The organism is Acinetobacter sp. SH024, assembly GCF_000163635.1.
Lineage (GTDB): Bacteria > Pseudomonadota > Gammaproteobacteria > Pseudomonadales > Moraxellaceae > Acinetobacter > Acinetobacter pittii.
Window position 1 is genome coordinate 1 of the sequence record NZ_GG753600.1, and the last position, 47,421, is coordinate 47,421.

Sequence of the window (47,421 nt, forward strand, 5' to 3'; positions counted from 1 at the left end):
TTTTTATATGAAATAATTAACCAGAGATGTACTGTTTTAATTGTTCAATGAGATTTTTCTGATCTTCCATCGCAGCTTTTACTAAGTCGCCAATAGAAATAAATCCAACTAGTTTTTCATTGTCTAATACAGGTAAGTGGCGTAAGTGACGATCTGTCATAAGCTGTAAGCACTCTTCAACTGTATTGTTTAGGCTTACTGTAAGCACTTTAGATGTCATAATTTCAGCAACGGTAGTGCTATATGATGAACGTTCCATAAGCGTTACTTTTCGTGTGTAGTCACGTTCAGACAAAATTCCGACAACTTTTTCACCCTCAGCTACGACAAGCGCACCAATTCCTTTATCCGCCATAATCTTAATTGCTTCAAGGACAGTGGCTTCTGGAGAAATTGTAAAAATATCTTGCTCTGCTTTGTTCTTGATTACTTGTGCAACGATTGTCATTTCTTCTGTCCTGTGTTTTATCATTTTGTTTTAAATTAGCTTGATTTTATAAAAATGCAAAGACTGGATAGTCATTAAATACAAGTTTCACACTCAAGCGTTCAAAAAGCATTCTAATAGAGATTAAGAACCTAAAGAAAAGTTTACGCTCCTTGCCAATTCGGATGTTTGAAAAAGAAATGCTGCATTTGCTGAGTAGATAACTTTAATTTTCTATGAGATGAATTAAACAAAGCAGGAGTAACGTTGAGTCGAGTTAATGTTGGTAGTAAAGACTCATGGAAATCTTTAGGTGTAATTCTTCTTGGTTTGTAATGTGGCCAATGCTCTTTTGCGTAGCGATGTGCCTGTAAGCCATTAAGCCAAAAAGGAAAAATAAAGTCTTCCTGATCTGATTTAATTGCCCATCCTTGATGAAATAATCCCCAAAGAACCCCGCAATACATCATGGTTCTTAAAATATAAATCTTAATCATCAAGTCTCTTGAAACCGGTTGTAGATTACTTAAACTTTTCATTGTGAATTTAAAGGTTCTAACTTGTCTTGCTTATTATAAAAAAATCAGATGACATTTCAGTTTAAACAGGTATCAAATCGTAAACAAATATTCCAGCTGTGAAATTCAGATCCTTTACTTAAAGTGGCTAAAGTTTTAGATAAATTGCTAGTTTTACTTATTTACAGACGTAAAAAAACGCCACCTAGGTGACGTTTCTTTATGCTTGCATTGTGGCTAACTTTTGCCAATATTGTGCTTTAAGTGAGTCACGTTCAACACGGAAACCTTGATAATACAATTCTGCTAAAAACAGAGCAGCTTTACCGTGCCCAGCGCGAGCAACTTCTTCTAACTGTGCAACTGCATCCTGAAAATTCATTTGAGAGTGAATTGTGTTTACTGCAGTTGCGTACACATGTTCTAAATCATGATGAGAGATACGTTGAATCATAGAAAACTCCTTATTGTAATTATGATTACTTTTTCTAAAGGCCGCTGCCTTTAAATTAATTTAACTTAGAATTATTAAACTAATATTACAAATTAATGGATTTGTCAACTATTGGTGCATACCAGTTAATTCACTATTAGGATACATGATTAAACATTATTCACAAATAATTTTGAGTAAAATCAATATGAGAATAAAAGACAAGGAGAATAAAATATGACAAATACTATCGATGGCTTTGTTTTTGATACTCCACCTAGAGAGGAACAAATCATAGAACTAGCCCATTATCATCGTAAGCTATTAGACGAAGCGATCTTTCATCAAGAGATCCATTTAGGGGATTATTGTCTTGCTCAGCGCAAAAGGGTATTTGACTTTGCACGGCATTTGGAACCTGCACAAAAAAACTGGTTTTATCAAGTTTATGATGGTGAACTGAGAAAAATTGCCGACGAAGACGAACTGCATCCAGCCGATGCTGAAGAAGGTTTAAGTATTTTTGCGATGTTTTTAGTCTTGGTGATTATTGCAGCAATTTTATACTTTTCCGTCATTCGTTCACTAATAAGCTAAGTATTATGATCCAGTAAGGTACGATTCTTGGCCTTACTGGATGTTTGATCTTGTGCTTATGAGTATTGAACCCTACACTACACTAATTCGAGGTAGGTCATGCTCATATTCAAACAAAATTTTCTTAAATTAAAGTCTGAGTTAAAAGTTGATCAATGTTTTAACCTATTTGTGGTTATTGTCATTGGCTGTATTTTTGTGCTGTCATATTTAGCATTACTTCGGCCTATTAGTCCGGAACAATATCAACGAATTATACAACTCTCTCATCAAGCTACTTATCCTAAAACTCAGGATATGGCTGAGCTGTTAATAGCTCAATCAGAAATTCATAGAGCAGAGTATTTAAAGTTAATGCATGCATATCAATTTGAAGGTGCTCATATTAGACAATATCCAGCACTTGCTCAGGAAGATACTCAGTAAATAGGGTAATCAGGCTAAATCTTGGTTTCCAAAGCTTTTTGAGCACTATTGTGGCAGGCAAAATTTTGAATTTATGCTAAACTTTATCTTTTTAAACGCGCTGCTTTTCAAGGAATCCGCATGGAGCAACAATCGAATATGCAAAATAAATTCTTGATAGATGCTGAGATCGGTGATGACGATGTCACATTACCTAATTTACCTGCTATCGATGTTCCCATCGTTGAATCTCCTGCTAAATCACAAGAAAATATTGAAGTAGCCAAAGACGAAGTGGCTTCTACAGAAACACCGGTTGAACAACCAAAAACTGGTTTTTTTGGCCGGATGAAAGAAGGCTTAACCAAAACTCGTCGTAATTTCGCTGATGGTATGGTCAATATCTTGATTGGCGGAAAGGAAATTGACGATGAGTTACTTGAAGAAGTCGAAGAGCAATTATTGGTTGCAGACATTGGTGTTGAAGCAACAAAAACCATCATTACCAATTTGACAGAGCGTACAGCTCGTGGTGATTTGATCTATTCTCACTCTTTATATAAAGCGTTACAAGAAGAGTTGGTTGCTTTGTTAGCCCCACGTGTTAAACCATTGCATATTGACCCTAACAAATCACCTTATGTGATTTTGATGGTTGGGGTAAATGGCGTTGGTAAAACTACAACTATTGGTAAGTTGGCGAAACGTTTACAAGGTGAAGGTAAAAAAGTGATGTTGGCTGCTGGTGACACATTCCGCGCCGCAGCAACTGAGCAATTACAGATCTGGGGCGAACGTAACGATATCTCTGTAGTAGCGCAAGGTCATGGAGCTGATAGTGCTTCTGTTATTTTTGATGCCTTTGAAAGTGCTCGTGCTAAAGGAATTGATGTATTAATTGCGGATACGGCAGGTCGTTTACATAATAAGAGTAACTTGATGGAAGAACTCAAAAAAGTTAAACGTGTTATGCAGAAAATTGATGCAACTGCACCTCATGAAATTATGTTGGTGGTAGATGCAGGAACAGGTCAAAACGCGATTAACCAAGTACAAGAGTTTGATCAAGCTGTAGGTTTAACGGGTATTACCATTACCAAGTTGGATGGAACAGCTAAAGGTGGTGTACTCTTTAATATTGCAAGCCGCACCCATGTGCCAATTCGTTTTATTGGTGTAGGTGAAAAAATTGATGATTTAAGACCATTCTCGGCTAAATCTTTTGTTGCTGCGCTGTTTGAAACTGATAAGTAAATTGATTGGTAACCCTAAAAAGCTTCACTAAATCGTGAAGCTTTTTTTATATGTATATCTTTTATTATTGTTGCGAAAATAAAACGAACTGTCATATTTTTAATGCTGATTATGAAAAATGACTTTAATACACTGTACTCATTCCCAAACAACGACCCTTGGTCAAATCAATAGGTAGGAAATAACAAAATGTCTACTTTCTTAGATAAAATTAAAAACCGTCGTACTATTTATGCAATTGGTAAAAACGTTGCATTAGATCGCACTAAAATTGAAGAAACTATACGTGAAGCAGTTAAACATAGTCCTTCAGCTTTTAACTCACAATCTTCACGTGTAGTGACACTATACGGTGAATCTCATGCTAAATTCTGGAATTTAGTTCGTGAAGCATTGCGTAAAATTGTTCCTGCAGAAGCTTTTGCTGGTACAAATGCAAAAATTGATAGCTTTGTAGCGGGTGTTGGCACGGTTTTATTTTATGAAGACCAAGCTGTTGTTAAAAGCTTACAAGAGCAATTCGAACTATATGCGGATAACTTCCCAGTATGGTCTGAACACTCAAGTGCAATTGCTCAATTTGCAACTTGGACTGCGCTTTCAGAGCTTGGTTTAGGTGCTTCTTTACAGCACTATAACCCAATTGTCGATGCAGACGCAGCTGAAGCATTTGATGTTCCTGCAACTTGGAAATTACGTGCTCAATTAGTATTTGGTTCGGTTGAAGCACCAGCAGGTGAAAAAGCATTTATTAATGATGCTGATCGTTTTAAAACTTTCAATTAATTTAATTGAAATTAAAAAAGCACCTATTTTAGGTGCTTTTTTTATGTTTTTAGAATGAATAGGAGGAATACATAAAATGAAAATTTATGAAATTCAAGTGCATATTTCAAAATAATAAATCAAGAAATTAGTCGATAACTGCTTTGTCATAAAATAGTCACAATCATATTGCATATTGCTCATGATTTAATAGCTTATCAAACACAGAGAAAGAGACAGATGACTTTAAGATTAGGTGTTGCTGCAATTGGCTTATTACTCAGCGGTTCGGTATTTTCAGCAGTTACAATTACAGCACCAGAGGAAATTGTAATCCTTGCAGTGAATGGTCAGGAAGTCAACTCTGGGTTATTTCGTTCATCTAAAAATAATTATAAAGTCGATGCTGGTGAAACAAGCTTAAGTGTGCGCTATCAAGAATACTTTGAACATTTAAGCGGGGAGCATGACATTGTTAAATCTGGAGTAGTCACAATTCAAACTCCAGTACTCAAAGATGGGCAAACTTATAAGCTCAGAATGGTAGATGCACCAAAGCAATTTGAACAAGCAAAGAAATATGCTGAGCAACCAACTGTGGCTTTGTACAGCGCAAATAATGAATTAATCGTACAACAAACTGGTGCAAACAATGAGGAAAAACCATGGTTTGCAACGGGTTTATTAGGAAAAGTCACTGACTTTACGACTAAATCATCTAAATCGCAGCCTGAGGCAGTGTATGCCTCTGCTAAACCTACTTCTGTTCAGGTGGCTGTACCAGCTCCAACATCTATGCCAGTAACGGGTGTAGCCCAAACGAATGATCAACGTTTAGTTGAAACCTGGCAGAAAGCTTCTAAAGCTGAGCGTCAAAAATTTATGGCATGGTTAGCTGAACAATCAAATTAATTAATTGCTATTTAAAATAAAGCCGATTTAATATCGGCTTTATTTTTAGAATTTTTACAAATAGCCTAAGTATACTTTATGAATAATTTAAATTTCCGTTTAGCTCAATTTTCTGATATTCCACAACTGGTAGCTTTAATTAATAAGTCCTATCGAGAACAACAAGATAGAAGTTGGACAACAGAGCTTGATTGGGTCGAAGGGCAACGTATTACAGAGTTTCAATTAGAAGAACAACTACAACTTAGGAATTTAACATTATTGGTAGCGGAAACTTCTGCTTCCAAGCTTATTGCTTGTATTGGGCTTACATTTGAAAATAATCAGGTTGAGATTGGAACATTTTGTACTGATCCTCAAGTTCAAAATATGAGAATGGGTCGATCTGTTTTAGAATATGCAGAGCAATATGCATTGAAAGAAGTTCCCCATCTGACCAGCGCCTTAATGTATGTGCTAGATATCCGTTCTGAATTGATCGCTTATTATGAAAGACGTGGATATATGAAAACGGGTAATAAGCAGCCATATCCGGTTGAAGCAAATGTAGGGGTGCCAAGGATCCCCATTAAATTGGTTGAAATGAAAAAAGACCTCAGATGAGGTCTTTTTGATTTAGGTTAGGAACCAGATGTAATAGCCTAAAAGCATGAGAGGCCAAGCCACCCACGGGCTAAATAGCCATTTCCATAACCAGAAGTTAGGTACGAAACCCACTCCGTAAATAAAGCCACCAGAAATACCAATCATCACCAGCATAAGCTGGCTATGATTGTAGTGCCCGTTAGCATCTAGCATGAGTGAAGGATAAACCAACAAAATTGCAGCAAGAGGCAATGCCAACAGAAAAGAAAGGGCCATTGCAAATGCTTGAGCTTTTCGATGATTTGATGCTGTCATTGCTTTTGCCATCATTTATTCCTCATCTAAATCTTGATGATGTTCGATATAAAGCGCGCTGAGTACACCCGCAAAACATGCCATCAAAATGCCTAGGATCCATGCGAAATACCACATAGTTTTCTCCTTAATACAAGCTATGCGAGTTTGACTCGATATGTTTATTAGTGATGACTCCCCACATTTTGTAATAAGACCAAGTGGTATAGATCAAAATAAGAGGAACAAAAATGCAGGCAGCAACCGTCATAACGCCTAAAGTAAGGTGACTTGATACAGCATCCCACATTGTCAAGCTAGAGTTAGGATTGATACTAGATGGAAGTAGGAATGGGAATAGGGCAAAACCAGCAGTTAAAATTGCTCCTACAATCATTAAACTTGTACCAGTAAAACTTAAGCCTGCTTTTACTTTTGAAGATGCAAAAATTGCAATGATTGCACCTAAGATGGCAAGAGCAGGGGCAACTTTAGTCACTGGATAGGTACTGTAATTGTTCATCCAACCAGGATTGCTATTGGTAATCACTTCTTTAGCTAAAGGGTTAAGCGCAGTATTTGGGTCTATAGCAACAGCATAGCTATAACCTGGAACTTGCCCAAAATACAGCCATGCTCCAATTACAAGGAAACAAATTAAAAAGATAATTGCCATAATTTGAGTGGCTTTGGCAGAGCGCTGTTTTAAAGCTTCATCAGTACGGAGCATGAGCCATGCACCGCCATGTGCACACAGCATAGACAGACTTACCACACCGCAAACTAAAGCAAAGGGGTTAAGAAGGGCAAAAAAGCTGCCTGTATATTCAGAGCGTAAAGTGCTATCTAAACTAAAAGGAATACCTAAAAACAAATTACCGAAGGCCACACCAAACACAAGCGCTGGAACAGCACCACCGATGCACAGACCCCAGTCCCAAGAGTTACGCCATTTGGTATTTTCAAGTTTAGAGCGATAATCGAAACCTACAGGTCTTAAGAAAAGTGCAAATAGAACTAACAAAAGTGCCCAGTACATGCCTGAGAAAGCGACTGAGTAAACCATTGGCCATGCAGCGAATAGTGCACCTCCCGCCGTAATAAACCAGACCTGATTACCATCCCAGTGTGGGGCAATGGTATTGATCGCAGCACGGCGTTCGCTATCGGTTTTTCCAACGAAAGGCATGAGAGCCATAGACCCCATATCAAAGCCATCGGTAAGAGCAAAGCCGATGAGTAGTACACCGACTAACACCCACCAAATGATTTTCAATAATTCATATTCAATCATGATAAGGCCTCCCCATTAACAGCTGCTTTCGGTTCTTGCTTTTCAAAATGATATTTGCCAGTGTGTAGAGAGCTTGGTCCTAAACGAGCAAATTTGATCATTAAATACATTTCAATAATCAAAAGAGCGGTGTAGAACGCTGCTAGTGCAATAATCGAACCCCATACGTCACCAGTACTTAAACTAGAAGTAGAGAGATGAGTTGGTAGAATTTCACCAATAGACCACGGTTGACGACCACCTTCAGCTACATACCAACCAGTTTGTGCAGCAATCCAAGGAAGCGGAAGAGCAAACAATGCATATTTTAGGAGCCAAGGTTTATTTTCAGCATTTCTTTTTGCTACAGCCCAAGTCGCTAAAATGAAAAGTAATAGCATTAAGAAACCTGAGGCAACCATTGCGCGGAAAGAGAAAAATAGCGCTGTAACATTTGGAACAGTATCTTTTACAGCAGATTTAATATTTTGCTCGCTTGCATCAACTACATTGGGTGCATATTTCTTAAGAAGTAGGCCATAACCTAAATCTTTTTGATTTTTTTCAAAAGAGGCTAATAACTCTGGTGAGCGATCACCTGCACGTAATTTTTCAAGTTCGGCATAGGCAAGCATACCGTTGCGAATACGAACTTCGTGCTGCTGCATGAGATCTTTAAGACCAGTAACTTCTTTGGTTGTTGAACGAGTTGCAATTAAACCTAATGCATATGGAATTTTAACTGCGTAATCTGTCCGCATTTCTTCATGGTTTGGTACACCAAACAAAGTAAACGGAGCAGGAGCAGGGTGAGTATCCCATTCGGCTTCGATCGCAGCGAGTTTAGTTTTTTGAACATCACCGAGCTCATAGCCAGATTCATCACCTAACAAAATCACTGAAAGTGTAGATGCAAGACCGAAAATGGCAGCAATTGCAAAAGAGCGGCGTGCGAAAGGAAGATCACGTTTTTTAAGTAAGTAATAGCTTGAGATGGCAAGTACAAAAATTGCACCAGTTACATAGCCCGCAGAAACGGTATGTACGAATTTCACCTGAGCTACAGGGTTAAAGATAAGCGCGCCGAAATTAACTAATTCCATACGCATTGTTTCAAAGTTAAATGCAGCACCTACGGGGTTCTGCATCCATCCATTCGCCACTAAAATCCAAAGCGCTGACATATTGGATCCGAGAGCGACTAACCATGTTACGCCTAGATGCTGAACCTTACTTAAACGGTCCCATCCGAAGAAGAATAAACCAATAAATGTAGACTCGAGGAAGAATGCCATAAGGCCTTCAATTGCTAATGGAGCACCAAAAATATCACCTACATAGTGTGAGTAATAAGCCCAGTTTGTTCCAAATTGGAACTCCATTGTTAAGCCAGTTGTTACCCCTAAAGCAAAGTTAATACCAAATAATTTTCCCCAAAATTTAGTCATATCTTTGTAAATTTCTTTACCAGAAATGACATAAGTGGTTTCCATGATGGCAAGGATAAATGCCAAACCTAGAGTTAAAGGGACGAAAAGAAAGTGATACATTGCGGTCATCGCAAATTGAAACCGCGAAAGATCAACCACGCTTTCAGAAATCATCAACGTGTCTCCTTAATGTGGGAAATGTTATCGCCAGCAATATGCTCGGCGATCTGATTGTCAAAATTTTTGGGGATGGTGGGAGCATCAAACCAAATATGTTTGATCGTTAAGAGAAGCACTATTTTTATTATTAGAATAATAGTGATTTCTTTAACTAAACGACCATTAAGATTTTTAAAATTAAGGCTCATAAATTAAACCTCATTTGATATTAATTTTATTATTAATCAAAATATAATAAAAATAAACATTAAATATATTTTAAATGAATATTTAAATAATTAATTTATATAAAACAATAACTTAATATTTTAAAATAAATACCATACTAAAGTAGTTTGAATTGATTATTAAATCCTACTAAAACACTTGTAAATAAAAATATTAAGTTGATTAAAATGGTTTGTTTTAATTTAATACCAACCAAAATGGTTGTATATTATATTTATAAATTATGTTCCAAACTAAAATAGTTGGAATAATAAATAATTAAAAAGAAAATAATAAAATATAGGCGTAATAAAGCCTGCTATAAGCAGTAATTAAATAGAATAGTAGTGAGAATTTAATCGGGGGCGAAAAGATCGTTTGATACAGAAATTTTCTTGGCTACATAATGGCTTTTATGCACTCTGACAAGGATAACTTGAGAGTATAATTCGAGTTCGCCGTATTCTGGTTCGACTTGAACATAATGGAGCTGGCCGAATTCATCACGCACTCGCGCTTGGGCAGAAAATCCAGGTCTAGCATTACCACTGGAAACTGTCGCTAGTCGTCCTAAAAGATTATAGTTTGTATGAGTAAGCTTTGGTTTAATTACTTGGTCAAGGCAGTGAATCATGAATACAGTAAAAAAGATTGCAATGACAAGAGCTGGGACGATTAAATAAAAAGGTGAAATAAAATAATGCTGGATTGCAAAGAAAGAGAGTTGTAAAAAATAACCTGCAAAACTGAAATTGATGAGTAAAAAAACGAAAATTAAAGCTTTAGAAAATTTAACATTAAGTAGTGGTGAGTTAGAAAGCCAAACAGGCGCAATTTTTTTGAGTAATTGACTTGGACGAAGTCCAATATACATACCAATGGTTTCTACCACGCTGAGTAATATCAAAGCCACTACACTTAAGTGAAATGGCATAAGATAATAATTGAAAAAGAAATCAGCCATGGCAGAAACTCTAATGTTGATCGCTTCAGTCTACGATATAGATACCGCCATCTGAATGTACTTTAATCTCAACTTTATTTAAAAAATCACCTAAACATGGTCCTGAGATACATTCGCCTGTTTCCACAGTGAATAGAGCACCATGGGTAGAACATTGAATATACTCTTGGTCTTGATCAAGAAATTGATTTTCTAAATATTCAAGCTCTGTTTGCAAGTGAGGGCATAAGTTTTGATAAGCATAGAATGCGCCATCACGTTGCGTAATGAAAATAGTAGTTCCTTGTAAAGTGTCAAAAGCTCTAGCTTCACGCTCAGGAACTTCTTCCGTCATACAGATCCTTTCCATTTCAAGCACATTCCTTCTGAAAATTTTCAAGAAGTTTAGCATAATCATTAATCGCTAAACGTGGGCCAAATTGAGAAACAACTTCACTAGAAATTAAGACTGCTAACTGTGCAGCAGCATTCAAATCTTGATGATGGTTTAGGGCGTATAGGAATGCGCCTGCAAATGCATCGCCAGCACCATTTGTATCAACGGCTTCTACATGACGGCCTGCCACATGGAAATGTTGAGTAGAGTTGGAAACTAAAGCACCTTTAGCACTTTGTGTAATGACTACTGTATGATTTTTAAAACGTAATTGAGCAAGAGCGTCTTCTACAGTTATTGTATTTGTATACATTAAGGCTTCTTGTTCATTACAAAATAGTAAATCTACTCCATCATCCATAAGTTCTTCTAAGCCTTCGCGAGCGTATTGCACCATGGCAGGATCTGAAAGAGATAAAGCAATCTTAACGCCATTTGCTTTTGCAATTTCTCTGGCCTGTTTTACAGCTTTGCGCGCTGTTTCACTTGTAGAAAGATAACCTTCAATATAAAGCCATTTTGCTGTTTTTAACGGTTCAAAATCGATTTGATCTTGAGAAAGTTCAGCAGTGATGCCCAAATAGGTATGCATCGTACGTTCAGAGTCAGGACTAATGAGTACCATGCAGGTGCCTGTTACACCTTCACTAATTGACTTTGGAGTGGTTTGGATGCCAGCTTCATTTAAACCTTGCAGATAAATTGAACCCAAATCATCGTTACCAACGCGGCAACCATAAAAAGCACTTCCACCTAATGCACTAAAGGCTACAGTAGTATTCGCAGCAGAACCACCACTTGCTTGACCTTTGTAATCTTGATGCTGTTTTAACTCTGCATAAAGAGCAGATTGAGTGTCGCCATCGGACAACTGCATGGTGCCTTTTTGCAAACCTTGTTGACTAAGAAAATCATCAGACACTTTAAATTCTTGGTCGATTAATGCATTACCAATTGCAAAAAGATCTACAGTTGCCATATGTGTTGTCACAAAATAAAAAAATCAGGTTGCTAAGTTTACACCATTGCTTGGATTTGCTGTAGTTTGTTGAATAAAATTCAGTTAAATCAAAAATTAGTGGAAAAATATTGTTGTGTGAATATTCTTTAGATTCGAAAATAGCTCGTTAAGATAAAATTGATAAGCTTTTTAATTCAATGTCTATCATATACATAGAATTAAAAGCTTTTGTTCTGTTAGGATAAAACATTCATGGCTATGTGTTTGATATCAAAGCTGTGCCAATGAAAACTAATACTCAACAAAAACATAGTATTTTACTTGGCTTTTGTTCGCCAATCTCAAGCTGACTCAGGCTATAATGAGACTTATTCACTTATCCGATATGTTAGGAGATCACATGACTGTAGATGTCACTGAAACCATTTCTCAAACTGTTCACCCTGCGTTTCAGTTGCTACGTCAGCACCATGTAGAAGCATTAGATATTTTAGTGTCTGAATATAAGCATAAAGTCACAGGTGCGGTGCATTATCACTTGGCAACTGATTATGATGAAAATGTATTTCTTGTTGCTTTTAGAACCCAGCCTATGGACTCTAAAGGCACGGCACATATTTTAGAACATACGGCTTTGTGTGGATCTGAAAAGTTTCCGGTACGTGATCCATTCTTTTTAATGATTCGTCGTTCTTTAAATACTTTTATGAACGCATTTACCGCAGCAGATTGGACAGCATATCCATTCGCTACTCAAAACAAAAAAGATTTTCAAAACTTACTTTCTGTTTATCTTGATGCGGCATTTGCTGCCAATTTGAATCCACTTGATTTTGCTCAAGAAGGTATTCGTATTGAACTGGAAAATGGTCAACCTGTTTATAAAGGTGTTGTTTTTAATGAAATGAAAGGTGCGATGAGTGCGCCGTCTGACCAACTTTATCATCAGTTGGCCCATCATTTATTTCCTGAAACGACTTACCATTACAACTCAGGCGGTGACCCGAAAGATATTCCTGATTTAACGTATGAGCAGTTAGTCGATTTTTATAAAGTACATTACCATCCAAGTAATGCTGTATTCATGACCTTTGGTAATCAGACAGCATATGAATTACAAGAGCAATTTGAAAAACTAGCTCTACACAAGTTTTCTGCGGGAACAACTTTATACTCTAAGCCTGAAAAACGTTTAGCTGCACCAATTGAAGTAACAGAGAACTACGGTGTTGATAGTGATGATTTAAAAGATAAAACTTATCATGTTCTATCTTGGTTATTACCAGAAGCAAATGACATTAAATTGCGTTTAGGAATGCGTTTAGTCGAAGGGATTTTATTAGAAAATTCGGCTTCGCCACTTCGTCATTACTTAGAAACTTGTGGTTATGCTCAATCTACAGGTCCATTAATGGGCGTAGACGATAGTAATTTTGAAATGACTTTCTACTGTGGTGTTCAAGGTTCAAATCCTGAACATGCGCAAAGCTTTAGAGATGGTGTTTTAAATATTCTGCGTGATGTTGCTGCTAAACCAATTGACAGTAATTTAGTCGATGCAATTTTGCATCAAATCGAGTTACATCAACGTGAAATTAATGGTGACGGCACACCTTATGGTTTAAGTCTAATTTTAAATGGCTTAAGTGGTGCGATTCACCATAATGATCCAATCCAAATTTGGGATGTTGACAGCGCAATTGCACAAGTTAAAGAAGAGTTGAAAGACCCAATGTGGTTATCAAATCTGATTCAAACACATTTGCTCGACAACCCTCATCGCGTACAAATGACTTTAGTTCCAGACCCGACCAAGTCTGTAAAAGAGCAGGAAGCGGAAAAAGCTCGTTTAGCGGCTATTGGTGAAAAACTAACAGATGCTGATAAGGCTGAAATCATTGCTAAAACCAAGGCTCTAGAGGAACGTCAGGATACGCCTGATAACCTTGAGTTATTGCCAAAAGTAGGCTTGGAAGATGTACCTGCTGATTTGCATATTGTACAAGGTCAGTTACGCGAAATTATTTGTAATCGTATGGATACGCCGTTGAACTTGTACCATGCTGGTACTAACGGTATTTACTATCAACAAGTACTCATTCAGATTCCTGAAGATATTGTGAAGTCGCCTTATTTCAATTTGCTTTCTATTTTGATGGGTGAAGTAGGTGCAGGCGAATATGGCTATCTTGAACTACAAAACTTACAAACCGCTGTAAGTGGTGGTTTAGGAATGGGTGCCTCTTTACGTAGCAAAGTTGATGATAAAGATAAAATTAGTGCTTGGTTAACTTTAACGACTAAATCGTTGACTCAGAAATTTGATGCAATTCATTTATTAAAATTAGCATTTGAACAGCTTCGATTTGATGAGAAAGAACGAATTATCGAGTTACTGCAACAACGTAAAACACGTTGGCAATCTCGTTTATCTGGTTCAGGTCATAGCTATGCGATGCAGATTGCTTCTCGTAACATGAGTGCCTTGGCTCAACGTGACTATCAAAACACGGGTTTAGGTGCATTGAACTGGTTGGGTGAGCTTGTTACTAAAATTACCCAAGATGATGCTGCTTACGATGAGCTGATTGCAGAATTAAAACGTATTCATAGTAAGTTGTTGCAAGCACCTAAACAGTTCTTACTAGTGTGCGAAGAACATCAATCTGAACGTTTGGTTGAAGAAATCCAGAATGTTTGGGATAAGTTGAATGTTGATACAGCTACAACTGAGTTAACTCAAGTAGAACAAGCTAATGATAATAATCATGAAGCATGGTTAATTCAGGCAAACGTTCAATTCTGTGCGTCTGCATATCAAGCCGTAGAAGTATCACATCCAGATGCGGCTCCATTAATGGTATTGGCAGCTTATTTACGTAACGGATTCTTGCACAGTGCTATCCGTGAAAAAGGTGGTGCTTATGGCGGCGGTGCTAGTTATGATGGAAATGCATGCTCATTCCGTTTCTTCAGTTACCGTGACCCACGTTTAGCAGAGACGTTTAAAGACTTTGAAGCGAGTGTGCAATGGTTATTAAATACAGAGCAACAACCTCATCAGCTTGAAGAGGCAATTCTTGGTTTAGTGGCAAGTATGGATAAACCAGGCTCTCCAGCAGGTGAAGCGATTACAGCCTGTTATGCATTGTTGCATGCGAGAACACCAGCTTTCCGCCGTACTTTGCGTGAAAGATTGTTGCATGTAACATTGGATGATTTAAAACGTGTTGCTCGTCAATATTTAGTAGAGCAAACTCCTGTAAAAGCTGTAGTTGCGCCATTTGCTAAACGTGATGAATTGCAGCAATTAGGTTTTACCATTCAACAAGTTAATTAAAATAAAAATTGGAGATTGAACATGGCGTTCAAACAATTTGAACGCACATCTTTACAGCTAAGCATGGGAATCGTGCTTAGCTGTTTATGTGCGTCTGTAACATATGCTGATACCTTAGCTCCAGCAAACCCCGCCACAGTTGATGCATGTGTTGCTCTTGCTTCGAATGCCGATCGTCTGGCTTGTTACGACTCTGTATTTAAACCAGCAGCTCTACCTGTTGTGCAAGCCGCTGTAGTACCTGAGCCTGTTAAAAAAATCGATCAGCCCGCTGTTCAACCAGAAACATTTAAAGAGAAGGTGGTAGATACAGTTAGTAATATTAAAGTGATTGGTAAAGCACCTACACTTGAACCTACTACTTCTTTGCTAGATCAACGTTGGGAATTATCTGAAAAAAGTAAGCTAGGTGTTTGGAATATTCGTGCTTATCAACCAGTCTATTTACTACCTGTATTTTGGACCAGTGACAAGAATGAATTCCCGAGTAGTCCAAATCCAAATAACACTGTAACGGATGCTCAGAATCTGAAATCAACAGAAAGTAAGTTTCAGATTTCTTTGAAAACCAAAGCTTGGGAAAATATTTTTGGAAATAATGGTGATTTGTGGGTAGGGTATACGCAATCTTCACGTTGGCAGACGTTCAATGCTGAAGAATCTCGCCCATTCCGTGAAACGAACTATGAGCCAGAAGCAAGTTTAATGTTTAGAACGAACTACGAGTTGCTTGGTTTAGATGGGCGTTTGCTTGGAGTTACCTTAAACCATCAGTCAAATGGTCGTTCAGATCCATTATCTCGTAGCTGGAACCGTGTAATTTTTAATGTTGGATTGGAGCGTGGTAATTTTGCTTTAATGCTTCGTCCATGGATTCGTCTTGAAGAAGATAGTAAAGATGATAATAACCCGGATATGGAAGATTACATTGGTCGTGGTGATTTAACAGCGTTTTATAAGTGGAAGCAGAATGACTTCTCTTTAATGCTGCGTCATTCATTGAAAGGTGGTGATGACTCTCATGGTGCTGTGCAATTTGATTGGGCTTTTCCAATCAGTGGCAAGTTACGCGGACATTTCCAGTTGTTTAATGGTTATGGTGAAAGCTTGATTGATTATAACCATCGAGCAACTTATGCTGGTTTGGGTGTATCGCTCTTGAATTGGTACTAAGACGCTTAAGAAAAGCCGCTTTTAAAGCGGCTTTTTTATTATCCAATTTGAATGTTGGCTTGAGGGTGTTTAAGTCGACTCTTTTTAGGAGTGGCAATTAAGTAGGCAAGTGTTAATGGTCCAAGTCGTCCAGCAAACATGAGTAGGCTTAAAATGAATAAACTACCATTATGTAAATCTGGTGTGATTCCACGAGAGAGGCCCACTGTACATGCTGCTGAAACAACCTCAAAAAGCAAATTCATAAAATCTGCTTTAGGCTCTAAAAGTAAAAGAATAAAGAAGCCCATGAAGATAAGGATGCTTGTAATAGCAGTCACCGCTAATGCTTTATAGGTCGTTTCATGAGATACAGAGTGGTTAAATATTCTAATTTCATCTGTACGGCGTAAAAATGAAATTACACTAAGTACTAAAATGACAAAGGTTCCAACTTTGATTCCACCCGCTGTACTCAGTGAGCCACCACCAATAAACATCAATAACATCATTAGTAGTGAGCTACTGTTGGTCATTGCACCTGTATCAATGGTATTAAAACCTGAGGAACGAGGGACTGTTGCCTGAAACCAAGCGTTTAATGCTTGTTCACCTGAGTTTAACATCCCTAAAGTCGCGGGATTTTGAGCTTCTAAAGCCCATATTAAAATAAAGGCAACTAGGTTTATAATTGCAATGGTTGTCAGAATAAGCTTGCTATTTGGCGTTAGTTTTTTCCATCTTTTGTTTTGCTTAATATCCATGAGTACTAAAAAACCAAGACCACCTAAAGTGTAAAGGATGCTAATGGTTATACAAATAATATAGTTACTTTGGAAATTCATTAAACTATTGGAAAATAATGAAAAACCAGCATTGTTGAATGAGGAAATGCTATAAAAAACTGCATAATATAAACCACGCGCAAACCCGTATGTTGGTGTAAAAGCAGCGGTAAGAATAACTGTACCAATCAGCTCAAAAATAAGGGTATAGGTGACAACTCCTTTAGCAACAAAGGTAACTTTTGATAGGCTTGTTTGCCCGAGACTATCTTGAGCCATCATTTGCTGTTTAAGACCAACTTTTGGTGACAAACTTAATGCTGCCAATATTGCAAAAGTCATAAATCCCAAACCGCCAGACTGGATCAGTAATAAAATAATAGTTTGCCCAAAGAGGGTAAAAGATTCATGAATATTTAAAACAGATAGACCGGTAATTGTAACTGCGGAGGTGGCTGTAAAAAGCGCATCCATCCAACTGACATTGCCTGTATTCGCAAATGGCAATTTAAGCAATAAAGTGCCAAAAGTAATAAAGCCTAAAAACCCTAGCGCTAAAAGTGAAGGAGGGCTTAAATTTAACGTTTTATGAGTCTTGTGATATATAGACATATTCTAGAGTTCGTTTTCTTATAAGAAGCAATTAGAAAGTTTCTTTAACTGTGATAAATGACCTTCTAAAATAAGAATATCATGTGTTTGCAAAGTGAAATTTTCTTCAGTCTCAAACAAAATTTGCTGCTTTCTTTTCACGAGCAATGTTTTGACTTGAGGCGCTTGCTGCATAATGCCATATAAATTGATGCCGTTAAGCTTATCTGGGATTTCAATTTTGATAATGTAGTGATCATCTTCTAAAGACATATAGCGGCTTACCATAGGGTAGTTCAGAGCTTGAGCAACTCTTACCCCCATATCTTCTTCAGGATGAATAATCTTATTGATATTAAGGTGTGACAAAATCGTGTGATGAGCTTTGGTTTTTGCTTTTACCCAAATTTTATCAATTCCCAGATTTTTTAAGTTCAATACACACAAAATACTGGCTTCAATATCTTCACCAATTGCAACAACGACCGCATCACAGTTCTGAATGTTTAATTCATCAAGCACATGTTCGTCAGTAGCATCGGCAATGACGGCATGAGTTAAAACGTCGGCAAGATTTTCGACATTCTTTTTTACCGTATCGATGCCAATAACATCATGATTCAATTTTGTGAGCTCTTGAGCAACTGTGGCTCCAAAACTACCTAAGCCAATGACTGCAAACTGTGCCATGTTGGTCCTTTTTTCCGAGTTAGATCATTATTTTTAAGGATATTTTCTTTAAGATAAAGAGAAGCAATGTAAATATGCTAGAAATATAAAAATATTGTATAAAAAAGCCGACAACTATGTCGGCTTCCTCATCAAAACTAAAGATTATTTCAAGAAACGTTTATAGCCAACATTATCAGTAATTTCTGCATACGGATAATTAATCTGCTCGAGTGTCTCAATCAATCCATCAGGGTTTTGTTTAGCATCGGTTGCTTGTAAGCCAACTAAAACACGACCTTCTGCTGCACCATGGTTACGATAATGGAAGAGGGTAATGTTGTGAGTTGGACCTAAACGAGTTAAGAATGTTAAGAGGGCGCCTGGACGTTCAGGGAACTCAACACGGAACAATCTTTCATCATCTAAATTTGCATGACCACCAATTAAATAACGAATATGTAATTTGGCAACTTCATCGTCAGAAAGGTCATCTACAATGTAATTTTGCTGTTTTAATTGTTCCAAAATTTCATGGCGCTCTGCATCTCCACCTTTTAAACTAATACCGACGAATACTTGTGCTTCCTTTGTATTGTTTGCTCGGTAGTTAAACTCAGTGATATTGCGGCCTTGTAAAGCACGGCAGAAGCCTAAGAATGCACCTTTTTCTTCAGATAGGGTAACCGCATAAATCGCTTCGCGTTGCTCACCTAACTCAGTACGTTCAGCAATATAACGCAAGCGGTCAAAATTCATATTGGCGCCGCAAACAATCGACACCATATTTTTATTAATGATTTTATGTTCGTGAATATATTTTTTGATACCCGCTAAAGCCATTGCGCCAGAAGGTTCAACAATGCTGCGGTTTTCATCAAATGTGTCTTTAATTGCTGCACAGATTTCATCTGTATTTACAGTGACAATATCAGGATCAACAATCGGGCCTGAGTTATCAGATTTGCGCAAACGAATAATATCAAATGGTAAAGCACCAATTTGGGCAACAGCTGTACCATCTGCAAATAGGCCTACATGTGGCAAAATTACACGTTCATTTGCTTCTAAAGCCGCCTTTAAACAAGCAGACTCTTCATATTCAACTCCAATAACTTTTACATGCGGTGCAACTTCTCCAAGGTAAGCTGCTACGCCTGAAATAAGGCCACCGCCACCTACGGCAACAAACACGTACTCTACATCACGCCATTGACGTAAAATTTCATTGGCAATTGTGCCTTGACCTGCAATGACAAGTTCATCGTCATAAGGTGGAATAAATACAAGACCTTCAACTTCTGCACGTTGTTGAGCATATTTATTTGCGATATCAAAGCTATCGCCATGTAATACGACTTGACCACCTAAGCGTTTAACAGCCTGAACTTTAATGTCAGGTGTTGTGCTTGGCATAACAATAATAGCGGGAATTCCTAATCTTTGTCCTGACAAAGCTACGCCTTGAGCATGGTTACCAGCAGAGGCGCAAATTACTCCGCGTTCAAGTTGTTCTTTTGGTAATTGACTAATACGGTTATAGGCACCGCGTAATTTAAAAGAAAAAACGGGTTGTAAATCTTCACGCTTAAAACGAATTGTATTGTTTAATTTTTGACTAATTCGTGGAGCTGCTTCGAGAGGTGTTTCAATTGCAACATCATAAACCGTTGCTTGTAAAATTTGTCGTACCACACGAGACAGCATGTTCATCTTCCCTATAACAGTTTAAAATAGGAAATTATTGTAGCAAACCCTTGTGCATTTGCGCCGTTTATTGGCGCATAAATGTCAAAAAATAGTTGAGTGATGTAATGAGCCTATATGCAACCCAAGATGAAAAGAAACAAGCTGCTGCGAAAGCTGCTTTAAAACACTTACCCAAAGGTGGCATTTTGGGTGTTGGGACTGGAAGTACCGTAAATTTTCTAATTGATTTACTCCCAGAATTACAATTAGAAGCAGCTGTGGCAAGTTCTCAAGCAACTGCTGATCGTCTTAAAAAACTTGGTATTGAAGTGGTTGATATGAACCATGTAGGTAGCCTAGATGCTTATGTTGATGGTGCAGATGAGATCGACCGTCATATGCATATGATTAAAGGTGGCGGTGCTGCATTAACACGTGAGAAAATTGTTGCATCAATTGCTAAGAAGTTTGTGTGTATTGTTGATGATTCAAAATGGGTTGATCAACTTGGACGTGATTTTCCACTTCCAGTAGAAGTTATTCCAATGGCGCGTTCGGCTGTAGCTCGTAAATTGGTAAGTTTAGGTGGTGACCCAGTTTATCGTGAGGGTGTAGTTACAGATAACGGGAATGTTATTTTGGATGTTTTCAATCTTAATATTTTAAATGCTATTGAACTGGAAAAAACAATTAACAATATTCCTGGTGTGGTAACTAACGGTATTTTCGCCTTAAATCCTGCAACGATTGCAATTGTTGCAACGAATAATGGTATTGAAGAGCGTACAGCACAGTAATGTCTGCAAAAATGCCAGAGATTAAAATCGTTCGACACGTAAGAGCACGAAAATTGCGCTTACGTGTTGAGCCTGCTTCAATCCGTCTTACGGTTCCTTTATTTTGTAGTAAAAAACAAATTCAGCATTTTTTAGCACAATCTGAACAATGGTTAACCGAGACATGGAATAAGCAACAAAACGTCCAATCGGCATCTATTGATATTCCTTCAGAAATTTATTTCTTTAATAAAGAACAGCCATTTCAAGTCGTTGTTCAAAAGCAGCATCGTGTTTTTCAATTCGACTGGGAAAACAATTCTTTATTTATTAAAGACACACAGCCATATTTGGCATTGCAAAACGCAGTTATTGCCTATGCGAAACAAGAATTACCAGAGCTTTTGAAAGAATTAAGTGAGCACACTCATTTGGCTTATAGGGAGTGTACAATTCGTCGCCCGAAAACTCGATGGGGAAGTTGTAGTAGTCAGCATAATATTATGCTACATGCAGGACTGGTGCTTATGTCACATGAAATTGCTCGCTATGTGGCTATTCATGAGTTGGCGCATACTAAACATTTTGACCATAGTCCTGCATTTTGGGCAGAAGTTGAAAAATACGATCCATATTTTCAAAAACACCGCAGACAACTTAAATCAAATCCATTGCCTGCATGGTGGTATGTTTCAGCTTAACTAAAGGTACATTCTAGTTGAGGTGTTTGTAAACTATCGGGTGCTTTTCGGCTATCTAAGCCTGCTTTAGCACTAATAATTTTATTTGCTTTAATAGATAATTGGATAAAGTTGTATTGTTGCGTCGTGTTATTTGGTTCGGCTGAACTTGAATTGAGTAAATAACTTGAGCTGGCAGCATCTGTTTGCAATAAATTATCGGTACTATCAGCACTTAAAGCAGCACGATAAATTTGTGAGCCTTTACTCAAGTCGATTTGACCGTTCGCACGAAAATTAAGCTGACATCCAGTTGAGGTGTCTTCATAGTGACCCACTAAATAGTCTGTAGCTGGTAGGTTTGGATCTGATAGGTTGATGCTGGTTAAGCCTTGTTTGCATGGGTAGGTTGATCCATTACACGTCGCTGTGGTGGTAAACCCAACAGCTCTACGGTAATCTCCAGCACCGTCAATGCGAATGAATGTTGTTGAATTTACAGTAGGAACAATTCCTGTATATTGTTTTTTTTGTAGAAGTTCATAACCCGTCTGATCTAAAGACTGTTGTGAATTAGCCTGAGCCAATTGCAAAGTAGATGCTTTTAGGTTGGTTCCAAAGTAATCGCGCGTTACTTTTTGATTAGCTGCAATATCTAACAGCGTATTTTTTAGTGGATCAATATTATCTGGAGCAGGTGTGAAAATAGGAGTGAAGGATGTTTGATCCCCATGAAGTTTTTTCCCATCCAAAAAGCCATCTTTTAAATCAGTTGCTAAACTTTTAACAAGTTCTTGGTAGGTGTTTGCTCCGCCATGAATCGTTGACCAATATTGTAAGTAACTAAAGCTAAGATAACTATCTACATATGTACTAGGTTTAGTAGTTGAGTATCGCAACAAAGTTAAATTCAGAAGGGAATTAGCTGGACTTAAACTTGGAATGTCACCATCTTTAAACGCATTCATTAACGATTTGTAGACATCTTGAGAAGCTAAATCCACATGTAATTGCTCAATACGGGTTGGGTCAACCGTTTCTTGAGGGAGTTGTCCCGAACGTATGACAGCTCGTTGATAAACTGCTTCACTGCTTGGGCTAATGAATTGGATTCTGCCACTTACACTGTTTGGTGTAATAAATGCATGATAAATACCTGACAAATTTTGGTTTTGTGGAGTAATGGGGTCAAACACTTGAGATGAGCTTTGAGTTGTAATTTCTACGCGATATAAACGATTCAATTTTGCAGTAGGAATTTTGACATTAAAGCTATTTAAACTCGCAATTGAAGTATCCACTAGAACAGCGTTGTTGGTGTTGTCATATACTTTAAGCTGGATATTACGCATTTCTACAGGGGTTTTTAAAGTAACATCAGTTGTTGCTTCAGGTGTAGGGTCAACGGGCGTTGGTGTAGTGGGTGAACTGCCTCCACTACTACCTCCACCTCCGCAACCAGTAAGGGCTACACTTAAAATGAATGTGCTCAAGCCAAGGTATGTGCGTAATTTTGTTTCTTTTGATTGATGAAGCATCCTAGCTCTCCAAAAATTAATCTGGTATTTATTTGCTGATATTTATGTGGTTATGACAGTCCAGTAAGTGCTATCTGATTGTCGCTAAAATTAAAAAAATTAAAATTACCAAGCATGAAATGGTTTTGTAAGCTTGGACATCCTGTCATACTACTGCACAAGTATAGATTCAAAAATTGAGGTAATGCACGTGATTTCTGTCGGAATTGTTGGTGGAACGGGTTATACAGGCGTTGAACTATTACGTATTTTATTACGACATCCTAAAGCGCAGGTTCGAGTTCTTACTTCACGTACAGAAGCGGGCAAACCAGTTGCAGATATGTTCCCTAATTTACGTGGACATACAGATCTTCAATTTTCAGATTTAAACATTGATGTATTAAAAGAGTGTGATGTTGTATTTTTTGCAACACCACATGGTGTTGCCATGCAACATGCCAAAGATTTAATTGCAGCTGGAACTAAAGTTATTGATTTAGCAGCAGACTTTCGCTTACAAGATCTTGAACAATTTGAAAAATGGTATGGTATGGAGCATGCTTGCCCAGATGTACTAAAAGATTCTGTATATGGTCTAACTGAGTTAAACCGTGAAAAAATTAAACAAGCTCAAGTTATTGGTAACCCTGGTTGCTATCCGACGACTGTTCAATTAGGTTTAGCGCCACTATTAAAATCAGCACAAGCACTCATTGAAACCAAAAATATTATTATTGATGCGAAGTCTGGTGTTTCGGGTGCTGGCCGTAAAGCAAGCTTGGGCATGATTTATAGTGAAAACGCTGATAACTTTAAAGCATATGGTGTTGCAGGTCATCGTCACCATCCAGAAATTGTAGAAGCCTTAGAAAATATTGCAGGACAAAAGGGCGGGTTTGATGGACTCTTATTTGTTCCGCATCTAGTACCTATGATTCGCGGTATGCTGAGTACAATTTATGTAGATTTGACAGAAGCTGGTAAGCAGACAGACTTACAAGCTTTGTATGAAAACTTCTATGCTAATGAAAAATTCGTAGATGTTATGCCTGCAAATAGTTCACCTGAAACACGTAGTGTACGCGGTGCGAATGAACTTCGTATTGCATTATATAAACCACAACCAAATAAACTGATTATTTTGGCGGCTCAAGATAACCTTGTAAAAGGTGCATCAGGTCAGGCTGTACAAAATATGAACCTGATGTTTGGCTTTAATGAAGATGAAGGCTTACAAGGGATTGGTTTATTACCATAAAAAACTCTTTTTTGCTTCACACACATTTAAATTTCGATTTAAATGTGTGTCTTGACTCTGATCTTGAACACTGAGATGACGATGCAAAACTCTGGACAGACGACTTCAGCAGAAAGTTCGTTGCAAAAGAAAAAATTTTTAAACACCAATAAGCCTTTGTTTATTGGTGCTGCTATTTTAATGAGTGGTTGTTTTGCACTCGGCTATACAATTGGGCACCGTCAAGGTTTAACTGTTGTTGGTTACGATGCAGATGCGGAGCAATTGGTTGAAGTGGTGCAAAAGCAAAAAACAGCCTTAGATGCGGTTAACAAAAGCCTTAATGCAGCGGTGCAAGAGCGTGATGTGGCTGTGACGAATGCAAATGATTTGTTTGAAGCGCTTAATCAAGCGAATGCCGATAAGACTCAGCAAGAAGGTATGAGTAATATCTATCGTGAGATTTTGAGACAACGTGGTGGTTTGAGCTTAACAATCCAAAATCTGGCAATTAAGCCTTTGCCTGAAAATGCTTATGAATATCAACTAGATTTAGTTCAAGTAAGTCCAAGTAAGCGTCGTGCTTTAGGATCGGTTGAAATCAGATTGATCAAAGATACTGAAGTTTTAGTCGTACCGCTTGAAGCGAAGAACTTCAACTTTACTGACTTTGAACGTTTAACAGGTCGCTGGACAATGCCTAAAGGTTTCACGCCTCAATTTATTGAGGTACGTTTAACTGGTGGTTCTGATACACCGATTATTAAACGTTTTAGTTGGCAGCGTGGTAAACCTGTCGAAACATCTTCTGCTTTCGTGGCAGAAATTCCTCAAGCTGAAGCAAATTCACAATAGTAACATCCTATGCGAACAAATAAGCGTCAAACAAACTTAAAAGATATCAAGGCTTCTTTTCAGCAGTCTGGCTATGTCGATTGGCACTTCCACCCACGCTTAAGTGATTCGCAAAACGAAGATCATGATGGAGAGGTTGTTGTACAAACAGCTCCTCCTGAACTCAAGCGTCCCCCATTATATGCAGTCGTATTAATGAATGACGATTACACTCCAATGGACTTTGTAATTGAAATTTTACAACAATACTTTGCAATGAATCTTGACCAAGCAACTCAAGTAATGCTAACAGTACACTATGAAGGTAAAGGTATTGCCGGAGTCTATCCAAGAGACATCGCGGAAACTAAGGCAAACCTTGTTAATAATTACGCTCGATCGCAAGGTCATCCATTACTTTGCCAGATTGAGCCTAAAGCATAAGGGGGTTACATGCTCAGTCGTCAATTAGAAGTATCATTACGTTTGGCTGTTAGCATGGCTCGTCAAAAGAGACATGAGTTTCTTACAGTTGAACATTTATTATTAGCACTATTCGACAACGATTCAGCCGTGAATGCATTAAAAGCATGCGGGGCTGATATAGTTTCTTTGCGTAAAGAATTAGAAGAATATGTAGAACAACATACTCCTAAGCTTGGCGAAAATAGCGAGCAAGCGCCTCATCCAACAGAAAGTTTCGACCGCATTTTGCAACGTGCTATTTTTCACGTGCAATCAAGTGGCGGCGATCGTACTGTTGAAGGTGCAGATGTTTTGGTCGCAATGTATTCAGAGCGTGATTCTTTTGCTGTGTATTTACTTAAACGTCATCAAATCAATCGTTTGACATTGACTCAATACTTGTCTCATGGGACACGTAAAGACGAAGTACAAGTTGAAGAAGAAGTTGAAGATATTGAAGGTGAAACTAGCACAAGCAATGCAGGGCCACTTGAGCTTTATACGCTGAATCTAAATATTGAAGCGCAAAAAGGCAAAACTGACCCACTGATTGGTCGTGAAAAAGAAATTGAGCGTACAGCACAAATTCTGTGCCGCCGTCGAAAAAATAATCCATTGCTTGTAGGTGATCCAGGTGTAGGTAAAACCTCGATTGCCGAAGGTTTAGCATGGTTAATTGTGAATGGTAAGGCGCCTAAACCTTTAAGTCAGGCCGAAATTTATAGTCTGGACATTGGCGCATTAGTTGCTGGAACGAAATATCGTGGTGACTTTGAAAAACGTTTAAAACAATTACTTAATGCATTGAAGAAAAATCCAAATGCGATTTTATTCATTGATGAGATTCATATGATTATTGGTGCAGGCTCAAGTATGGGCAGCACAATGGATGCGTCAAATCTTATTAAGCCAGCTTTAGCTAATGGTACTTTACGTTGTATTGGTTCAACGACTTTCCAAGAATATCGTCAGGTTTTTGAAAAAGACCATGCGTTATCTCGTCGTTTCCAAAAGATTGATGTCAATGAGCCAAGTATTGCTGAAACGATTGATATTTTACGTGGATTGAAAACTAAGTTTGAAGATTTCCACCACGTACAATATGACGATAAGGCTTTGGTATCAGCTGTAGAGCTTTCTGCTAAGTTCATTAATGATCGTTTCTTGCCAGATAAGGCAATTGATGTCATTGATGAAGCAGGTGCTCAACGCCGTTTGAAAGCTGAAAGTGATGATAGCTTGATTACCGTCGAGAATATCGAAGATATCGTTTCTAAGATTGCTCGTATTCCACCAAAAACTGTGTCTAAAGATGATAAATCAGTGCTTGAAAATCTTGAGCGTGATTTAAAACGTGTGGTGTTTGGTCAAGATGAAGCAATTACTGCATTAGGCTCAGCGATCAAGTTATCTCGTGCTGGATTAAAATCACCAGATAAACCAGTGGGTAGTTTTGTTTTTGCTGGTCCAACTGGTGTAGGTAAAACTGAGGTTACTAAGCAGCTCGCTAAATTATTAGGTGTAGAGCTTGTACGTTTCGATATGTCTGAATATATGGAACGTCATGCAGTTTCACGCTTAATTGGTGCACCTCCAGGGTATGTGGGTTATGACCAAGGTGGTTTGCTTACTGATGCGATTCACAAAAATCCACATTGTGTCTTGTTGCTTGATGAAATTGAAAAAGCACATCCAGATGTGTTTAATCTATTGCTACAAATCATGGATCATGGTGCTTTAACGGATAACAATGGACGTAAGTCAGATTTTAGAAATGTGATTATTGTTCTGACTACGAATATTGGCGCGGAAAGTATTTCTCGTGCGAGCATTGGTTTCACGGAACAAGATCATAGTTCTGATAACCAAGAGGCGATGAAACGTGCTTTCTCACCAGAATTCCGTAACCGTCTAGATGGCGTTATTCAATTCAAAGCATTACCAACTACTGTGATTGAGTCTGTAGTCGACAAATTCTTAACAGAATTGCAAGCACAATTAGATGAAAAACAAGTTGTTCTTGATGTCGATCAAAGTGCACGAGATTGGTTAGCAACAAATGGTTATGATCGTTTAATGGGTGCTCGTCCAATGCAACGTCTCATTCAAGAACACTTGAAGAAACCACTCGCTGAAATGATTCTGTTTGGTGAACTTGCAGATCATGGTGGTAACGTGGCTGTATCGGTGAAAAAAGAAGATGGCAAAGCTGTCGGCTTAAAACTTGAAGTGTTTGAAGATCATCATACGGCAGAACCAGCATAACTTATGTTAATTGATAGTCTTGCTATAACCCGAATACTCAGTGTATTCGGGTTATTTATTATCACGGCAATTGCTGAAATTCTTGGTTGTTATTTTCCTTATCTGATTTTAAAAGAGGGTAAGTCGGCTTGGCTGTGGCTACCTACGGTCTTAAGTCTGGCTATCTTTGTATGGTTGTTGACTTTACATCCGGCAGCTTCTGGGCGCATTTATGCGGCCTATGGCGGTATCTATATTTTTACTGCGCTTATGTGGCTACGCTTTGTTGATCAGGTGGGATTAACAAGATGGGATATATTAGGTGGTCTAATTGTGATTTGTGGAGCTGGTTTAATTATTTTGCAACCTCAAGGGTTGATTCGTTAATGCATCATTGAATCAAATCTTAAGCGAGAAAATAAGAAGTTTTTTTCAAAAAAAAGACTTGTCAAACTCATCAACAATGCGTATTTTAGATTTAAGGAACATTTTTTAATATTTGAGATAAAGATGTTAAATCAATCTGTGAACACTAACGCTTATTATTACTTTTGGCAATTTAGATAGTTGCCTGAGCGTATTCGGGCATGAGAAAGTTGCCCATCACAGTTAATACCTGATCGGCAACCCCGATCAGGTTTTTTTATGCTTTATCTTTTTAGAATCGAGGAACTTAAAATGAACAACATGACTTATTCGTACTTTAGCAACTTTTATTGGTTTTACTTTTGCTTACCTTTACCAACGAATAGATCCAAAACGCTCAAATAAATGATCGGACTGAGTAGATTGCAGTCCCAAGGAAAAAACCAATGAATGCCCTAAATACTTTACTGACTCAAACCAATACAAAAGAAACACCAGTTAGTTTACCTATCCAGTTAAAAGCGAAATACCCGCTTGCACACTCTTTCGCACGTCAAATTGCCGAACACCGCCAAATTATTCAAAATATTCTTAACGGCAACGATCATCGTCTAATGGTAATTACAGGGCCTTGTTCAATTCATGATCCAGTTGCAGTACTTGAATACGCTGAAAAACTGCAAAAATTACAAGAAAAAGTTAAAGATCAGATTTTTATCGTGATGCGTACATACATTGAAAAACCACGTACCACAGTTGGTTGGAAAGGGTTCATGTATGATCCAAATTTAGATGGTTCATCAAATTTACAACTTGGTTTAGAAAAGTCTCGTGAACTCTACCTACAAATTATTGAAAAGGGTTTGCCAATTGCGAGTGAAATTTTAAGTCCAATGGCAACTGGCTATTTTGATGATTTATTGGCTTGGGGTGCAATTGGAGCTCGCACAAGCGAATCTCAGATTCACCGTGAAATCTCAAGTCATATGCCATACAGTATTGGTTTCAAGAATGGTACTGATGGTTCTATTCAGATTGCACTAGATGCGATTCAATCCGCGCAAAATGAACATCAATTTTTAGGTATGAATCAACAAGGCTTGCCTTCAGTGATTCAGAGTGCTGGAAATCCATTACCTCACTTGATCTTGCGGGGTGCAAATCATGGGCCAAATTACGATTTAGCTTCAATTCAGGCGATACGCGAAAAGTACAAACAAAATCTACCTGCACTGGTGATTGATTGTAGTCATGGTAACAGTGGGAAAGATCCGTTGCGTCAGCCAGAAGTTTTACAGCAAATCGTTGCTGAACGTTTAAAAACACAAGTTCGAGGTGTCATGATTGAAAGTCATTTGGTTGATGGTAACCAAAAGATTTCTTGTGATATGACTTATGGTCAGTCAGTAACTGATGGTTGTTTAGGGTGGGGAAAAACAGAGCAGCTTTTGTTAAGTGTTTCGGAGCAATTAAAAGCGAAAGAGCTAGCTCACTCCGCTTAATTATTTTTAGATTTTAAAAAAGGGATCTGTAAATAGATCCCTTTATTTTTTAAGAAGCATGCTTGAGTTCGGATAGGAATGTAGTGATTTCATGCCCAAACTTTTTAGGCTCGGTTAATAAAGGTGTATGGCCTGAGCGTTCAAAATATATTGCTTTTGCATGCTCAACGCTATGTGCAATCAGTGTCTGACCAGTTTCTGGATAAAGTGTCGAATTGCGACCAATAAAGAAAGTGGTAGGACATGCTAACTGCTGAATTGCTTCTCGATAATCTTCATTGTGATAAAGATAATTTTCAACATACCAAAACAAGTAATCCAAACGTTGAATAGGTAATAAATATTTTTGTAGAAACGGCTGTTTTAAAGCTGTTTTAAAAACTAGTGGACTAAATGGATTGCTACTTTGTAACTCAATAAAATCTACCCATAGACGGACTAGTTCTTGTCGATCTGGAAGTGAGAGCTCATAAAGATATTTGGCGTTTTTATGCTTTAGCAATAATTGATAAATATCATTTAATAGTTGTTTGAACTGGGTGTGAAGAGGGCCGAATAAACCATATTCCCAAGTCGAATCTACTGATATTTTCGGTGTCTGATCAATATGTAAATAGGCTTTTAACTGCTGTGCCAGTTGAGCGTGTTTCATGCCATGCATGGCAGTTGTCGCGCCCATTGAATAACCCATCAAGATAAAGTTATCAAGTTTTAATTGATCTATTAAATGAGCAACATCTTGCCAATGACTAGAAATGGCATCTTGCTCGGGAATTGCACAATTCTTTGATCCACCGAAACCACGCCAGTCTGGAATAATAAACTCATATTCTTTGCGGTTTGCATAAATAAACGGTAGCCACTGCCAACTTTGCATGCCAAGGCCAGATAAAACCAAAACAGGCTCACCACGACCAACACGGCGTACAAATAAATTTTCCCGATCGGGCATGGTGTAATACGGCATGGCTATTCTCCAGATGGGTTATCTTGGGCAAAGCGTTTTAATTGAGGGATGACTTGTTCCAACCATTTGATCCATTCACTTTCCATCGTAATTCCAAGTTCTAAGATCATTTTGTGGATGTATAACACACGGTCATTTAGATCATCACTGTCTTTAAAATCTTTATCATAAATACTTTGATAAAGTTTGAGCTTCTCTTGATGTAAACCAAGATGCCTTAACAGTTCAGGTAATATCTGATTATTGCTCAATTGTGCTTCTGCACGCAATCTAACCATTAAATCATCACGAAGCTGCGCAGGTTCACTTTGTTGCGTCATCCATGAAGCCAGTTCTATACGACCCAGTTGTTCGACCTGATAGGTTTTTTTTCGGCCATTATCCATTTCATTTTCTAAAGTGGAAACCCAGCCTTTTTTAAGCATGTTATTGAGTTCACGATAAATTTGCTGGTGAGTGGCATTCCAAAAAAAGCCCATTGAGCGGTCAAAGCGACGGGCAAGTTCAAACCCCGTACTTGGACGTTCAAGCAAGCTGGTCAATAAAACATGAGGAAGTGACATGGCAATCCAGTTTGTAAGCAAAAGTAAAGTGTGACTCATGAGATTATGCAACATGTTGCATAAAAGTCAAAATTTGATTATAAATTTATGCAACAAGTTGCATTAGCAAGCTTATTGCTAGCCATAGGAGAAAATATGTCAGCTTATCCACATTTATTAAAGCCACTTGATTTAGGCTTTACTACTTTAAAAAACCGTGTGCTTATGGGGTCGATGCACATTGGATTAGAAGAAGCACCGCAAGGATATGAGCGCATGGCTGCGTTTTATGCTGAGCGTGCGAAAGGTGATGTGGGGTTAATTGTAACTGGCGGTGTTTCTCCAAATGATGATGGTGTTGTATTTAGCCACGGGACCAAACTAGATACAGTTGAAGAAGCTGAAAAACATAAAGTGATTACCCAAGCTGTCCATGAAGCTGGGGGTAAAATTGCTATGCAGATTTTACATACGGGTCGTTATTCCTATCAGGCAAATAATGTTGCACCTTCAGCAATTCAAGCACCGATTAATCCGATTAAGCCTAAAGCTTTAAGCTCTGCCGAAGTACAACAAACCATTGATGACTTTGCTAACTGCGCCAAACTTGCTCAGTATGCGGGCTATGATGGCGTAGAAATCATGGGCTCTGAAGGTTATTTAATTAATGAATTTATTGCAGCTCGAACGAATCATCGTGATGATGAATGGGGCGGTAGTTACGAAAACCGTATCCGCTTTCCAATTGAAATTGTAAAGCGCACACGTGCTTTAGTTGGTGAAAATTTTATCATCATTTATCGCCTATCTATGCTTGATTTAGTTGAAGGCGGTTCAAGTTTTGATGAAGTGATTCAGCTTGCAAAAGAAATTGAAAAAGCAGGCGCAACAATTATCAATACAGGTATTGGCTGGCATGAGGCACGTATTCCAACAATTGCGACCAAAGTTCCTCGTGCTGCATTTACGTGGGTGACTGAAAAACTTAAAGGTGAAGTCTCTATCCCTTTAATTACTTCTAACCGAATTAATACACCTGAAATGGCTGAACATGTATTGGCATCTGGTCATGCTGATATGGTGTCTATGGCACGACCAATGTTAGCGGATGCTGAATTTGTCTTGAAAGCAAGTGAAGGCCGCAGTGATGAAATTAATACATGTATTGGGTGTAACCAAGCTTGTTTAGATCATATTTTCTCAATGAAAATTGCAACTTGTTTAGTAAACCCGCGTGCATGTTATGAAACTGAGCTGATCTTTAAAGAAGCTCAGGTTAAAAAGAATATTGCTGTTATTGGCGCGGGTCCGGCAGGTTTAAGTTTTGCGGTATATGCAGCTGATCGCGGGCATCAAGTTAAAATTTTTGAAGCAAGTCATCAAATTGGTGGTCAGTTTAATATTGCAAAAACAGTTCCTGGAAAAGAGGAGTTCTACGAAACTTTACGCTACTTTAGTCGTCAAATTGAATTGCGACCAAACATTGAACTTGTATTAAACCATCAAGCAACTTACGAAGAATTAAGCCAAGCAAATTTTGATGAAATTGTGGTTGCAACAGGTGTAACACCTCGTCAATTACAGTTTGAGGGAATTGATCATCCTAAAGTACTGAGCTATTTACAGGTTTTAAAAGAGCGTGTGCCAGTAGGCCAACGTGTTGCCATTATTGGAGCGGGTGGTATTGGTTTCGACACAGCTGAATATCTTACTCATGAAGGTGAAAGTGGCAGTTTAAATCCAGAAAAGTTCTATGAAGAGTGGGGAATCGATACTCAATATGAACATGTAGGTGGTTTAAAACAGCCAAAAGTTGAGGCATCTGAACGAGAAATTTATTTACTGCAACGTAAAACTGCTGCTGTAGGTGCTGGTTTAGGTAAAACAACAGGCTGGATTCATCGTACAGGGCTTAAAAACCGTCAGGTCAAAATGTTTGCAGGAGTGCAATATGACAAAGTGGATGACCAAGGTTTACATATTACTGTGGACGGGAAACCAAGTGTACTTGAGGTTGATCATGTGGTGATTTGCGCAGGCCAAGAGTCATTTACTGCAATGTATGATCAATTAAAAACAGATGGAAAAAATGTTCATTTAATTGGTGGTGCTAAAGAGGCGGGTGAACTGGATGCAAAACGTGCAATACGCCAAGGCGCTGAATTAGCAGCGACACTATAAATTTTTATGGGCATTTCTTTTAAAGAGAAATGCCCGTTACTTCTTTGGTTAAATTATAGGATATAAAAACAATGACACTCGAAACAACAAAACAGTCTTTAGAAAAATGGCATGAAATGGTTCAGGCTGGTAACTTGTCCGAGCTAAATGATTTGTTGGCGGATGAAGTAGTTTTTCGCTCACCAGTTGCCTACAAACCTTATGAAGGAAAGCAGGTTGTTTTCTTCATTCTTACCAATGTGATTCAGGTGTTCGAAGACTTTACTTATCATCGTGAGTTCTACACAGAAGACGGTGAAAATGTAGTGCTTGAGTTCAGTGCGAATGTCAGTGGTAAATCATTAAAAGGTATTGATATGATTCGTTTTAATGAACAAGGCAAAATTATTGATTTTGAAGTAATGATACGTCCAATGAGTGGCTTAGCTGCATTGGCTGAACAAATGGGTATAAGAATTGCTAAGTTTCAACCTCAATAATTTTAGTAAATAGTCTGGTAAGATAGAGATCAATAAAATGTGGTTAAAGCTTTCAACTCTAGCATTGCTTCCAGTACTGTTTGTACAAGGAACAAAGGTTCGTAAGAATACACCACGACTGCTAGAAGCAAGCGGTGATAGAGAAGGCATCGTTGGCAAGGGAAGACCTCTATCATTACTTATTTTAGGAGACTCTGCCGCAGCAGGTGTTGGGGTAGAAAACCAAAAAGATGCTTTATCTGGTGCAATCATTTCTGAGTTGCAAGATCAATATTCGATACGCTGGAAACTACATGCAAAAACAGGTGATACAACTAAGCAGGTTTTTCAAGCAGTACAGCATTTAGAGCAACAAAATTACGATGTGGTGGTTACGTCGATTGGTGTTAATGATGTAACAAAATTAACCTCAGCAAGTTCATGGATAAAACAACAAAAACAATTATTTCAATATATACAGGCACGTTTTCAGCCTAAGCTCATTATTGTTTCTGGTGTACCACCTATGCAGCATTTTCCAGCGTTACCAAATCCATTGGCTTGGTTGTTTGGAAAATATGCGGAACAAATGAATCAGACATTAGATAAATGGTTAGAATCACAAAACCAATTTAGATTCGTTCAATATGATATTGGGCATTTTCAAGCGATGAATCTGCCTATGGCAAGTGATGGCTTTCATCCGAGTAAGGAAATTTATGCAATTTGGGGACAACAGGTTGCAGCATTAGTGCGGCAATCATTTAACTCATAATCAGAGGTAGTGATTGGAAATGGGCATATCTACTTTAAATAAAATTAAAGCTTTCGGTTCAGAATTGTTCGATTCGGTATTAGGTGCCGAACAGCCAAAAATCTATTATGACCCAAATGGGAAAATAAAAGATATTCTGGAGAAATTGCCCCAGCTCAAGCAAAAATATCGGCCCACACCGTGGTTAAGCAACAATCACGTGCATCTTTTATATTTTGATATTATTAGAAAAAAAACCATTAAGCTTGAATACGATCGTATTGATCAGCTCACCATGAAAGATGGTGGCGTAACTGCGATCACGTGGTATGGCTATGATCTTCCTTCAGACATTCCAACAGTTGTCATTATGCATACCATTACAGGGACACCTGAAAGTATGCGTGAACTTGTAAAAGATATACATCACTATACAGGATGGAGAATAGCTCTATGCTTACGCCGTGGGCATGCTGGCTTACCTATGCCTGTACCACAGATTTCTCTTTTTGGGTCAACAAGCGATCTTAAAGAGCAACTTGAGCATATTCAAAAATTATTCCCTAAATCGGATTTATACGCCGTAGGTTCCTCTGCTGGAACAGGGCTACTGGTTCGCTACTTAGGAGAGCAAGGTACTGACACGCCATTTAAAGCTGCTTTTGCAATGTGTCCAGGCTACAACACAGAGATTGGCTTTAAAAATGTTCATCCGTTTTATAGCAAAATGATGACCAAAAAGTTATTCAAGTATTTTATTCATCCTTATCAAAATACATGGAACCAACTTTCTTCTATTGAAAAAGTTCTGGCGACCACAAGTCTGGAAGAGTTTGAGAAAGAATATTTTGAAATGGCTGGCTTTGAGGATTATCAAAGTTATTGCCAAGCCATTAATCCAATTTATGTATTTGAGAATGTAAAAATACCATTAATGATTCTTAATGCTGAGGATGATCCTGTTTGCTCTATTAAAAATTTGGAGCCTTACAAAGAAACGATTCAGCAAATGAGTAATATTGCGGTAATCACCACAAAAAAAGGAAGTCATTGTGGTTTTTACGAAGGTTGGAAAAGTACTTCATGGGCAGCCAAATTAATATCAAATTATTTTATGGTTGAACATAAACAATAACGGTAACTTTGCAATAAGTTAAATAAAGCCCATTCAATAGATGGGCTTTATAATTTTATTAGATCAAGATAAAAGCAATTTGGGATCTTTTAGTCCAATTTTGATTTTTGTGCTAGCCACGAGGTCTTTTTCATCTGTTTGGTTGGGATGAAAATCAAAGCGATAATAATCAAAAAATTGGGGGATCAATGTTCTATATTGTTTATTCGCAAAACTAAAGAACTTACGCCAAGATTTGAAATTTAAGAGTTGATGATCCCGTTTCATAAGAACAAATTGATAGATTGTTGAAAAGCCTGTAATTAAAAATAGACTTAAAGTAAAGACTGTAATGCGAGGAAGGTATGCACTTAAGCCGCTTCCATATAAATGTTGATAGAGATCAAAGGCCACAGCTTTATGTTCAGTTTCTTCAATACTATGCCATAGCCACAAATTGCGAATAGTTGAGTCTGTCATCAATTCATTAACGGATTGCATCATGCTAACCACAAGTACTGCTGTGTAGTGTTCTAGACCTACTGTTACAAGCAAATTCCATTTTTTACTAAAAACTTTTTCAATAGCTTTTAAAACGATGCCAGTTACTTTTTCTAAAGACTGAGGATCTAATCCATATTGCTGTGCACTTACATGAAAAGCATGATGTTCTTTAGAGTGCATAGCTTCTTGGCCAATAAAAGCACTGATTTCCCGATCTAAAATTTCATTCGACTTTGCTTTGGCGCGTAAAGCTCGAACAGAGCGAACAAAATATGATTCACCTTCAGGGAACAATGTAGATAAACCAGTAAAATAATGTGTAAAAGTAGGCTCGTTATTACACCAGTAGCGAGGTACGTTTTCAAAATTATAGTCCATACGACGGACTGGAAATGAGGCGGGGACACGATTTGATACTGTATTCATTCTAGGCTCCAATCTTCTTTTAATTAAAGTTCCAAAAAGGAACTTGATCAAAAACTACATCGCCCTATATCTATCGTCAATGTTTTTTGAAGTGAAAAAAGTAGATTGTCCCTAATTGATAACTAAGAAAACTTTAAAGATAAATAGAAAGAAAAGTAAAACTTATTATTGTGTTGATAACTTAAATAATATTTAAAAAGCCCAAACTGATGGTTCAATTTGGGCATATTCGCATACGAACTTAGTTCTTAAGCGCTGGAGTAGCAGCCGCAATTGCAGCAGCAACAGCATCATCTTCACTTTGAGCTGGTTCAGCTGGTTTAGATGGTTTTGGCTCTGCTTTTGGCTCGGGCTTAGGTTCAGGTTTTGGCTTTGGTTCTGCTTTAGGTTGCTCAGAAACATTTGTTTGTGAATTTTGCTCAGCTTGTGCAGGGCGAGTTTCACGGCGAATTTCAGTTGTTGTATTTGCTGTTTCTTCGTGATGCACCTCAACTTGCGTTGGTTCCTGAGTTTGAGCTTCTTCAGTTTGAACACTTTCTAGAGACTCAAATTTTGCAGGTTCAGCAGGTGTAGGTTCTGAAACAGCAGTTTCAACCTTTTCTTGCTCTTCTTCTTTAGGTGTTTCTTTTTTGACACATGCGGTTAACAATAGTCCAGCAGCAATTGCAGCACAGATTAAAAGTTTTTTATTTGCCATTGTCCTAAACAACATTTAATTGAGGAGCTGGCATTATAACAGCAAAAGAGAATGAAAAAATCATGTGAGATTGACCTAAATTTTTATTAAAAATGCTGATAGAATAGCCAGTTGTTTAATGATCTTTGAATTGATGCGGTTTGACTTTGCTTTATAGGGGCAGAGTACAGTAAAATTGCCAAACATTGTAGGCCGATTTCGGCTTGATTGTACGAGAAACTTAATGACCCATTTTATTTTTGTCACTGGTGGTGTAGTTTCATCGCTAGGTAAAGGTATTTCTGCTGCTTCAGTTGCTGCACTTTTGGAAGCCCGTGGCTTAAAAGTCACAATGGTTAAAATGGATCCCTACATTAATGTCGATCCAGGGACAATGAGCCCTTTCCAACATGGTGAAGTTTTTGTCACAGAGGATGGTGCCGAAACTGATCTAGACTTGGGTTATTACGAACGTTTCTTACGTCGTGCGAAAATGACCAAACTTAATAACTTTACCAGTGGTCGTGTATATCAGGACGTTTTAAATAAAGAACGTCGTGGTGACTATCTTGGTGGTACAGTTCAAGTTATTCCTCATATTACTGACAACATTAAAGAACGCGTACTTCGCGCAGGTGAAGGCTACGATGTTGCTATCGTAGAAATTGGCGGTACGGTAGGTGATATCGAATCACTTCCATTTATGGAGTCAGTTCGTCAGTTAATGGTTGAGCTTGGTCATAAAAGAACCATGCTTATGCATTTAACTTTGTTGCCATATATCAAATCTGCAGCAGAGCTTAAGACAAAACCAACTCAACATTCTGTAAAAGAGTTGCTTTCGATTGGTATTCAGCCAGATATTCTTATCTGCCGTACTGAATATGATGTGGATGTTGACACTAAACGCAAAATTGCATTGTTCACTAACGTAGAAGCGCGTGCTGTAGTGGTATGTAAAGATGCGAAAACGATTTATCAAATTCCACGTACATTCTATGAACAAAACGTTGATGACTTGATCTGTGAGCGTTTTGGATTTAATGATCTTCCAGAAGCAAATCTAGAAGATTGGGATAATGTAGTCGAAGCATTACTAAATCCTGAATACACTTTACGTGTAGCTATGGTTGGTAAATATGTTGAATTACCAGATGCTTATAAGTCTGTGAATGAAGCGTTATTACACGCAGGTATTAAAAATCGCGTAAAAGTACAAATTGATTATGTCAACGCTGAAGAACTTGAAAGCCAAGACGTATCTATTTTAAGTACAGCTGACGCAATTTTAGTTCCAGGCGGTTTTGGTGAACGTGGTACTGAAGGCAAAATGAAAGCTATTCAATACGCACGTGAAAACAAAATCCCATTCTTGGGTATTTGTTTAGGCATGCAATTGGCTGTTATTGAATACGCTCGCCATGTTGCAGGTATGCCAGAAGCTTCTTCTACAGAATTTAACCGTTCTACAAAATATCCACTCATTGGTTTAATTACTGAATGGTTAGATGAGCGCGGTGAATTACAACAACGCAGCCTTGAGTCTGACTTAGGTGGAACTATGCGTTTAGGTGCTCAAAAATCTGAATTGGTTGAAGGCACAAAAACACGTGAAGTCTACGGTAAAGCTGAAATCACTGAGCGTCATCGTCACCGTTATGAAATGAATAACCGTTTCATCGAGTCGATTGAACAAGCTGGTATGAAGATTTCAGGTTACTCTTCAGCACAACATTTAGTTGAAACTGTAGAAATTCCTGAACATCCTTGGTTTATTGCTGTACAATTCCACCCGGAATTTACAAGTTCACCACGTGATGGACATCCATTATTTGCTAGTTTTATTGACGCTGCAAAAACACAGCATCAAAAAAGTAAATAATGCGATTTTAAATAAACTGGGAAAGTTTAAATGTCACAATTAAAACCACAAGAAGTTGTACGTTTAGGCGATATACAAATGGCAAATCATTTGCCATTTGTATTATTTGGCGGAATGAACGTACTTGAATCAAAAGATTTAGCTTTTGAAATTGCAGAAACCTATGTTGATATTTGCAAACGCTTAGATATTCCTTATGTATTTAAAGCGAGTTTCGATAAAGCAAATCGTTCTAGTCTGCATTCATTCCGTGGTCCTGGACTTGAAAAAGGTATCGAATGGTTAGGTGATATTAAAAAACATTTTAATGTTCCTATCATTACTGATGTGCACGAGCCATATCAGGCTGCACCAGTTGCAGAAGTAGCCGATATTATTCAATTACCCGCTTTCTTAAGTCGTCAGACTGATCTTGTCGAGGCGATGGCGAAAACACAGGCTATTATTAATATTAAGAAAGCCCAGTTTTTAGCACCTCATGAAATGCGCCATATCCTGCACAAATGTTTAGAAGCAGGAAACGACAAACTTATTCTTTGTGAACGTGGTTCAGCATTTGGTTATAACAATCTTGTTGTAGATATGCTTGGCTTTGACACAATGAAAGAAATGAATGTGCCAGTTTTCTTTGACGTGACACATGCATTACAAACCCCTGGTGGTCGTTCTGACTCAGCAGGTGGTCGTCGTGCTCAAATTACAACTTTAGCACGCGCTGGAATGGCAACTGGTTTGGCTGGATTGTTCTTGGAAGGACACCCAGACCCAGAACATGCAAAATGTGATGGACCTTGTGCATTACGTATGTCGCAACTTGAACCGTTCTTGGCACAAATCAAAGAATTGGATACTTTAGTTAAAGGATTCAAAAAGTTAGACACCCATTGAGTTGTTTTATAACCCTTACGCTGCTTTAACCGCAGCTCATATTCATTCAAAGAGGAATTGTTCATGAGCCAAATCGTTGACATTCGTGCACGTGAAATTTTGGACTCTCGTGGTAACCCAACCATCGAAGCAGACGTAATTTTAGAATCTGGGGTTGTTGGTCGTGCATGTGCACCATCTGGTGCTTCAACTGGTTCTCGTGAAGCTTTAGAACTACGTGACGGTGATAAATCGCGTTACTTAGGTAAAGGCGTTCGTACAGCAGTTAATAACGTTAATACGTTGATTCGTGATGCTTTGTTGGGTAAATCAGTTTTTGAGCAAAAAGACATTGATAATACAATGATCGCGCTTGACGGTACTGAAAACAAAGAGAAATTAGGTGCTAACGCAACTTTAGCTGTGTCATTGGCTGCTGCGCGCGCTGCTGCTGAAGAAAAGAAACTTCCTCTTTTCCAATACATCGCAGATCTTCGTGGTCAAACAATTTTGACAATGCCTGTACCGATGATGAACATCTTAAATGGTGGTGAGCATGCGGACAACACTGTTGATATTCAAGAGTTCATGATTGAGCCTGTAGGTTTCACTTCATTTGCTGAAGCTTTACGTGCTGGTGCTGAAGTATTCCATTCTTTAAAATCAGTTTTAAAGAAACAAGGTTTGAATACTGCGGTGGGTGATGAAGGTGGTTTTGCTCCTAACTTACGTTCTAACGAAGAAGCAATTCAAATCATTTTACAAGCAATTGAATTGACTGGTTACAAAGCTGGTTCAGACATGATGCTTGCACTTGACTGCGCATCTTCAGAATTCTACAAAAACGGTCAATACGTTTTAGAAGGTGAAGGTAACCGTGCATTTACAAGCCATCAGTTTGCAGATTATTTAGCTGGTCTTGTAAATCAATATCCAATTATCTCAATCGAAGATGGTCTTGATGAGTCTGATTGGGAAGGCTGGAGCTACTTGACTTCAATCCTTGGTGATAAAATCCAATTGGTTGGTGATGACTTGTTCGTAACTAATCCTAAGATTTTACAACGTGGTATTGATGAAAAAGTTGGTAACTCAATCTTAATCAAATACAACCAGATCGGTACTTTGACTGAAACTTTAGATGCAATCTATCTTGCTAAAGCAAATGGTTATTCGACTGTTATTTCTCACCGTTCTGGTGAAACAGAAGATTCTACTATTGCTGACTTAGCAGTAGGTACAGCTGCTGGTCAAATCAAGACTGGTTCACTTTGCCGTTCTGACCGTGTGTCTAAGTACAACCAATTACTTCGTATTGAAGAATTGACTAAAGCTGCTTACCGCGGTAAAGCTGAATTTAAAGGTTTAAACTAATCTTTAAATAAAAAGTTAAAATTAATTTTTTAACATTTGAAGGTGCTATTTTCTGTTTTTAATAGGAAATAGCACCTTTATTTATTATCCTAATCGGCGTGTTTTTAAAGACTCAGCCCAACTGTGATGTTTACAGCGGGTACATTCTTGATCGATCTTATTTAAAATTTTTGTTTCACCACATTTCATACATGAATAAAAAGTATTAAGTTTCAGTACATCGGCTTTAATGTAGGCATCAGGGAATAGTGGCAAGCCCCATTTTACATCTTCATCCTCAAAATAAAGCAGACTGAGAATACCGTCCGACTCCAACAAGGCTGTTCTTACTTGTCCAAGGTGCTCAACATTTTGTTGACGCATTTCTGAGAAAAACTCATCATGCGAATATGATTGTTTTTGGAAATCTTTGTAGACTACAAGGCCATCCTTAACAATACAAAGCGCTTTTCCTTCTAGTAAATCTTCAATTTTTTTATGCTTTACCATACTCCATGTAGCAAAGCGATAAAGAAAAAGAATAACAACAAACGCGACGAAGGCATGGGCAATAGGTAAGTCTTCGGTAAACATCGGGTCACCGGCGGCTGAACCTAAACATAAAATAATGGCGAGTTCAAAAAGGGAGAGCTGACGTATACCTCGTTTACCGGATAATCTTAAAAAACTAATAATGATGATGAACATTACGGTACATCGAACCAAAATTTCTAAAACAAATTTCCAAGTCGTGTCACCAATGAAAATATTAAAAAAATCCATTTTTTTTCTCCTTATTAAAATAGTTAGAAGAGATCCTTATAAATTCTTAACAAAGTAAAAAATAAAAAAATATACTTTTTAGGTAGTTATTGGTTAAAAGCTCGAAATATATGTGACTTTTTATAAATTTATTTCAAATAATTCTTTATGAAGGAGTTTACTGTTGATAGCGTGACCAAGCTGATTTATTGCAAAGTAGATCTATTAAAAAGTACTTTTACTTTATATGAGCTTGTATTTACATGAGAGATAAAAAATATAAAAGATATACTTTGTGGGTGGTTTCTTATTATTAAATAAATTCTCCTTAAGAAAGATATGACTATGACTATGACTATGACTATGACTATGACTATGACTATGAATATGATTAATAATCAAAAATTTATTATATTTAATAAGATAGTTTAACGACAATTAGAGGTATAGGGGATGGCATCTAAACGTTTTTGAAAAGCATGAGGATCCATAATATTTTTATACATTTGCTGATATGTTTTTTTGTGATCTTCAATATTATGATAGTCAATAATTTCTTGGAGTTTGTCTTTGTATTCTATATGGCCAGCATTGAACATCGCTGCATAGTATCCCCATAAAGCATATTGATATCTTAAAGCAGCTTTTGGGATCAAATTTATCTCGGTTAAATAACTATTAGCAGTTTTTTCATAGCATTCTTTTATTTGATAAGGGTCTCTTTTCATTTTGCTTAAAAAAATACATTGCATCTCTTGTAGCTTTGAACTATCTGTTTTAGCTAGTATTTTTTCGGTAACACTATATGCTTCATTAAGACAACCTAAATGTACAAGTATTTTGCGTTTAGTTTTTAAAATATTTAGGTTGTTCTCGTTAGAAGGTATCTTTTTCAATAATTTTTTAAATCTTAAGTGAGCAGTTGTTTGGTCTTGTTCTGTATTTAATTTGCAAATAATTTCATTATATTCATATATATAAGTATTAATTTTTTCATGTTGCTTATGGTTATCCTTCATATTAATTATTTTTGAAGGACTATCATCAGTATGGTTATTACAAGCGCTCAAACCTAAGCTTACTAAAGAAAATGCTAAAACTTTATGCACTACAACTTGTACCTTTTATTCTCTCTTAAGAGGTTTGAGAAGAATAATAAAATATAAAAGAAAATACTGTTTAGTTTGTTATTTTTTGAGTTAATCATAAAACTATTGCATGACATTTTATTGGCTAATTGAAAGAGCAATAAATTTAAAAGATGTGATGACCAAACAAGGTTTGAAGAGAGTGAAAATATATAAGTGATTAGAACCATTGATAATTTAATTTAAACAAATAGCAATAATTATTAATATATTGTTGATAACAATTATCATTCATGTTAATTTTTGTGCCGACTTTTGCTGCTGTGTAACAAGGACCAAAGTAGCAAAAGGCTAAGGAATCTCGCACAGCACATTGGTTATTATGGAATTTTCTTATGTACACTCCGCCCTTTAGAAAAGCGTTTACATCTTATCCCTTAGCACTTGCTATGGCTTTAATTGCTCCTTCAATTGTTTATGCAGATGAGACAAATGGAACAGCCACTTTAGAAACGATAAAAGTGCAAGCAGAAGAAGATTCCGCTGTTACCGAAGGTTCGGGCAGCTATACAGCAAAAAGCACAAATACTTCTACAAAATTAAATTTATCTCTTCGTGAAACACCACAGTCGGTGAAGGTTTTAACCCGTGAATATTTAGATGATCGGAAAATCGATTCTTTTCAAGATTTAATGAACAATATTACGGGTGTTTCGACGTCACGTACTGATGAGCGTCAGAAAGTTTATGCGCGTGGTTTTGAGGTAGATTATTACTTAATAGATGGAATACCGAGCACGATTAATTTAGGTACAGGGGACCTTGATTTAGATATTTATGATCGCGTCGAGGTGGTGAAAGGTGCTAATGGCCTAACCACAGGTGCGGGAAATCCAGCGATGGCGCTGAACATGATTCGTAAACATGCAAACTCAAAAGAACTTAGTGGTAATGTCAGTACATCATTAGGCTCATGGAACTCTTGGAGTAGTTCGGCAGATATTTCTGCACCGCTTAATGCTGATGGTTCATTGCGTGGACGTATGTTTGTGAAGCATTCTGATGAAAATTCATTTATGGATTTTTATGAGAAAGAACGGAATGTATTTTATGGTGCCCTTGATTATGATCTGAGCGATAAAACAAGTATGTCGCTTGGAGCTACATATCAAGAATTGCATCGTGATGGTATCCGCTGGGGTGGTACACCAGCTTTTTATACTGATGGGACCCGTACCAATTTTTCTAGAAGCTTAACAGTAAGTGCGCCTTGGACATATTGGGATGTGAATACAACGGCAGTGTTTGCGAACTTAAAACAGAATTTATTTAATGACGTTAATTTAAATGTTGCTTATACCTTCCGCAAAGAAGATACGGACTCTATGTTGCTATATACAGCTGGAAAAGTAGATAAGGCAACTAACACCAGTCCACTAAAAAATATAGATGATAATAAAAAGGATAATGTTTCTGTATATGGAGCCAAAGCTGCCAGTGAAGAAAACAATATTGATGTTTTTATTAATGCCCCATTTACGCTTTTTAATCGTCCACAAGAAATCATTATTGGCGGATCTTGGAATAAGAATGAAAAGACCAAAGATCTTTTTGGTGGATCTAACAAAAACCAAGACATTGAAAAATATTTAGGTGGTCCGCTTAACTATAATGATATAGCTCAAGAGTTGCTTCAGCCTGTTGTTTTAAACGGCAAAAATGCACTCAATGAAACCACACAAACTGCTGCATATATTGCGGGTAAATTTCAAATTCTCGATCCTTTGAAAATTATTGCTGGTGCACGTTTATCTAACTGGGAATACAAGTCTGAAAATGATAAAGGTAACCGTGAATTTAACAATGAATTAGCACCATATATTGGCGCTATTTATGATTTTGCCCAAGATCATTCTGTCTATGCGAGTTATACAGAAATTTTCAAACCTCAAGATCGTAAAGATGTAAATGATCAATATATTGACCCGATTAAAGGTAAGAGTTATGAGACTGGCTTAAAAAGTGAGTGGTTTGGAGGGCGTTTAAATACAGCATTGTCAGTATTTCGAATAGAACAGTCTAATTTTGCTGAATTGATACCTGGAGTATTTATTGTCCGTAATGGTACACAAACTACAGAACAGGCCTATCGCGCTGTAGATGGGGTTGAAAGTAAAGGCTTTGAGTTTGAAGCTGATGGGGAAATTAACGATAATTGGGGTATTAACTTTGGTATTGCTAATTTTGAAGCAAAAGATGCAAAGGGTACGAAGGTTAATACGACAAACTCTCGAACAACTTCAAATTTATTTGTTAAGTACAAACTTAATCAGTGGAGTGCAGGGCTTGGCTTAAATTATAAGAGTAAATACTATACGGGTAGTGGAAGCTCTCGTATTGAGCAAGATGCTTATGTTTTAGCAAGTGCGATGCTTGGCTATCAATTAGATAAAAATATCAAACTTCAATTTAACGTCGATAATATTTTTGATGAGAAATATTATGAAGGTATTGGTGAAAACTCAATGAACTGGGGAACACCACGAAATGCAACGCTGAGTGTTCGTTATAATTTTTGATATAGACATACTCACATAAGTAACCGATTTATAAAAGCCCTCAAAAGAGGGCTTTTTTGTGCGTAGATTGATTTATAAGCAGTTGTACTTATAAATATTATTTCCCTTTCAAATTCCATTCATTTTTGACAAAATGAAACATGTCACAATGGTCAATTAAAGTAATATGCCCATTAATAATTTTGCTTAAATTTTTGCAGGAATTTCGCATGCTACTTCTTAATTACTATACAATACAATCTCTTAACGAAAGTTTTTAATTAAAAATCTTAATGATATGTTAGAAGTATTTCGATCCACTTCAAGCAAACTGATATTGCTACTGGTTATTGTTTTAGTAGCCATACTGCAATATCAATTTTGGTTAGGTGAGGGTGGCTATCTCCCTCATCAAGCTCTCATGCAACAAATTCAGCAACAAGCTGAAGTAAATGAAGAGCTTAAAGAACGAAACCGTATTTTGGCAGCAGAGGTTTTTGACCTGAAAAATGGTACAGAAGCAATAGAAGAACATGCTCGTCTTGATCTTGGTTTAGTTAAACCACATGAGACATTTGTTCAAATGAGTACAATTAGTACCCATTACAAGCCTATTTATATTGACCCGAACGCTAAAGTTGATTTGGAAACGAATGAGACACCTGCATCCCCAGATATCCCAGACTAAATTATGGGCAGTGATTCCAGCTGCAGGGTCAGGAAGTCGATTTTCTAAAACTGAATTGAAACAGTATCAATATATTCAGAATACGACTGTTTTAGAACATACTGTTCGGCGCATAAGTCAACTTCCATTAAATGGTTATGTTCTGGCAATTGGTACCCAAGATACCTTTGCTCAGACCCTCGCATTTCAAGATATAGATAAAGCCCATTTTTGTATGGGTGGGGTGGAACGAGTCCATTCAGTATTAAACGCATTAAATCATCTTTTAACTTTTGCTGATGAAAATGATTGGGTGCTTGTGCATGATGCAGCACGACCTTGTGTAACAATTGAATGTTTAAATGCACTTGTTGCAAATGCAATTGAATCAAATGAGAGTGCTATCTTAGCGATTCCTGTTCGTGACACGTTAAAGCAGGTTGAAGTAAATAATCATATTAATAAAACAGTAAGCCGTGATTTCTTATGGCAAGCGCAAACCCCTCAAATTACGAAAATCGGTAAACTCAAAAAAGCAATTGAATACGCTTTAGAAAATAATATTGCTATTACCGATGAGGCAAGTGCACTTGAATATATGGGTGAAACTGTGCAGGTTGTAATGGGGCGTTCTGATAATATTAAAATTACCTATCCAGATGATTTAGAGCTTGCACGTTTAATTTTACAATCACAGTCTTAAGATAAAAATTGAATAATAGGTTGTAGTTTTAATTGTAAAATAGCCTAAGTAAATATTTCATTTCTACATATCTATTTATAAGAATTAATGTTTTTTTACATCCCAAGTCTATAAGATTAGTTGAGTAATTTACTTAGATAATGTTCGATCATCGAACAAAATATATTTATACCGAACAAAACTGTATCTAGCTTACTAGATCAAAATACGAAAATTATCAAAAATGTTTAAAAGGGAAATCTAAGGGAAACACTCGGGATTGAGTGAAATATTTATCTATTCTTCTCGCCTCAGTGTGCCTAACTCTCTTATCTCTCTCTTCTTCAATGAGCACAATGGAGTTGTCTAATGATTGACAAAAGTAAGTCCTCACTAAGCGAGGTTCTATCGCAGATTAAAGATGGTGCAACCATTCTGATTGGTGGTTTCGGTACCGCAGGACAACCCGCTGAACTCATTGATGGCCTTATTGAACTCGGTGTTAAAGG

48 protein-coding genes are annotated in these 47,421 nt (G+C 37.5%); 27 read left to right on the forward strand and 21 right to left on the reverse strand.

Annotation, left to right across the window (positions count from 1 at the left end; genetic code table 11):
• Window positions 1-16: 16 nt before the first annotated feature.
• The 3 genes from HMPREF0013_RS05960 to HMPREF0013_RS05970 form a co-directional block, all read right to left on the reverse strand.
• Window positions 17-448, reverse strand: coding sequence for a CBS domain-containing protein (locus HMPREF0013_RS05960; protein ID WP_002121094.1), 432 nt, complete (start codon window positions 446-448; stop codon window positions 17-19).
• Between the two features lie 143 nt (window positions 449-591).
• Window positions 592-966, reverse strand: a complete 375-nt coding sequence (locus HMPREF0013_RS05965) for a DUF2750 domain-containing protein (protein WP_005802084.1) — start codon at window positions 964-966, stop codon at window positions 592-594.
• A 199-nt stretch (window positions 967-1,165) separates the two neighbouring features.
• On the reverse strand, window positions 1,166-1,399 hold the full coding sequence (locus tag HMPREF0013_RS05970; protein WP_002121063.1) for a hypothetical protein: 234 nt from the start codon (window positions 1,397-1,399) through the stop codon (window positions 1,166-1,168).
• A gap of 216 nt (window positions 1,400-1,615) precedes the next feature.
• On the opposite strand from HMPREF0013_RS05970, the gene HMPREF0013_RS05975 reads away from it, so the two are divergent.
• The 6 genes from HMPREF0013_RS05975 (at window position 1,616) to HMPREF0013_RS06000 (ending at window position 5,914) form a co-directional block, all read left to right on the forward strand.
• On the forward strand, window positions 1,616-1,975 hold the full coding sequence (locus HMPREF0013_RS05975; protein ID WP_002120892.1) for a hypothetical protein: 360 nt from the start codon (window positions 1,616-1,618) through the stop codon (window positions 1,973-1,975).
• 99 nt (window positions 1,976-2,074) lie between these two features.
• Complete coding sequence (locus HMPREF0013_RS05980) at window positions 2,075-2,401, forward strand: hypothetical protein (RefSeq protein WP_002120920.1); 327 nt, start codon at window positions 2,075-2,077, stop codon at window positions 2,399-2,401.
• A gap of 120 nt (window positions 2,402-2,521) precedes the next feature.
• Complete coding sequence (gene ftsY, locus HMPREF0013_RS05985; RefSeq protein WP_002121114.1) at window positions 2,522-3,634, forward strand: signal recognition particle-docking protein FtsY; 1,113 nt, start codon at window positions 2,522-2,524, stop codon at window positions 3,632-3,634.
• Between the two features lie 189 nt (window positions 3,635-3,823).
• Window positions 3,824-4,420 (forward strand): nitroreductase family protein, encoded by a 597-nt coding sequence (locus HMPREF0013_RS05990; RefSeq protein WP_002121011.1) that lies wholly within the window; start codon window positions 3,824-3,826, stop codon window positions 4,418-4,420.
• Window positions 4,421-4,639: 219 nt separating this feature from the next.
• Window positions 4,640-5,311 (forward strand): DUF2057 domain-containing protein, encoded by a 672-nt coding sequence (locus HMPREF0013_RS05995; protein ID WP_005802085.1) that lies wholly within the window; start codon window positions 4,640-4,642, stop codon window positions 5,309-5,311.
• 78 nt (window positions 5,312-5,389) lie between these two features.
• On the forward strand, window positions 5,390-5,914 hold the full coding sequence (locus HMPREF0013_RS06000) for a GNAT family N-acetyltransferase (protein WP_002121103.1): 525 nt from the start codon (window positions 5,390-5,392) through the stop codon (window positions 5,912-5,914).
• A gap of 12 nt (window positions 5,915-5,926) precedes the next feature.
• Here the strand turns inward: HMPREF0013_RS06000 and HMPREF0013_RS06005 are convergent, their stop codons facing one another.
• The 8 genes from HMPREF0013_RS06005 to HMPREF0013_RS06035 all read right to left on the reverse strand — a co-directional run bounded on the left by HMPREF0013_RS06005 (window position 5,927) and on the right by HMPREF0013_RS06035 (window position 11,599).
• Window positions 5,927-6,226, reverse strand: coding sequence for a cyd operon YbgE family protein (locus tag HMPREF0013_RS06005; protein WP_004791954.1), 300 nt, complete (start codon window positions 6,224-6,226; stop codon window positions 5,927-5,929).
• The gene (gene cydX, locus HMPREF0013_RS0105015; RefSeq protein ID WP_002120988.1) at window positions 6,227-6,328 is read right to left on the reverse strand and encodes a cytochrome bd-I oxidase subunit CydX; all 102 of its coding nucleotides are present in this window, start codon (window positions 6,326-6,328) and stop codon (window positions 6,227-6,229) included.
• A 10-nt stretch (window positions 6,329-6,338) separates the two neighbouring features.
• A complete protein-coding gene (gene cydB, locus HMPREF0013_RS06010; protein ID WP_002120959.1) occupies window positions 6,339-7,484 on the reverse strand; it encodes a cytochrome d ubiquinol oxidase subunit II in 1,146 nt (381 codons plus the stop codon).
• The gene (locus HMPREF0013_RS06015; protein ID WP_002120902.1) at window positions 7,481-9,067 is read right to left on the reverse strand and encodes a cytochrome ubiquinol oxidase subunit I; all 1,587 of its coding nucleotides are present in this window, start codon (window positions 9,065-9,067) and stop codon (window positions 7,481-7,483) included. The genes cydB and HMPREF0013_RS06015 overlap by 4 nt, the downstream gene beginning before the upstream one ends.
• A complete protein-coding gene (gene cydP / locus HMPREF0013_RS06020) occupies window positions 9,067-9,261 on the reverse strand; it encodes a cytochrome oxidase putative small subunit CydP (protein WP_005802087.1) in 195 nt (64 codons plus the stop codon). The genes HMPREF0013_RS06015 and cydP overlap by 1 nt, the downstream gene beginning before the upstream one ends.
• 374 nt (window positions 9,262-9,635) lie before the next feature.
• On the reverse strand, window positions 9,636-10,244 hold the full coding sequence (locus tag HMPREF0013_RS06025; RefSeq protein ID WP_002121106.1) for an OB-fold-containig protein: 609 nt from the start codon (window positions 10,242-10,244) through the stop codon (window positions 9,636-9,638).
• Between the two features lie 25 nt (window positions 10,245-10,269).
• A complete protein-coding gene (locus HMPREF0013_RS06030; RefSeq protein ID WP_002121079.1) occupies window positions 10,270-10,578 on the reverse strand; it encodes a Rieske (2Fe-2S) protein in 309 nt (102 codons plus the stop codon).
• A gap of 16 nt (window positions 10,579-10,594) precedes the next feature.
• Window positions 10,595-11,599, reverse strand: a complete 1,005-nt coding sequence (locus tag HMPREF0013_RS06035; protein ID WP_002121123.1) for an adenosine kinase — start codon at window positions 11,597-11,599, stop codon at window positions 10,595-10,597.
• A 382-nt stretch (window positions 11,600-11,981) separates the two neighbouring features.
• Here HMPREF0013_RS06035 and HMPREF0013_RS06040 point away from each other — a divergent pair, with 382 nt between their 5' ends.
• Window positions 11,982-14,921: an insulinase family protein gene (locus tag HMPREF0013_RS06040; protein ID WP_002120972.1), complete on the forward strand. Its 2,940-nt coding sequence runs from the start codon at window positions 11,982-11,984 to the stop codon at window positions 14,919-14,921.
• A 21-nt stretch (window positions 14,922-14,942) separates the two neighbouring features.
• Window positions 14,943-16,094 (forward strand): phospholipase A, encoded by a 1,152-nt coding sequence (locus HMPREF0013_RS06045; protein ID WP_002120916.1) that lies wholly within the window; start codon window positions 14,943-14,945, stop codon window positions 16,092-16,094.
• Window positions 16,095-16,132: 38 nt separating this feature from the next.
• Here the strand turns inward: HMPREF0013_RS06045 and HMPREF0013_RS06050 are convergent, their stop codons facing one another.
• The 3 genes from HMPREF0013_RS06050 to ilvA form a co-directional block, all read right to left on the reverse strand.
• The gene (locus tag HMPREF0013_RS06050) at window positions 16,133-17,470 is read right to left on the reverse strand and encodes a TrkH family potassium uptake protein (protein ID WP_002121098.1); all 1,338 of its coding nucleotides are present in this window, start codon (window positions 17,468-17,470) and stop codon (window positions 16,133-16,135) included.
• An 18-nt stretch (window positions 17,471-17,488) separates the two neighbouring features.
• Window positions 17,489-18,139 (reverse strand): potassium channel family protein, encoded by a 651-nt coding sequence (locus HMPREF0013_RS06055; protein WP_002120900.1) that lies wholly within the window; start codon window positions 18,137-18,139, stop codon window positions 17,489-17,491.
• Between the two features lie 144 nt (window positions 18,140-18,283).
• Window positions 18,284-19,831, reverse strand: coding sequence for a threonine ammonia-lyase, biosynthetic (gene ilvA / locus HMPREF0013_RS06060; RefSeq protein ID WP_170825825.1), 1,548 nt, complete (start codon window positions 19,829-19,831; stop codon window positions 18,284-18,286).
• A 101-nt stretch (window positions 19,832-19,932) separates the two neighbouring features.
• Here ilvA and rpiA point away from each other — a divergent pair, with 101 nt between their 5' ends.
• Complete coding sequence (rpiA, locus tag HMPREF0013_RS06065) at window positions 19,933-20,604, forward strand: ribose-5-phosphate isomerase RpiA (protein ID WP_002046900.1); 672 nt, start codon at window positions 19,933-19,935, stop codon at window positions 20,602-20,604.
• Window positions 20,604-21,284, forward strand: coding sequence for a SprT family zinc-dependent metalloprotease (locus HMPREF0013_RS06070; RefSeq protein ID WP_002120938.1), 681 nt, complete (start codon window positions 20,604-20,606; stop codon window positions 21,282-21,284). The genes rpiA and HMPREF0013_RS06070 overlap by 1 nt, the downstream gene beginning before the upstream one ends.
• On the opposite strand, the gene HMPREF0013_RS06075 is transcribed toward HMPREF0013_RS06070, so the two are convergent.
• Window positions 21,281-22,801 carry a hypothetical protein gene (locus HMPREF0013_RS06075; RefSeq protein ID WP_005802090.1) on the reverse strand — a complete coding sequence of 507 codons (1,521 nt, stop codon included), beginning with the start codon at window positions 22,799-22,801 and terminating at the stop codon, window positions 21,281-21,283. The two genes, HMPREF0013_RS06070 and HMPREF0013_RS06075, sit on opposite strands and share 4 nt — an antisense overlap.
• Before the next feature lie 184 nt (window positions 22,802-22,985).
• On the opposite strand from HMPREF0013_RS06075, the gene argC reads away from it, so the two are divergent.
• The 6 genes from argC to HMPREF0013_RS06105 all read left to right on the forward strand — a co-directional run bounded on the left by argC (window position 22,986) and on the right by HMPREF0013_RS06105 (window position 29,431).
• The gene (gene argC, locus HMPREF0013_RS06080; protein WP_014206947.1) at window positions 22,986-24,041 is read left to right on the forward strand and encodes an N-acetyl-gamma-glutamyl-phosphate reductase; all 1,056 of its coding nucleotides are present in this window, start codon (window positions 22,986-22,988) and stop codon (window positions 24,039-24,041) included.
• Window positions 24,042-24,116: 75 nt separating this feature from the next.
• A complete protein-coding gene (locus tag HMPREF0013_RS06085) occupies window positions 24,117-24,875 on the forward strand; it encodes a DUF6776 family protein (RefSeq protein WP_014206946.1) in 759 nt (252 codons plus the stop codon).
• A 9-nt stretch (window positions 24,876-24,884) separates the two neighbouring features.
• A complete protein-coding gene (gene clpS, locus HMPREF0013_RS06090) occupies window positions 24,885-25,298 on the forward strand; it encodes an ATP-dependent Clp protease adapter ClpS (RefSeq protein ID WP_002121129.1) in 414 nt (137 codons plus the stop codon).
• 9 nt (window positions 25,299-25,307) lie between these two features.
• Window positions 25,308-27,584, forward strand: a complete 2,277-nt coding sequence (gene clpA / locus HMPREF0013_RS06095) for an ATP-dependent Clp protease ATP-binding subunit ClpA (protein WP_002121029.1) — start codon at window positions 25,308-25,310, stop codon at window positions 27,582-27,584.
• 3 nt (window positions 27,585-27,587) lie between these two features.
• Window positions 27,588-27,950: a YnfA family protein gene (locus HMPREF0013_RS06100; protein ID WP_002121013.1), complete on the forward strand. Its 363-nt coding sequence runs from the start codon at window positions 27,588-27,590 to the stop codon at window positions 27,948-27,950.
• 425 nt (window positions 27,951-28,375) lie between these two features.
• On the forward strand, window positions 28,376-29,431 hold the full coding sequence (locus tag HMPREF0013_RS06105; protein ID WP_002121051.1) for a 3-deoxy-7-phosphoheptulonate synthase: 1,056 nt from the start codon (window positions 28,376-28,378) through the stop codon (window positions 29,429-29,431).
• A 49-nt stretch (window positions 29,432-29,480) separates the two neighbouring features.
• Here the strand turns inward: HMPREF0013_RS06105 and HMPREF0013_RS06110 are convergent, their stop codons facing one another.
• Together HMPREF0013_RS06110 and HMPREF0013_RS06115 are read right to left on the reverse strand one after the other, a co-directional pair.
• A complete protein-coding gene (locus tag HMPREF0013_RS06110) occupies window positions 29,481-30,398 on the reverse strand; it encodes an alpha/beta fold hydrolase (protein ID WP_002120883.1) in 918 nt (305 codons plus the stop codon).
• A gap of 2 nt (window positions 30,399-30,400) precedes the next feature.
• A complete protein-coding gene (locus tag HMPREF0013_RS06115) occupies window positions 30,401-30,961 on the reverse strand; it encodes a PadR family transcriptional regulator (protein ID WP_005069032.1) in 561 nt (186 codons plus the stop codon).
• 135 nt (window positions 30,962-31,096) lie between these two features.
• Between HMPREF0013_RS06115 and HMPREF0013_RS06120 the strand changes: the two genes are divergently transcribed.
• The 4 genes from HMPREF0013_RS06120 to HMPREF0013_RS06135 all read left to right on the forward strand — a co-directional run bounded on the left by HMPREF0013_RS06120 (window position 31,097) and on the right by HMPREF0013_RS06135 (window position 35,468).
• Entirely contained in the window at window positions 31,097-33,121 is a 2,025-nt protein-coding gene (locus HMPREF0013_RS06120) for an NADPH-dependent 2,4-dienoyl-CoA reductase (protein WP_005802091.1), read from the forward strand.
• A 71-nt stretch (window positions 33,122-33,192) separates the two neighbouring features.
• The gene (locus tag HMPREF0013_RS06125) at window positions 33,193-33,600 is read left to right on the forward strand and encodes a nuclear transport factor 2 family protein (protein WP_005073989.1); all 408 of its coding nucleotides are present in this window, start codon (window positions 33,193-33,195) and stop codon (window positions 33,598-33,600) included.
• Between the two features lie 37 nt (window positions 33,601-33,637).
• Entirely contained in the window at window positions 33,638-34,354 is a 717-nt protein-coding gene (locus HMPREF0013_RS06130; RefSeq protein WP_002121091.1) for an SGNH/GDSL hydrolase family protein, read from the forward strand.
• 19 nt (window positions 34,355-34,373) lie between these two features.
• On the forward strand, window positions 34,374-35,468 hold the full coding sequence (locus tag HMPREF0013_RS06135; protein ID WP_002120895.1) for a YheT family hydrolase: 1,095 nt from the start codon (window positions 34,374-34,376) through the stop codon (window positions 35,466-35,468).
• 63 nt (window positions 35,469-35,531) lie between these two features.
• Here HMPREF0013_RS06135 and HMPREF0013_RS06140 read toward each other — a convergent pair whose 3' ends face one another.
• Together HMPREF0013_RS06140 and HMPREF0013_RS06145 are read right to left on the reverse strand one after the other, a co-directional pair.
• A complete protein-coding gene (locus tag HMPREF0013_RS06140) occupies window positions 35,532-36,377 on the reverse strand; it encodes a metal-dependent hydrolase (protein WP_002121049.1) in 846 nt (281 codons plus the stop codon).
• Window positions 36,378-36,618: 241 nt separating this feature from the next.
• On the reverse strand, window positions 36,619-37,074 hold the full coding sequence (locus HMPREF0013_RS06145) for a hypothetical protein (RefSeq protein WP_002121076.1): 456 nt from the start codon (window positions 37,072-37,074) through the stop codon (window positions 36,619-36,621).
• A 223-nt stretch (window positions 37,075-37,297) separates the two neighbouring features.
• Between HMPREF0013_RS06145 and HMPREF0013_RS06150 the strand changes: the two genes are divergently transcribed.
• The 3 genes from HMPREF0013_RS06150 (at window position 37,298) to eno (ending at window position 41,176) form a co-directional block, all read left to right on the forward strand.
• Window positions 37,298-38,935: a CTP synthase gene (locus HMPREF0013_RS06150; protein ID WP_002121060.1), complete on the forward strand. Its 1,638-nt coding sequence runs from the start codon at window positions 37,298-37,300 to the stop codon at window positions 38,933-38,935.
• 30 nt (window positions 38,936-38,965) lie between these two features.
• Window positions 38,966-39,823, forward strand: coding sequence for a 3-deoxy-8-phosphooctulonate synthase (gene kdsA, locus HMPREF0013_RS06155; protein WP_002121042.1), 858 nt, complete (start codon window positions 38,966-38,968; stop codon window positions 39,821-39,823).
• 63 nt (window positions 39,824-39,886) lie between these two features.
• The gene (gene eno / locus HMPREF0013_RS06160) at window positions 39,887-41,176 is read left to right on the forward strand and encodes a phosphopyruvate hydratase (protein ID WP_002121066.1); all 1,290 of its coding nucleotides are present in this window, start codon (window positions 39,887-39,889) and stop codon (window positions 41,174-41,176) included.
• An 84-nt stretch (window positions 41,177-41,260) separates the two neighbouring features.
• On the opposite strand, the gene HMPREF0013_RS06165 is transcribed toward eno, so the two are convergent.
• Window positions 41,261-41,938, reverse strand: a complete 678-nt coding sequence (locus tag HMPREF0013_RS06165; RefSeq protein WP_002121037.1) for a DUF421 domain-containing protein — start codon at window positions 41,936-41,938, stop codon at window positions 41,261-41,263.
• 407 nt (window positions 41,939-42,345) lie between these two features.
• Window positions 42,346-43,026, reverse strand: coding sequence for a hypothetical protein (locus tag HMPREF0013_RS06170; RefSeq protein ID WP_002121071.1), 681 nt, complete (start codon window positions 43,024-43,026; stop codon window positions 42,346-42,348).
• 374 nt (window positions 43,027-43,400) lie between these two features.
• Here HMPREF0013_RS06170 and HMPREF0013_RS06175 point away from each other — a divergent pair, with 374 nt between their 5' ends.
• From HMPREF0013_RS06175 to HMPREF0013_RS24260, 4 genes are all read left to right on the forward strand, one after another.
• A complete protein-coding gene (locus tag HMPREF0013_RS06175) occupies window positions 43,401-45,584 on the forward strand; it encodes a TonB-dependent siderophore receptor (protein WP_002121081.1) in 2,184 nt (727 codons plus the stop codon).
• 277 nt (window positions 45,585-45,861) lie between these two features.
• Window positions 45,862-46,251, forward strand: coding sequence for a cell division protein FtsB (gene ftsB, locus HMPREF0013_RS06180; RefSeq protein ID WP_005069056.1), 390 nt, complete (start codon window positions 45,862-45,864; stop codon window positions 46,249-46,251).
• Complete coding sequence (gene ispD, locus HMPREF0013_RS06185; RefSeq protein WP_005802095.1) at window positions 46,217-46,933, forward strand: 2-C-methyl-D-erythritol 4-phosphate cytidylyltransferase; 717 nt, start codon at window positions 46,217-46,219, stop codon at window positions 46,931-46,933. Before ftsB ends, ispD begins: the two co-directional genes overlap by 35 nt.
• Before the next feature lie 348 nt (window positions 46,934-47,281).
• On the forward strand, window positions 47,282-47,421 hold a 140-nt coding region (locus HMPREF0013_RS24260; RefSeq protein ID WP_005802096.1), incomplete at its 3' end, for a CoA-transferase.

What these genes read in the sequence shown, in the direction of transcription:
- cydB (WP_002120959.1), bottom strand. Translation starts at nt 7,484, where the DNA reads ATGATTGAATATGAATTATTGAAAATCATTTGGTGGGTGTTAGTCGGT.
- clpA (WP_002121029.1), top strand. Translation starts at nt 25,308, where the DNA reads ATGCTCAGTCGTCAATTAGAAGTATCATTACGTTTGGCTGTTAGCATG.
- HMPREF0013_RS05970 (WP_002121063.1), bottom strand. Translation starts at nt 1,399, where the DNA reads ATGATTCAACGTATCTCTCATCATGATTTAGAACATGTGTACGCAACT.
- ilvA (WP_170825825.1), bottom strand. Translation starts at nt 19,831, where the DNA reads ATGAACATGCTGTCTCGTGTGGTACGACAAATTTTACAAGCAACGGTT.
- HMPREF0013_RS06110 (WP_002120883.1), bottom strand. Translation starts at nt 30,398, where the DNA reads ATGCCGTATTACACCATGCCCGATCGGGAAAATTTATTTGTACGCCGT.
- HMPREF0013_RS05965 (WP_005802084.1), bottom strand. Translation starts at nt 966, where the DNA reads ATGAAAAGTTTAAGTAATCTACAACCGGTTTCAAGAGACTTGATGATT.
- HMPREF0013_RS06045 (WP_002120916.1), top strand. Translation starts at nt 14,943, where the DNA reads ATGGCGTTCAAACAATTTGAACGCACATCTTTACAGCTAAGCATGGGA.
- HMPREF0013_RS06085 (WP_014206946.1), top strand. Translation starts at nt 24,117, where the DNA reads ATGACGATGCAAAACTCTGGACAGACGACTTCAGCAGAAAGTTCGTTG.
- HMPREF0013_RS06075 (WP_005802090.1), bottom strand. Translation starts at nt 22,801, where the DNA reads ATGCTTCATCAATCAAAAGAAACAAAATTACGCACATACCTTGGCTTG.
- HMPREF0013_RS06115 (WP_005069032.1), bottom strand. Translation starts at nt 30,961, where the DNA reads ATGTCACTTCCTCATGTTTTATTGACCAGCTTGCTTGAACGTCCAAGT.
- HMPREF0013_RS06175 (WP_002121081.1), top strand. Translation starts at nt 43,401, where the DNA reads ATGTACACTCCGCCCTTTAGAAAAGCGTTTACATCTTATCCCTTAGCA.
- HMPREF0013_RS06140 (WP_002121049.1), bottom strand. Translation starts at nt 36,377, where the DNA reads ATGAATACAGTATCAAATCGTGTCCCCGCCTCATTTCCAGTCCGTCGT.
- eno (WP_002121066.1), top strand. Translation starts at nt 39,887, where the DNA reads ATGAGCCAAATCGTTGACATTCGTGCACGTGAAATTTTGGACTCTCGT.
- ftsB (WP_005069056.1), top strand. Translation starts at nt 45,862, where the DNA reads ATGTTAGAAGTATTTCGATCCACTTCAAGCAAACTGATATTGCTACTG.
- ispD (WP_005802095.1), top strand. Translation starts at nt 46,217, where the DNA reads ATGAGACACCTGCATCCCCAGATATCCCAGACTAAATTATGGGCAGTG.
- HMPREF0013_RS06150 (WP_002121060.1), top strand. Translation starts at nt 37,298, where the DNA reads ATGACCCATTTTATTTTTGTCACTGGTGGTGTAGTTTCATCGCTAGGT.
- HMPREF0013_RS06025 (WP_002121106.1), bottom strand. Translation starts at nt 10,244, where the DNA reads ATGGCTGATTTCTTTTTCAATTATTATCTTATGCCATTTCACTTAAGT.
- HMPREF0013_RS06035 (WP_002121123.1), bottom strand. Translation starts at nt 11,599, where the DNA reads ATGGCAACTGTAGATCTTTTTGCAATTGGTAATGCATTAATCGACCAA.
- HMPREF0013_RS06000 (WP_002121103.1), top strand. Translation starts at nt 5,390, where the DNA reads ATGAATAATTTAAATTTCCGTTTAGCTCAATTTTCTGATATTCCACAA.
- HMPREF0013_RS06100 (WP_002121013.1), top strand. Translation starts at nt 27,588, where the DNA reads ATGTTAATTGATAGTCTTGCTATAACCCGAATACTCAGTGTATTCGGG.
- HMPREF0013_RS06050 (WP_002121098.1), bottom strand. Translation starts at nt 17,470, where the DNA reads ATGTCTATATATCACAAGACTCATAAAACGTTAAATTTAAGCCCTCCT.
- HMPREF0013_RS05960 (WP_002121094.1), bottom strand. Translation starts at nt 448, where the DNA reads ATGACAATCGTTGCACAAGTAATCAAGAACAAAGCAGAGCAAGATATT.
- HMPREF0013_RS06105 (WP_002121051.1), top strand. Translation starts at nt 28,376, where the DNA reads ATGAATGCCCTAAATACTTTACTGACTCAAACCAATACAAAAGAAACA.
- HMPREF0013_RS06120 (WP_005802091.1), top strand. Translation starts at nt 31,097, where the DNA reads ATGTCAGCTTATCCACATTTATTAAAGCCACTTGATTTAGGCTTTACT.
- HMPREF0013_RS06070 (WP_002120938.1), top strand. Translation starts at nt 20,604, where the DNA reads ATGTCTGCAAAAATGCCAGAGATTAAAATCGTTCGACACGTAAGAGCA.
- HMPREF0013_RS06145 (WP_002121076.1), bottom strand. Translation starts at nt 37,074, where the DNA reads ATGGCAAATAAAAAACTTTTAATCTGTGCTGCAATTGCTGCTGGACTA.
- HMPREF0013_RS06015 (WP_002120902.1), bottom strand. Translation starts at nt 9,067, where the DNA reads ATGATTTCTGAAAGCGTGGTTGATCTTTCGCGGTTTCAATTTGCGATG.
- HMPREF0013_RS05990 (WP_002121011.1), top strand. Translation starts at nt 3,824, where the DNA reads ATGTCTACTTTCTTAGATAAAATTAAAAACCGTCGTACTATTTATGCA.
- ftsY (WP_002121114.1), top strand. Translation starts at nt 2,522, where the DNA reads ATGGAGCAACAATCGAATATGCAAAATAAATTCTTGATAGATGCTGAG.
- HMPREF0013_RS06005 (WP_004791954.1), bottom strand. Translation starts at nt 6,226, where the DNA reads ATGATGGCAAAAGCAATGACAGCATCAAATCATCGAAAAGCTCAAGCA.
- HMPREF0013_RS06030 (WP_002121079.1), bottom strand. Translation starts at nt 10,578, where the DNA reads ATGACGGAAGAAGTTCCTGAGCGTGAAGCTAGAGCTTTTGACACTTTA.
- HMPREF0013_RS06130 (WP_002121091.1), top strand. Translation starts at nt 33,638, where the DNA reads ATGTGGTTAAAGCTTTCAACTCTAGCATTGCTTCCAGTACTGTTTGTA.
- HMPREF0013_RS05980 (WP_002120920.1), top strand. Translation starts at nt 2,075, where the DNA reads ATGCTCATATTCAAACAAAATTTTCTTAAATTAAAGTCTGAGTTAAAA.
- HMPREF0013_RS06125 (WP_005073989.1), top strand. Translation starts at nt 33,193, where the DNA reads ATGACACTCGAAACAACAAAACAGTCTTTAGAAAAATGGCATGAAATG.
- cydP (WP_005802087.1), bottom strand. Translation starts at nt 9,261, where the DNA reads ATGAGCCTTAATTTTAAAAATCTTAATGGTCGTTTAGTTAAAGAAATC.
- HMPREF0013_RS06135 (WP_002120895.1), top strand. Translation starts at nt 34,374, where the DNA reads ATGGGCATATCTACTTTAAATAAAATTAAAGCTTTCGGTTCAGAATTG.
- HMPREF0013_RS06040 (WP_002120972.1), top strand. Translation starts at nt 11,982, where the DNA reads ATGACTGTAGATGTCACTGAAACCATTTCTCAAACTGTTCACCCTGCG.
- HMPREF0013_RS06165 (WP_002121037.1), bottom strand. Translation starts at nt 41,938, where the DNA reads ATGGATTTTTTTAATATTTTCATTGGTGACACGACTTGGAAATTTGTT.
- cydX (WP_002120988.1), bottom strand. Translation starts at nt 6,328, where the DNA reads ATGTGGTATTTCGCATGGATCCTAGGCATTTTGATGGCATGTTTTGCG.
- rpiA (WP_002046900.1), top strand. Translation starts at nt 19,933, where the DNA reads ATGAGCCTATATGCAACCCAAGATGAAAAGAAACAAGCTGCTGCGAAA.
- clpS (WP_002121129.1), top strand. Translation starts at nt 24,885, where the DNA reads ATGCGAACAAATAAGCGTCAAACAAACTTAAAAGATATCAAGGCTTCT.
- argC (WP_014206947.1), top strand. Translation starts at nt 22,986, where the DNA reads ATGCACGTGATTTCTGTCGGAATTGTTGGTGGAACGGGTTATACAGGC.
- HMPREF0013_RS05975 (WP_002120892.1), top strand. Translation starts at nt 1,616, where the DNA reads ATGACAAATACTATCGATGGCTTTGTTTTTGATACTCCACCTAGAGAG.
- HMPREF0013_RS05995 (WP_005802085.1), top strand. Translation starts at nt 4,640, where the DNA reads ATGACTTTAAGATTAGGTGTTGCTGCAATTGGCTTATTACTCAGCGGT.
- HMPREF0013_RS06055 (WP_002120900.1), bottom strand. Translation starts at nt 18,139, where the DNA reads ATGGCACAGTTTGCAGTCATTGGCTTAGGTAGTTTTGGAGCCACAGTT.
- kdsA (WP_002121042.1), top strand. Translation starts at nt 38,966, where the DNA reads ATGTCACAATTAAAACCACAAGAAGTTGTACGTTTAGGCGATATACAA.